Origin of the sequence: Microbulbifer sp. Q7 (assembly GCF_001639145.1) — a bacterium.
In the GTDB taxonomy this organism is placed as follows: Bacteria; Pseudomonadota; Gammaproteobacteria; order Pseudomonadales; family Cellvibrionaceae; genus Microbulbifer.
The window spans coordinates 175,515-233,185 of the sequence record NZ_LROY01000001.1 but is presented as its reverse complement, the minus strand read 5'-3'; the positions used below and the strand labels follow the sequence as shown (position 1 = coordinate 233,185).

The 57,671-nt window shown below is 59.8% G+C and carries 43 protein-coding genes (2 of these 43 cut by a window edge); 28 read left to right on the top strand and 15 right to left on the bottom strand.

Annotated elements, in window-relative coordinates:
• The 6 genes from AU182_RS16360 to AU182_RS16150 all read left to right on the top strand — a co-directional run.
• Window positions 1-275, top strand: the 3' portion of a protein-coding gene (locus AU182_RS16360; RefSeq protein WP_153039074.1) for a hypothetical protein. 58 nt of this gene lie to the left of the window's left edge; only the last 275 of its 333 coding nucleotides appear in the window; its start codon lies off the left edge, out of view; its stop codon occupies window positions 273-275.
• A 161-nt stretch (window positions 276-436) separates the two neighbouring features.
• The gene (locus AU182_RS00850; protein ID WP_066961884.1) at window positions 437-712 is read left to right on the top strand and encodes an Ada metal-binding domain-containing protein; all 276 of its coding nucleotides are present in this window, start codon (window positions 437-439) and stop codon (window positions 710-712) included.
• Window positions 713-1,355: 643 nt separating this feature from the next.
• Window positions 1,356-1,778: a GNAT family N-acetyltransferase gene (locus AU182_RS00845; protein WP_066959452.1), complete on the top strand. Its 423-nt coding sequence runs from the start codon at window positions 1,356-1,358 to the stop codon at window positions 1,776-1,778.
• Between the two features lie 56 nt (window positions 1,779-1,834).
• Entirely contained in the window at window positions 1,835-2,215 is a 381-nt protein-coding gene (locus AU182_RS00840) for a VOC family protein (protein ID WP_066959448.1), read from the top strand.
• A 48-nt stretch (window positions 2,216-2,263) separates the two neighbouring features.
• On the top strand, window positions 2,264-2,455 hold the full coding sequence (locus AU182_RS00835) for a DUF3185 family protein (RefSeq protein WP_066959445.1): 192 nt from the start codon (window positions 2,264-2,266) through the stop codon (window positions 2,453-2,455).
• Between the two features lie 140 nt (window positions 2,456-2,595).
• Complete coding sequence (locus tag AU182_RS16150) at window positions 2,596-2,769, top strand: PLDc N-terminal domain-containing protein (protein WP_082859121.1); 174 nt, start codon at window positions 2,596-2,598, stop codon at window positions 2,767-2,769.
• Between the two features lie 77 nt (window positions 2,770-2,846).
• Here AU182_RS16150 and AU182_RS00830 read toward each other — a convergent pair whose 3' ends face one another.
• The 8 genes from AU182_RS00830 to gshB form a co-directional block, all read right to left on the bottom strand.
• Window positions 2,847-4,100, bottom strand: a complete 1,254-nt coding sequence (locus tag AU182_RS00830) for a heme biosynthesis HemY N-terminal domain-containing protein (protein WP_066959443.1) — start codon at window positions 4,098-4,100, stop codon at window positions 2,847-2,849.
• Window positions 4,097-5,635 (bottom strand): uroporphyrinogen-III C-methyltransferase, encoded by a 1,539-nt coding sequence (locus tag AU182_RS00825; RefSeq protein WP_066959441.1) that lies wholly within the window; start codon window positions 5,633-5,635, stop codon window positions 4,097-4,099. The genes AU182_RS00830 and AU182_RS00825 overlap by 4 nt, the downstream gene beginning before the upstream one ends.
• Before the next feature lie 211 nt (window positions 5,636-5,846).
• Entirely contained in the window at window positions 5,847-6,656 is an 810-nt protein-coding gene (locus AU182_RS00820) for a uroporphyrinogen-III synthase (RefSeq protein ID WP_066959439.1), read from the bottom strand.
• Window positions 6,657-6,683: 27 nt separating this feature from the next.
• Complete coding sequence (gene hemC, locus AU182_RS00815) at window positions 6,684-7,634, bottom strand: hydroxymethylbilane synthase (RefSeq protein ID WP_066959437.1); 951 nt, start codon at window positions 7,632-7,634, stop codon at window positions 6,684-6,686.
• 63 nt (window positions 7,635-7,697) lie between these two features.
• Window positions 7,698-8,126, bottom strand: a complete 429-nt coding sequence (gene ruvX, locus AU182_RS00810; protein WP_066959435.1) for a Holliday junction resolvase RuvX — start codon at window positions 8,124-8,126, stop codon at window positions 7,698-7,700.
• 9 nt (window positions 8,127-8,135) lie between these two features.
• Complete coding sequence (locus AU182_RS00805) at window positions 8,136-8,720, bottom strand: YqgE/AlgH family protein (protein ID WP_066959433.1); 585 nt, start codon at window positions 8,718-8,720, stop codon at window positions 8,136-8,138.
• An 86-nt stretch (window positions 8,721-8,806) separates the two neighbouring features.
• The gene (locus AU182_RS00800; RefSeq protein ID WP_082859120.1) at window positions 8,807-9,760 is read right to left on the bottom strand and encodes an energy transducer TonB; all 954 of its coding nucleotides are present in this window, start codon (window positions 9,758-9,760) and stop codon (window positions 8,807-8,809) included.
• A 106-nt stretch (window positions 9,761-9,866) separates the two neighbouring features.
• Complete coding sequence (gshB, locus tag AU182_RS00795) at window positions 9,867-10,823, bottom strand: glutathione synthase (RefSeq protein WP_066961878.1); 957 nt, start codon at window positions 10,821-10,823, stop codon at window positions 9,867-9,869.
• Between the two features lie 381 nt (window positions 10,824-11,204).
• On the opposite strand from gshB, the gene pilG reads away from it, so the two are divergent.
• The 6 genes from pilG (at window position 11,205) to AU182_RS00765 (ending at window position 22,291) form a co-directional block, all read left to right on the top strand.
• Complete coding sequence (gene pilG, locus AU182_RS00790) at window positions 11,205-11,600, top strand: twitching motility response regulator PilG (protein ID WP_010132439.1); 396 nt, start codon at window positions 11,205-11,207, stop codon at window positions 11,598-11,600.
• A gap of 235 nt (window positions 11,601-11,835) precedes the next feature.
• Window positions 11,836-12,198: a twitching motility response regulator PilH gene (gene pilH, locus AU182_RS00785; RefSeq protein ID WP_066959431.1), complete on the top strand. Its 363-nt coding sequence runs from the start codon at window positions 11,836-11,838 to the stop codon at window positions 12,196-12,198.
• A gap of 18 nt (window positions 12,199-12,216) precedes the next feature.
• Window positions 12,217-12,759: a chemotaxis protein CheW gene (locus tag AU182_RS00780; protein ID WP_066959429.1), complete on the top strand. Its 543-nt coding sequence runs from the start codon at window positions 12,217-12,219 to the stop codon at window positions 12,757-12,759.
• Between the two features lie 268 nt (window positions 12,760-13,027).
• On the top strand, window positions 13,028-15,205 hold the full coding sequence (locus AU182_RS00775; protein WP_066959427.1) for a methyl-accepting chemotaxis protein: 2,178 nt from the start codon (window positions 13,028-13,030) through the stop codon (window positions 15,203-15,205).
• A 134-nt stretch (window positions 15,206-15,339) separates the two neighbouring features.
• Complete coding sequence (locus tag AU182_RS00770; RefSeq protein WP_066961875.1) at window positions 15,340-21,735, top strand: Hpt domain-containing protein; 6,396 nt, start codon at window positions 15,340-15,342, stop codon at window positions 21,733-21,735.
• 64 nt (window positions 21,736-21,799) lie between these two features.
• Window positions 21,800-22,291, top strand: a complete 492-nt coding sequence (locus AU182_RS00765; RefSeq protein ID WP_066959425.1) for a chemotaxis protein CheW — start codon at window positions 21,800-21,802, stop codon at window positions 22,289-22,291.
• 129 nt (window positions 22,292-22,420) lie between these two features.
• Here the strand turns inward: AU182_RS00765 and AU182_RS00760 are convergent, their stop codons facing one another.
• Window positions 22,421-25,102 carry a penicillin-binding protein 1A gene (locus AU182_RS00760; RefSeq protein WP_066959423.1) on the bottom strand — a complete coding sequence of 894 codons (2,682 nt, stop codon included), beginning with the start codon at window positions 25,100-25,102 and terminating at the stop codon, window positions 22,421-22,423.
• Between the two features lie 418 nt (window positions 25,103-25,520).
• Between AU182_RS00760 and AU182_RS00755 the strand changes: the two genes are divergently transcribed.
• The 11 genes from AU182_RS00755 (at window position 25,521) to AU182_RS00705 (ending at window position 41,892) form a co-directional block, all read left to right on the top strand.
• Window positions 25,521-26,597 (top strand): pilus assembly protein PilM, encoded by a 1,077-nt coding sequence (locus AU182_RS00755; RefSeq protein WP_066959421.1) that lies wholly within the window; start codon window positions 25,521-25,523, stop codon window positions 26,595-26,597.
• A 3-nt stretch (window positions 26,598-26,600) separates the two neighbouring features.
• A complete protein-coding gene (locus tag AU182_RS00750) occupies window positions 26,601-27,191 on the top strand; it encodes a PilN domain-containing protein (protein WP_066959419.1) in 591 nt (196 codons plus the stop codon).
• Window positions 27,192-27,193: 2 nt separating this feature from the next.
• Window positions 27,194-27,814, top strand: coding sequence for a type 4a pilus biogenesis protein PilO (locus tag AU182_RS00745; RefSeq protein ID WP_066959418.1), 621 nt, complete (start codon window positions 27,194-27,196; stop codon window positions 27,812-27,814).
• Window positions 27,811-28,338, top strand: a complete 528-nt coding sequence (locus tag AU182_RS00740; RefSeq protein WP_066959415.1) for a pilus assembly protein PilP — start codon at window positions 27,811-27,813, stop codon at window positions 28,336-28,338. The genes AU182_RS00745 and AU182_RS00740 overlap by 4 nt, the downstream gene beginning before the upstream one ends.
• Window positions 28,339-28,340: 2 nt before the next feature.
• Window positions 28,341-30,560 (top strand): type IV pilus secretin PilQ, encoded by a 2,220-nt coding sequence (gene pilQ, locus AU182_RS00735; RefSeq protein WP_082859119.1) that lies wholly within the window; start codon window positions 28,341-28,343, stop codon window positions 30,558-30,560.
• Window positions 30,560-31,081: a shikimate kinase gene (locus AU182_RS00730; RefSeq protein ID WP_207000073.1), complete on the top strand. Its 522-nt coding sequence runs from the start codon at window positions 30,560-30,562 to the stop codon at window positions 31,079-31,081. Before pilQ ends, AU182_RS00730 begins: the two co-directional genes overlap by 1 nt.
• 140 nt (window positions 31,082-31,221) lie before the next feature.
• Window positions 31,222-32,307 carry a 3-dehydroquinate synthase gene (gene aroB / locus AU182_RS00725; protein ID WP_066959411.1) on the top strand — a complete coding sequence of 362 codons (1,086 nt, stop codon included), beginning with the start codon at window positions 31,222-31,224 and terminating at the stop codon, window positions 32,305-32,307.
• 411 nt (window positions 32,308-32,718) lie between these two features.
• Window positions 32,719-37,170 carry a glutamate synthase large subunit gene (gene gltB / locus AU182_RS00720; RefSeq protein WP_066959409.1) on the top strand — a complete coding sequence of 1,484 codons (4,452 nt, stop codon included), beginning with the start codon at window positions 32,719-32,721 and terminating at the stop codon, window positions 37,168-37,170.
• Window positions 37,171-37,185: 15 nt separating this feature from the next.
• Window positions 37,186-38,604 carry an FAD-dependent oxidoreductase gene (locus tag AU182_RS00715; protein ID WP_066959407.1) on the top strand — a complete coding sequence of 473 codons (1,419 nt, stop codon included), beginning with the start codon at window positions 37,186-37,188 and terminating at the stop codon, window positions 38,602-38,604.
• A gap of 538 nt (window positions 38,605-39,142) precedes the next feature.
• Window positions 39,143-40,222, top strand: a complete 1,080-nt coding sequence (gene hemE / locus AU182_RS00710; RefSeq protein WP_066959405.1) for a uroporphyrinogen decarboxylase — start codon at window positions 39,143-39,145, stop codon at window positions 40,220-40,222.
• Between the two features lie 290 nt (window positions 40,223-40,512).
• Window positions 40,513-41,892, top strand: a complete 1,380-nt coding sequence (locus AU182_RS00705) for an HD-GYP domain-containing protein (protein ID WP_066959403.1) — start codon at window positions 40,513-40,515, stop codon at window positions 41,890-41,892.
• 169 nt (window positions 41,893-42,061) lie between these two features.
• Here the strand turns inward: AU182_RS00705 and asd are convergent, their stop codons facing one another.
• The 3 genes from asd to rsgA all read right to left on the bottom strand — a co-directional run bounded on the left by asd (window position 42,062) and on the right by rsgA (window position 44,989).
• Window positions 42,062-42,913 carry an archaetidylserine decarboxylase gene (asd, locus tag AU182_RS00700; RefSeq protein WP_066959402.1) on the bottom strand — a complete coding sequence of 284 codons (852 nt, stop codon included), beginning with the start codon at window positions 42,911-42,913 and terminating at the stop codon, window positions 42,062-42,064.
• A 195-nt stretch (window positions 42,914-43,108) separates the two neighbouring features.
• The gene (locus tag AU182_RS00695; RefSeq protein WP_066959400.1) at window positions 43,109-43,915 is read right to left on the bottom strand and encodes a sulfurtransferase; all 807 of its coding nucleotides are present in this window, start codon (window positions 43,913-43,915) and stop codon (window positions 43,109-43,111) included.
• Between the two features lie 42 nt (window positions 43,916-43,957).
• Window positions 43,958-44,989 carry a small ribosomal subunit biogenesis GTPase RsgA gene (gene rsgA / locus AU182_RS00690; protein WP_066959398.1) on the bottom strand — a complete coding sequence of 344 codons (1,032 nt, stop codon included), beginning with the start codon at window positions 44,987-44,989 and terminating at the stop codon, window positions 43,958-43,960.
• A gap of 123 nt (window positions 44,990-45,112) precedes the next feature.
• Here rsgA and orn point away from each other — a divergent pair, with 123 nt between their 5' ends.
• On the top strand, window positions 45,113-45,655 hold the full coding sequence (orn, locus tag AU182_RS00685) for an oligoribonuclease (protein ID WP_227718069.1): 543 nt from the start codon (window positions 45,113-45,115) through the stop codon (window positions 45,653-45,655).
• Window positions 45,656-45,659: 4 nt separating this feature from the next.
• On the opposite strand, the gene AU182_RS00680 is transcribed toward orn, so the two are convergent.
• Window positions 45,660-46,901: an MFS transporter gene (locus tag AU182_RS00680; RefSeq protein WP_082859118.1), complete on the bottom strand. Its 1,242-nt coding sequence runs from the start codon at window positions 46,899-46,901 to the stop codon at window positions 45,660-45,662.
• A gap of 332 nt (window positions 46,902-47,233) precedes the next feature.
• Between AU182_RS00680 and AU182_RS00675 the strand changes: the two genes are divergently transcribed.
• The 3 genes from AU182_RS00675 (at window position 47,234) to AU182_RS00665 (ending at window position 52,466) form a co-directional block, all read left to right on the top strand.
• Window positions 47,234-48,088 (top strand): carbon-nitrogen hydrolase family protein, encoded by an 855-nt coding sequence (locus AU182_RS00675; protein WP_066959394.1) that lies wholly within the window; start codon window positions 47,234-47,236, stop codon window positions 48,086-48,088.
• A gap of 179 nt (window positions 48,089-48,267) precedes the next feature.
• The gene (locus AU182_RS00670; RefSeq protein WP_066959392.1) at window positions 48,268-50,715 is read left to right on the top strand and encodes a TonB-dependent receptor; all 2,448 of its coding nucleotides are present in this window, start codon (window positions 48,268-48,270) and stop codon (window positions 50,713-50,715) included.
• A gap of 113 nt (window positions 50,716-50,828) precedes the next feature.
• Window positions 50,829-52,466, top strand: coding sequence for a sulfotransferase (locus AU182_RS00665; protein ID WP_066959390.1), 1,638 nt, complete (start codon window positions 50,829-50,831; stop codon window positions 52,464-52,466).
• 53 nt (window positions 52,467-52,519) lie between these two features.
• Here the strand turns inward: AU182_RS00665 and AU182_RS00660 are convergent, their stop codons facing one another.
• Together AU182_RS00660 and AU182_RS00655 are read right to left on the bottom strand one after the other, a co-directional pair.
• A complete protein-coding gene (locus AU182_RS00660; protein WP_066959388.1) occupies window positions 52,520-55,285 on the bottom strand; it encodes a M1 family metallopeptidase in 2,766 nt (921 codons plus the stop codon).
• 143 nt (window positions 55,286-55,428) lie between these two features.
• Window positions 55,429-56,988 carry an alpha/beta fold hydrolase gene (locus AU182_RS00655; protein ID WP_066959386.1) on the bottom strand — a complete coding sequence of 520 codons (1,560 nt, stop codon included), beginning with the start codon at window positions 56,986-56,988 and terminating at the stop codon, window positions 55,429-55,431.
• A gap of 353 nt (window positions 56,989-57,341) precedes the next feature.
• Between AU182_RS00655 and AU182_RS00650 the strand changes: the two genes are divergently transcribed.
• Window positions 57,342-57,671, top strand: the start of a protein-coding gene (locus AU182_RS00650; RefSeq protein ID WP_227718068.1) for a hypothetical protein. It continues 1,263 nt past the right edge of the window; only the first 330 of its 1,593 coding nucleotides appear in the window; its start codon is at window positions 57,342-57,344; its stop codon lies beyond the right edge, outside the window.

The following is a 57,671-nucleotide window of genomic DNA, read 5'->3' as shown; positions in this document are numbered from 1 at the left end:
ACTCAGTTTCGAATAAGCCGAAGAAAAAGATTTGGTATCAGGTATTTGGTCTGCTCGCACTTGTGACTTTCTCTGGTGTCCTTATACCTTCAATTAATGGAGAGCAGATTCGTCCTGAATCAGCTATATCGACACCATTTTGGATTGGTGTATTCTTTGCCGCACTATGGCGCTACAGAGAAAAAAGTGGAATGCTAGGTTTTTTTCTTGGTGTCCTAGCAGGAATTCTTGCTCTAACCGCTACCGTATTCTTTGCCGGCTTTCTTCATAGGTAAGTCAATTAACAAAGTCGAGCCGTTTGTCCGGGCCTTCGGCACTACGCGGGACGCCCAACGCTATGCACACTTTTGTGCTGGTCGCTACGCTCCCAGTTTCGCACAAAATGTGCATAGCATTGGTCGCCTCTGCTGCGGGCGTTATGGATCAAGGAAAAAGCATGAAGCTGTATAAGCTATTGAATTCTGATGGCGAAATATATGAAAGTACTGAAAAAGGCCAGCTAGGCGGAAATTCTCGAGAAAAAATATACGGTACGCTTAATTGTACGGCTGCCAACAATGCGCTTGGTAATAATATTTATGAAAAGCACAGAGTTTTCTTTGCTAGCGAATCTGTCGCAATTGCAGCCGGGTATCGACCCTGCGGCCGTTGTCTGAAGTCTGAGTACAAAAAATGGAAGGATAGCCAGGAGCATCCTGAGCCCTTGGCGTAAGTGGTGGGCAAAATTCATTACAAGCAGCGGCAAGGCGACAGCCGACGCTACGCACCTTTTGTGTTACTCGCTGGCGCTCAAACATTAACACAAAATGCGCTCCGCGCCGGCTGCGCCTGCGCTGGGCGTAAGGTAGGACCTGAGAATGAAGATATTTATAGTAATTTTCGCAGCGCTCGTAACTGCATGTGGCGGCATGACATTCAATACAAACTTTGGTCCATATGCAAAAAATAGGGTGAAAACTTTGGCTGTAGAGGAGTATTCACCCACCGAAATTTCTAAGTATGATGCGGTTACATTGGGTTTTGTTGAGGCATCATATTGCCAGGAGCGTATAGATCAACCAAAGCCGAGCAAACGTGCTTTGGTAAACGATCTAAAAGTAAGGGCGCACAGTTTAGGGGGTAACGGCGTCGTAGTTGAGGCGTGTGGCAAAGCTGTTGCGGGAATGTGCAATCAGTATATGGAGTGCAGGGGTGTTGCATACTCCGTGCCTCAGCGACAGAGTGGGCCATAATAATATGCTGCAAAGCGACGGCTTACTTTGTCACTTAATTGCGCAGTCGTTTCGCTCCCATTTTCGCGCAATCGTACATCCAAAGTAAGCCGCCCCTGAGTGCCGTTTTACGAAATCGGAACTATGAAAGTTAATTTGCTAGAGTCAGATGAAGAATTGAACGAGGTTTGCGCGGTTCTTTTGCAGCTGAGACCGCAGTACGATCTGGATAGCCTTAAGGTGCAAGTCAAGTTGCAGCGCGAGGCTGGCTATAGACTTGCGTATGTTATATCGGGCGAGAACATTTTGTGCGTAGCGGGTTTTGTGATCGGCCAGAAATTGGCCTGGGGCAAGCATATCTATATCGATGATCTCGTAGCAGATGAACGTCACAGGTCATCCGGGGCGGGCGCGCTGCTGGTTGATTGGATAAAACAGTACGCGAAAGAAATTGGTTGCAGCCAAGTGCATCTAGACTCTGGGGTCCAAAGATTCCAGGCGCATCGCTTTTACTTGAGGGAAAAATTCAATATTGAAAGCCATCATTTTTCAATAACAGGACTCTAGGGCGTCTAATCTGTTCCAGGTTGATGGCTTGGTTCATGCATTTTCAGGATAGTTTTATGGATTTGAATCAGGTAACACTTCCGGTAGTTGATATGCAGGCGGCAACGGAATTCTATCGCAAAATGGGATTCCTGCAGATTGTTGATACCGATCATTACGCCCGATTTGAGTGCCCGGATGGAAATGCAACATTCTCTCTTAGCCTTTCAGGGTCAGGATTTTCTAATGGGAGCATTATTTACTTCGAGCACGAAGATCTTGATGCATTGGTAAAAGAGCTTGAATCTAAAGGGGTCAAGTTCGACGAACCACCCAGTGATAGAAGGTACCTTTGGCGGGAAGCTGTATTGCACGATCCATCCGGGAACAAAATTAAATTATACTGGGCGGGCAAAAATCGATTGAACCCACCATGGCGCGTTGAGCTTGGCGCATAGCCCAGGCTATTGTGCGGCTGCCATGCAGCGAAGAAGCAGGATTAACAGATGAATAAGAAAATTGTTGGTATCGTTCTGATCGTTATTGGGGTGGCTTTGGGGCTCTGGGGTTATGACGTCTATGATTCGGCAAGCTCGCAGGTAGTGCGTGCGTTTAGTGGCGATACACCCATTGAAGCATGGGTAGGCATGGTCGGCGGCGCGATCTGTCTGCTGGTGGGGATTTTGAAACTTAAGTAATTGGCGCGCCTTGTTCCAAGGCAAATGCCGCGCCCATTTTCTGAATAGGACGCGGTGTTTTCTGTAGCAATAAGGTAATTAGCGCTCAGCCCGTTCTATACTCTCAGCTCCCGATTGTGGGCATACAAGAGGAGAGTGTTATGGAAGGTGTACTGGGCTTACTGGTTCTGATTGCAGATATCTATGCCATCATCAAGATCTTGCAAAGTTCCGCAAGTGGCCTGAAGAAACTGGTGTGGGTACTGGTTGTGCTGCTGTTCCCGGTCATTGGCTTTATTGCCTGGTTCTTCTTCGGTCCGGGGGGGCGCGGTTAAGGAAGCCCGGCGTGTTGCGATGATTGGGGCCAATCGCATTCTTCGCCGGGACGAGGTGGTGTTGCTTGGCGGGTTACTCAGGACGCTTTGGTGCTGAGCATGCCCGTTTGCTGATCCGGCAGTGGAAGCTTTGGTAGGTCGGAAACGGCTAGCAGCAGGCCCTGCTCGTAGAGGCGCGCGGCCTGCTCCTTTTCGCCGAGGGCGAAGAGCAAGCGCGCCAGCTCCGCAGAGGTAACGGGATCGGCGCGCAGTAGCAGGCTCTTCTCGAAATATTGCCGCGCCTTGCCCCAGATTTCATTGCGCAGACACAGTCGGCCCAGACAGGTCAGCAGGTCGGCGTTGTCGCCGTACTCCTTTTGCCAACCATCGGCGACCGAGAGTTGCTGGTTCGCGTCTGCCCCGGTCAGGTGACCGTACAGGCGCACGGTGTCTCCCCGCCATTCCCGGTTCAGAATCCAGCGCAGTTGTTTTTCGGCCTCCACATCGTCCCCCACCTTGTGCAGGGTTTCTCCGTAAAGGTTGCGCAGCTCGATGTTGCGCTGCCAGCGGCCATTAAGGCTCTGCCATACGCCCTTGAGTTTCTCGCGATCTTTACGATTGGCCGCTTCGCGCAGCAGGTTCTGGTACACCTCGAGCTCTAATTGCTGAAGCTGGGATTCCGGCATGGTGCCGTGTTTTTCCAGTCGCGGCAGCAGTTCGCGGAGGCCGTGCCATTCACCGATGTGGTAGTAAGCCTGACGCAGTAGCTGCAGCAGGGCCGGGTGGTTGGGCTCTTCGTGCATGGCCCGCTGCAGGCTGGCGATGCACTGCTCGTAGTGTTTGTCGAGCAGCTGCATGCGGGCCTGGCTGATGGCTACGGCCAGTTGGGTATCGTCGCCGGTGGCTTCGGCCTTGGCCAGCAGCTCGTTGGCTTCGTCCCGGTAACCGAGCTCAAAAGCGCTGCGCGCGGCGGCCAGATAGTTGATGATGGGGGCATCCGAGCGCGCGGCACTTTTTAGCAGCAGGCGGCGGGCGCGCGCCCAGTTGCCTTCCATATACTCGACAAGCCCATTGGTCAGCCGGCGGCGTGCCATGCGGCTGCGCCCAAAGCGGATGCGGCTGACACTGCCTTCAATGGCGCGGGCGAGACTGCGCAGTAGCCAGATGGCGAGAAACAGGGCGAGCATGCCCAGAGCCAGGCCGCCAATCGCCACCCACAGGTTCATTTCAATCCGTTTGCCGGCGTCGCCGCCCACCGTGAGTAACAGGTAACCCGGGTAGGAACGCATGGCTTCTGCGAGCAGGGCGCCACCCAGAAGCAGCACCAGGGTAAAGAACAGGAAGCGTTTCACTGGGAGTCGCCTCCGTTGTTGCCGTCGTCCGCTTGGCCGGATGAAACCTTGTGCATGCGCTCGATGTAATTGCGTAACGCGCTTTGCGAGGCGCTGAGGTTGGGTAGCTCGGTTTTAATTTTTTCTGCACTCAGCTCTTGCAGCTCTCGCAGAATCACTTCCCGTTGCGGATTTTCCACGCCGTAGTCGAGCAAAAGCTGTCGCGCGTGGCTGAGCGAATCTTTGTAAACGGTGTCGTCTGCGCGCAGCACGGCGAGTTCCGCCTGCTCCATATTCAGCCGCAGACTCTGGCGGAAGCGGGTTTCACTCTGCGGGGAGAGCAGAACCGGGTCTACTTCACCGTCGCGAATTCGTACCGAGCCCTTGAGAAAGTTAACGAAGTTATCCCAGCTGGAGCGAAAATGCTCTTCCCCCACACCGGTGTTGTCGGCTTGCGCTTGGGCCGCTGCCGCATCCCGTTTGGCGAGGTCGAACTGGGGCTGGATGTTGAGTTTCACCATCTGTTCTTCCAGCGCACGCAGGCGCAGGTAGAGGCCTTCGCGGTCTACGTTTTCCACCAGCTTGAGCGCGGTGATGTCGCGGGCCAGTTGCTGGCGTACGCCGTAAAGGTCCGGCAGGTCGACCTGGCGGATAATGGTGTCGACTTCTTTCAGCAGGCCCAGCGCGGCGCGGCTGTCCTGTTCGAGCATCAGACGCTGGTTGGCGAGGCGCAGCAGGTAGTCCGCTTCGGCGAGCTTCCAGTCCTCGCGGCTGGCGTTACCGAGCTGGCTGAGACGGGCGCCCTGCGCGGTGACATTGCGCTGGAGCCCAGCCAGTTGCTGCTGTAGCTGCTGGATGGTCTGGCTCTGCTGCGATAGTTGCTGATTCTGTTGGGACAACTGCTGGCGCAGTTCACCGATCAGTTGTGCGCTGTGGTCCTGCGGCGGGACCGGTGACGTGCTGGACGGCGGTGTCAGTGGCGCTTCGCCCGGTTGCAGCATGGGCTGCTCCGGCACCGGCGCTTGCGCGGCACTCTGTGTGTTCCCTGTATCGGTGCGGGCGGTACCCGTGTCCGGCAGAGATTCGCGCGCGCTGGACGTGTCCGTGCTGCTTTCCAGGTTGGAGGAGGTGTTCTGAGCGGCGTCCTGTGTCGTTGTGGATCGCGTTGCCTGGGCTGCATTGCCCGCGCTCGTGGAGAAGTGTTTGCCGACCACCGGCAGCGTTTGCAGATGCTGCCCCACTTGCTCCCGTAAGCCGGGCACCAGGTACCAAGCGGCCACGGCGATGGCGATCAGAACCAGTAGCAACAGCCAGAACCAGCCCCAGCCGCGCTTCTTTTTGCTGGGGCGAGGTGACTTTTTGGCGGAACCGGAAGCGGGCTTGCCCCCGGGCTTGCTACCACTTTTGCCGCCAGTTCCGGCGGCTTTGGCAAAATTGCTCTGGGGTTCGGCTTTGCGGGTCACCACCGGTACGTCTTTGGCCGTACCTTTGTCGCTGGCCTTTTTGTCGCCACTGTTGTCCGGAGTGGTGGGCGGCGGGGCTTTTTTATCGCTCATGGACTCGCTTGCTCAGAATGGATGCCGGGGTGCCCGTGGCACCTGCGTCTTTGGCGGCTGCAGAACCGGTTCTGCAGTACGCGATGCGGTGACACCGGTTGATACGCAAGGATCACCACAGAAATTTTGTCGCCAAATTATAGCGACTGATGCGGTTCTTTATACGGACTCTGGCGCGGAAATGAAATTTTTTACCGACTCTGGCGTGTAATCAGGAATTGCCGGCGGCCACAGCCTCTTTCAGTGCTGCCAGCATGGCGTCATCGCCGGCATTGGCGGCGGCGCAGGCGCGGGTAAAGCCGAGTGCGCTTGCCTGTTGTGCAACGCGCGCGCTCGGGCAGACCAGTAGTGCCTGGCGCAGGTCGGTGCGTGCGGTGGCGTCGATGACCCGGTGCAGGTTTTCCAGGGTTTCGCCGCTGTGCACGGTTATGGCATCTGGCAACGCGCGGTAGGCGCGCATTTCTTCGGTGGCGCTGGCCGGCAGGGTACGCCGGTACAGCTCGCAGTAATCCAGTCGTGCACCGCGCTTTTCCAGCGTGCTGCCGATGAGGGGGCGACCGCCCTGCCCGCGAAAAATGATGACCCGCTGGCCCTGCAGCTGTTGCAGCTGGGGTAGTGCGAGCAGGGCTTCCGAATCCATGGTGCTCGCCAGCCCACTTTCGGTATTGCCGGTTTCCGGGTTGGCTCCGCGCGTGCGAATGGCGCGCGCGGTGGCGGCGCCAATGGCGTAATAGCGCGGCCCGATGGGCAGTTGCGGCCAGTAGTTGTCGAGCCAGTCGAAGGCGTGTTGCACGGCATTCTGGGACACGAAAATCGCATGTTCGAACTGGTCGAAATCCAGAATCAGGCTTTTAATCCGCTGGGCGTCAGCGCCCTGTTCGATCGGCGCGATTTCCAGCAGGGGGATGCAGTCGGTCAGCGCCCCCTCGGACTGCAGTCGGTCCCGCCAGCCCCCTGTTTGGTGGGCGGGGCGGGTGATCAGTATGCGTTTGCCGGCGAGTGCGGAATGGGCGCTGGGCATGGGGTATGTGGTTTGATCCGGCTCGGTTCAGGGTTGAATCGCGGCGAGGATTTTGTCGGCGCCGGCGTCCAGCAGCTGCTCGGCGAGACGGATGCCGAGGGCTTCGGCGTCCGCGGTGCTGCCGCGCACTTCATCGCTGAGCATGGTGGCGCCGTCGGGGCTGCCAACAAGACCGCGCACATGCAGGGTGCTGTGATCGCTGCTGTCGAAAATGGCGTAGCAGCCGATGGGTACCTGGCAGCTGCCGTTGAGGCGGCGCACCATGGCGCGCTCGGCGGTCAGGTGGTGGCTGGTGTCTGCATGGTGCAGTGGCGCCAGTAGTGCTTCCAGTGCCGGGTCGCGGCGGGACTCGATGCCCACGGCACCCTGGCCGCCGGCGGGCAGCAGTACTTCGGGCTCGATAAAGGCAGCGATGCGCTCGCGCATTTCCAGGCGCAGCAGGCCGGCGGCGGCCAGGATAATGGCGTCGTAGTCGCCGGCATCGAGCTTGGCGAGGCGGGTGTTGACATTGCCGCGAAGGAATTTCACTTCCAGATCCGGGCGCAGTGCCAGTACCTGACACTGGCGGCGCAGGCTGGAGGTGCCGACCACGGCACCTTTGGGCAGTGCTTCGAGAGCCGCGTAGTGATTGCTCACAAAGGCGTCGCGCGGGTCCTCGCGCTCGCAGATCACGGGCAAATGCAGCCCCTCCGGGAATTCCATCGGTACGTCTTTCATGGAGTGCACGGCGATATCGGCACGGCCCTCCAGCATGGCTTTCTCCAGCTCTTTCACGAACAGGCCTTTGCCGCCCACCTTGCTCAGGGGGATGTCCAGCAGCTGGTCGCCACGACTGGTCAGCGGCAACAGTTCCACGGTCAGGTCCGGGTGGTGCAGCTCCAGCTGTTGCTTGACGTAATTCGCCTGCCACAGGGCAAGGGCGCTTTCACGGGTGGCAATGCGGATGGTGGTGATGGCGGAAGATGGGGAGTCGGACATGCGCGGCAATCAGGTCGGTTGGAAATGAGCGCGCAAGTCTAACAGTTTGATGGCGTGAATGGACTAGCCGGCACCCTGCTGGCGCAGCCAGTCCTCGAGAAAAATCCGCGCGGCGATGGAGTCTATCGGCTGGTTGGCAAAGTTGCCGCGATGGCCGCGCTCGCGGGCTTCGTCTTTGGCGGCACGGGTGCTGAGGCGCTCATCGGCGTACTCCACCGGCAGGCCCAGGCGGCCGTGCAGGCGCTGGCCGAATTTGCGGGCGCGGGCGCCGAATTCGCTTTCTGTGCCGTCCATGTTGAGTGGCAGGCCCACCAGCAGTACCTGCGGTTGCCACTCTTTGACAATGCGCTGCACCTGATCCCAGTTGGGCTTGCCGTCTTTGGCCGGCAGCGGGTCCAGTTCGCGGGCACTGCCGGTCAGGCTCTGGCCGTAGGCGAGGCCGATGGAGCGGGTGCCAAAGTCGAAGGCCAGGGCGGTGCGCGGTTTATTCATGCTCACTCCTTATGCGTGGCCGGACTGGCTGCCCATACCGGAAAGATCGATGCCATGGCGGGCGGCGGCAGTCTGCCAGCGCTTGTCCCAGGGGGTGGCAAAGAGGATTTCCGGCTCCGCGGGCAGGGTCAGCCAGGCGTTCTCGGCAATTTCCTGTTCCAGCTGGCCCGGTCCCCACCCGGCGTAGCCGAGGGCCAGCAGCACGTCGTCGGGGCCGCGGCCACAGGCGAGAGACTCGATGATGTCCTTGGATGCGGTGAGGCTGATGTCATCGGAGACGTCGGCGGTGGACGCGAACTGCATGCCGCGACCGTGCAGCACGAACCCCTGCTCTTGAGCCACCGGACCGCCGATCAGCACCGGCTCATCACTGCGCAGGCTGGTGTCGTCCAGCGACAACTGCGCAAATACTTCTTTCCAGGTCACCTTGCTCGGCTCATTGATAACGATGCCCATGGTGCCTTCCGGGCCGTGCTCGCAGACAAAGGTCACCGCCTGGTGAAAGCGCGGATCCTGCATGCCGGGCATGGCGATCAGGAACTGGCCGCGCAGGCTGCTGTGGGTAAGGTCGCTGTCGATACTGGATGGCTGCATGGGGCGCTTTCGTTTAACAGGGCTGTGGGGTTCCCGCGCGGCTGCGTGGAAGCGTTAAGTTTAGCGTTTTTGACGCGGCTGCGCGGTCAGCCGCGGCTGGGTGACTTTCCGGCAGCGGTAGAGAAGCCGGTCATTTCGAACCGCCAGGTGCGGATGATTTCGAGCCGGTCGGCCTGCTGGCGGATTTCCGGGGGGAAGGGCGCAAAGGGTGCCGCCAGGCGCACGATCTGCTGGGCGGCATCGTCGAGAATGCGCTCGCCGGAGGATTCCAGGATCACCACATCTTCCACCGCTCCGGTGGGCAGCAGGCGCACCATCATGCGCAGGTCGCCGGTAATCTGGCGGGCCAGCGCTTCCTCGGGGAAGTTGTCGTTGCCGATGGCCTCCACTTTCTGCCGCCAATCGTGCAGGTAGGCCGCATCCGAGGCAGCTTTTGTGGCTACAGAGGTCAGGCGGCGCACCCGCGGACGTTGCGCAATGGTCTGGCGGATCTTGTCCAGGCGCGCTTGCAGGCTGGCGATTTCCGGATTGGTGGGCGGCAGGTCTGAGGGCGCGTCGCCCCGTTTTTCTTCCGAACGCTTGTCTTCAGCGGGCAATTCCGGGGCCCGCTGGGGGCTGTCGCCGATGGTGGTGATCAGTTGCCGCAACTGGTCGGCCGGGCGTGCTGCCTGTTGCTGCGGAAGTGGGCTGACCTGGCGAATGCTGGTGTCGGCCATTTCTGCGCGCCGGTCGGTGGAGAGCTCGCGCGGGGTTTCCGCGGTACCACTGGCCTGCTGGTTGTGCTGGGCCAGGTAATCGGCATCTTCCGGGGCGTCCAGTGACCGGTGTTGGGCCAGGGTGACTTCCAGGGTGGGCGGGGTCTCTCTGGCTTCGGGGGCGGTAAACGCGACGCCGAAAATCAGCAGGGCGTGCAGGGCGCAGGCCAGAAACAGCGCAAAGGTAAAGCGGTCGCCCTGGCTCGCAGGCGCGGTGGCCGCCGGGCGCGGGTGTTGGGCCGGTCTGGTGGCCTCTGCTTGGGGTTGGCTGGCTGCTGCGGTCATTGTGGTTATTGCTTTACTTCTTGCCGTTACTTCTGCCGTGAAACCGCCGGTGCCGCCAGCCGCGGATCAGTCCGCGTGCATCGGGCTCCGGCAGGAGTCGGACAGTTTACCCTTTTTGCGCCAGCCGGTCTGTGATCGCGCGCATCAATAACCCACCGATGTCGGTGCCGAACGCGGTGTCAATTTCGCGCACGCAGGTGGGGCTGGTGACGTTGACCTCGGTCAGGTAATCACCGATCACGTCCAGGCCAACAAACAGCAAGCCTTTTTCCTTGAGGGTGGGGCCGACCTGCCGAGCTATCCACAGGTCCCGCTCAGACAGCGGGCGCGCCTCGCCGCGTCCGCCAGCGGCGAGATTGCCGCGGGTTTCCCCGGCCTCGGGGATACGCGCGAGGCAATAGGGCACCGGTTCGCCATCCACCATCAGGATGCGCTTGTCGCCGTCCTTGATTTCCGGGAGGTAGCGCTGGCCCATGATCTGGCGCTGACCATTGTCGGTAAGGGTCTCCAGAATGGCCCCCATGTTGGCCCCGTCGGGTTTGACGTGGAAGATGCCAGTGCCGCCCATGCCGTCGAGGGGTTTGAAAATGACGTCCTTGTGGTGCCCGTGGAAGGCGCGCAGCTGGGCCATATCGCGGCTGACGATCAGTGGTGGGCAGCAGTCGGCGAAATGGGTGGCGAAAATCTTTTCGTTGCAGTCGCGCAGGGACTGGGGCTTGTTGGCCACCAGCGTGCCGGCGCGCTCGGCGGCCTCCAGTATGTAAGTGGAGTAGACGTATTCGTTGTCGAACGGCGGGTCCACGCGCATCAAGAGGACATCCAGCTCACCCAGGTGCATGGGCTTGCGCTCGCCAAGGGAGAACCAGTTGTCCGGATCCTCAAACACTTCCAGGTGCGAGCCATTGCCCATGGGGGTACTGCCGTCGAGGTACAGGTCCGACTGCAGGAAATAGCGCAATTCAAAGCCGGCACGCTGTGCGGCGAGCAGTAGCGCCAGGGTGGTGTCTTTCTTGTAGTTGATGTTGGCGATGGGGTCCATGACCACGCCGAGCGTGTGGCTCATACCGGTATCCATTGTAGTGAAAGTGGGGCAGGGTGGCGGCTGGTCCGGGGCGTGCAATCAGTGCCCGGGGTGCGACCTTTCAGCCCGGCTAAGGTAAGAGTAGCCGGCGCCTTGTGCAAGCCGGCATGTCGGGCGCAGTGTGCGCCAGAAGTGCGGCCTTGCTCACAATTTGATCATCCCTCGGTTGCCGGTTCGGCCGTCGCTAGATTCACTCTGGTATCTGTGATACAAGTTTGCCCCTGATCTGCGTCTGCTGGCCGCGCGTCAACAGTTTGCGACGATCGGACCCCGTAATGAGGTTGCACATAAGGGCGCCGCCGCGGTTACACAACAATATCCAACGGCGCTCGAAAATAAGTAAAGGGGATTTGGGAACACACTATGGAGCTCAACTGGGAAAGTCTCACCGTGATGGTGATTGACGACAGTAAAACCATTCGTCGCACCGCGGAAACGCTGCTGCAGAAAGCGGGTTGTGCGGTTGTTACCGCCACCGATGGCTTCGACGCACTGGCGAAAATTGCTGACTCGCGTCCGGATATCATTTTTGTCGACATCATGATGCCGCGTCTCGACGGCTATCAGACCTGTGCATTGATCAAGAACAACAGCGAGTTCCGCAGTACGCCGGTGGTCATGTTGTCCAGTAAAGATGGCCTGTTCGACAAGGCCAAGGGCCGCGTTGTGGGCTGTGACCAGTATCTCACCAAGCCATTCAGCAAAAGTGAGCTATTGGGTGCGATTTCTGCCCACGCCAAGCCGCATCACGCCGCTTGAGGTGGGGTTCTCGCTGAAAGCGTGAAACCTTTGGCAAAAATCGCGTAGACTTGGGCGTCTTGCATGGCGCCCTCTCGGTCTGCCTTCGTGGTAATGCCGGGGTGCGCAATAGTCAGCAAATTTAATAACAAAGCGTTTGGCCGCACGCGCTGATGTGCAATGCGGTCGCTAGCAACAACAATTCGCCTGGCGGGGATCCGATGCCAGCGCGGAAACACTATCTCGGGGGAGAAAGATGGCCAGAGTGCTTATCGTCGATGATTCGCCAACCGAAACTCACAAACTGACCACCATTCTGGAAAAGAATGGCCATGCCGTATTGACCGCCACCAATGGTGAAAACGGCGTTGATGTGGCGCGCGAAGAGCGTCCCGATGTGATCCTGATGGATATCGTCATGCCGGGCCTGAATGGCTTCCAGGCTACCCGCCAGCTGAGCAAGAATGACCAGACCAGTGGTATTCCGGTAGTGATTGTGACCACCAAGGATCAGGATACCGACCGCGTCTGGGGCATGCGCCAGGGTGCGCGCGCTTACCTGACCAAGCCGGTTGATGAAGGCAAACTGCTGGTTACCATTGAGGAGGTGTTGGCCTGAGGCCGACGTTGAGTCCTCGTGCATTCATCTCTAACCCCTTATCTCGCGCTGGTTGATATCGCCAATCGCGCAAAGGCGCAGGCGCAGGGGCTGCCTGCCCGTCAGGAGGTCAAGCCTTACTGGACGGGCATCGGTTTTTCCCTGCTCGGGCACCGCTTCGTCGCCGCCATGGAGGATGTGGTGGAACTGTTGGAAGTTCCGCAATACACCTTCATACCGGGGGTTCAGCCCTGGGTGCGCGGTGTGGCCAATGTGCGCGGCCGACTGTTGCCGCTGTTCGATATGGCCGTTTTCTTTGGCGGCCACCTGAGCAGCCCTCGCCAGCGCCGTCGCGTGCTGGTGTTGGAGCGGGATAAGGTCTACGCCGGCTTGATCGTCGACGAGCTGCACGGGATGCAGCACTTGGCGCTCGAATACGGAAAGATGCCGCCGTCCGATCTGACCGAGCCGTTTGCGCCCATGGTCAGCGGTCAGTTCCAGTTGCAGCAGGGTCGCTGGCTGGTTTTTGATCTGCAGGCGCTATTAAGTGACTTTCAATTTGCAGATGCCGCGGCTCATTGAGTCGCGGCTTTCTGCTTTCTGGTGTCCGTTGAATCGGGCACGCCACTGCAAATATGGAGTGGCAACTGAGGTGGAGCGCCGTCTGTGCGTTAAACCCTTTGCAACAGCGGTTTTCCGCCGCTGAAGCAAATCGCAACCGGCATTGCCCGGTTGCACAGGGGGTGCCCGCGTTTGTCGGGTAGCAAGAGATGTGAAGCCACGGGGCTTCAAACTAGTGGTAATAACAAGAATTGGCCTGAGGCACACACAGGTCCGCCAGGAGTAAATTATGAAAACAGGCTCCCAGAGTTCATTTTCCGCGTTGCGCAGTAACCCTGCCGCGCTGTTTATGGGTTTACTGGTACTCGCCACACTGGCGGGGCTGATCGTCAGCATCTATTTGGTGCAGAGCCACGCTGACCGGGACCAGGAATACCTTGAAGACGTGGCCGAGTTACGCGCCCTTTCTTATCAGCTGGTGTCCTACGCACCAGCGGCGACCGCCGGTGACGAGCAGGCATTTGCCGACCTTGAAAACACCGTCAACCAGATGGCGGCGACCTGGAGCACACTGCAGGGCATGGAACCGGGCAGCCGCCGCGCGCTGGAAGAGGAGCTGGCCAATTACGGCCAGGTGTGGCGTCAGCTGCGCGAGCAGGCGGACACCATTATCGGTAACAAGGACTCGATCATCTTCCTGAACGATGTGGCCAGTACCCTGAACGACTCCCTTCCGGAGCTGCAGGCAGAGCACAACAACATCGTGGAAATTCTGCTGGCCAACAACGCGCCGGCCAACCAGGTTGAGCAGGCCCAGTTGCAGGTATGGCGCGCCGAGCGTATCGGGCGAAACATCGATAAGATGCTGCAGGGTGGTGACGACGCGGAGTCCGCGGCGGACCAGTTCAATACCGATGCCAGCCTGTTCGGTAAAGTGGTTGAGGGCATGAAAGGCGGTGACGTGGTGATGGGTATCTCCCGCGTGACCGATACCGAGGCCCGCGAGTCGCTGGAAGAGATTACCGAGCTGTTCGAGTTCGTGAGCTCCTCCGTACGTGAGATCTTCGAAGCCACTCCGGCCCTGTTTGCCACGCGTCAGGCCGCCGACGGTATTGCCACCTCCTCCCCGCTGCTGCTGGAAGCGCTGTCTACCCTGAATGACCGCATCGTGAGCCTCTCCAGTGAGCGCCAGCCGAACAACCAGACCATCGCCATCATCGCCGGTGTGTTCGTACTGTTGATCTTCGGCATGATGGTTACCGCGTTCTCCGGTACCCGTCGAACCCTGAAGGAAGAGACCGAAACCAACGAGCGTAACCAGCAGGCGATTATGCAGCTGCTGGACGAGCTGGCGGACCTCGCCGATGGTGACTTGACCACCTCGGCAACGGTAACCGAGGCCTTTACCGGTGCGATTGCCGACTCTATCAACTACACCATCGACCAGCTGCGTGTACTGGTATCCCGAATCAACGGCGCTGCACAGGAAGTATCCTCCCTGTCTCAGGAAACCCAGCAGACCGCCCTGCACCTGGCCGAGGCCTCTGAGCACCAGGCCCAGGAAATTGCCGGGGCTTCCGCGGCCGTAAACGAAATGGCCGTGACCATTGACCAGGTATCTGCCAACGCCGCCGAATCTGCCCAGGTAGCAGAACGCTCGGTACAGATCGCAAGTAACGGTGCCAAGGTGGTACAGAACACCATTAAGGGCATGGACACGATCCGCGAGCAGATTCAGGACACTTCCAAGCGAATCAAGCGACTGGGTGAATCTTCCCAGGAGATTGGTGACATCGTTAGCCTGATTAACGACATTGCCGACCAGACCAACATTCTGGCATTGAACGCGGCGATCCAGGCCTCTATGGCCGGTGACGCCGGTCGAGGCTTCGCGGTGGTTGCGGACGAGGTTCAGCGCCTCGCAGAACGTTCCGCGGCAGCAACCAAGCAGATTGAAGGCCTGGTAAAAGCGATTCAGTCGGACACCAACGAAGCGGTTGTTTCGATGGAATCCACCACCACCGAGGTGGTGCGCGGTGCCCGCCTGGCCCAGGACGCGGGTGTTGCCCTGGAGGAGATCGAAACGGTATCCACCAACCTCGCATCCTTGATCCAGAACATCTCCAACGCGGCACGCCAGCAGGCCTCGTCCGCGGGTCACATCTCCAACACGATGAACGTGATTCAGGAAATTACCTCGCAGACCTCTGCCGGTACCCAGGCGACGGCACAGTCCATTGGTAACCTTGCACAGACCGCCTCCGCACTGCGCGATTCCGTTGCCGGCTTCAAACTGCCCAGCAATGACGATGTGGATGGCGAGAGCGATCTGTACGATGGCGATCTGGCCGAGCTTTCCGAAGAGTTCCCGATGCTGGAAGACGATACCGCTGACGGCGTTGCCGCCGAGCAAGACGGCCTCGCAGCGCTCTCCGAACGCGAGCGCGACGAGCGGGCCATGGCCTGATCCGCACCTACTGATAACGACAACAAAGCGGACACCGCTGGGGCTCGCGGCCCCGCGGTGTAAAGCAGCAGATGGGTGGCGTCGCGGTTGAACGCCGCCTGTCAGCGAGCAACCTGAATTACCGAGGACTTGGCGTGAGTCGCGACAATCCCAATTTTGTAGCCCTGGATTGGCTGATAGGCGAAATCAACGAGACGCTGGCCCAGGCGCGCCAGCACCTGGAAACCTTTGCCTCGGATTCCTCCGCCGCGGAGTCGGCTGGTGACTCTTCCAGCCTGCTGAAAAACTGTCTTGAACTGATTCACCAGGTACACGGCAGCCTGCACATGGCAGAGCTGACCGGTGCCGCCATGCTGGCCGAAGAAATGGAGCAGCTGGTGCAGGCGCTGGCCAGCGGCGAGGTGGAGAACAGCGATGAGACGCGCGAGTTCCTCATGCGCGCGCTGCTGGAACTGCCGCTGTATCTGGAAAAAATTGCCTTCCAACGCCGTGATAACCCGGTACTGTTGCTACCCCTCCTGAACGATCTTCGTGCGGTCCGTCGTGAGCGCCTGATTACCGAGGGCGCACTGTTCGCGCCGGACCTCAGCGCACTGGAGCACGCCTCTGGCAAGCGTCAGCCCCTGCTTTCCAACAACGACAAGTTGCAGGAGCTGGTGGTCAAGCTGCGCAAGATGTACCACGTTGCCGCCGCTTCCCTGATCCGCGATGTAAACAGCGGCGAAAGCCTGGCCTACCTGAACAAGGTCAGCGAGAAAATGTCGCTGCTCTACAGCGGCAGCCAGCGTCAGCATCTGTGGGACGTATTGCAGGGCCTGCTCGAAGGTATCGCCGATCACCGCGTCAACGTATTGCCCGCACTGCGCCAGCTGCTGCGCCGCATCGATGTGGAATTCCGCCTGTTGCAAGGCCAGGGCGCACGCGTGCTCGACCTGCGCCCGGATCACGACCTTATCCGCAACCTGCTGTTTTACGTTTACCTGTGTGGTCCGAACGGGCCGCGCAGCCAGGCCCTGTACCAGAAATATGCCCTCGATCGGGCCGTTCCCGGCACCCCGCGCCCGGATACCGAAGACGCTCTGGCCATGGGGCCGGAGGCCATGGGTACCGCCGTCACCGCGCTGCGCGAAGAGCTGGCGGGTGTACGTGAGGCACTGGACCCCAGTATTACCAACGGCGAGCGCCCGCCACTGGCCGACACCGCTGTGGTCGCCAAGCGTATCGCCGACACCCTCGGTGTGCTGGGTCTGGAAAACCAGCGCATCCGTGCACGCAGCATTTACGAATACCTGCGTGACGCATCCCGCAGCCAGGCCCCCGACGATCTGCTGATGCAGGCTGCCTCCGAGCTGGTGCAGCTGGACTCCGGACTGGCGGCTGCCGCCGAACGCGACAAGCACATTGACAGTGAATCACCGTTGATGGGCGAAGCTACCGGGCAGGTGCTGCGGGAAGCGCGCATTGGCCTGGAAACCGTCAAGGAGGCGGTGGTCGAATACATCGCCAGCCATTGGGATGCCGGACATCTCGCCCAAGTGCCGAAGCGCCTGCAGGAAGTCTGCGGCGGGCTCGACATGGTGGGTTACCAGCGCGCCGCGGAGATTGTTGGTGCGTGTAAAAGTTATATCTCGGAGCGTCTGATCAATGCCGGCGATCAGCCGGACTGGAAGTTGCTGGACACCCTCGCCGATGCGGTGACCAGCGTCGAGTATTACCTGGAGCGCCGTGCCGACGGCATCGAAGATGCCGATATGCTACTGGCGCTGGCGGAAGACAGCGTAGCCACCCTGGGCTATGCGGTGTCCGACAGCGAAGGTGCCGCGATTGAAGAGGCACCGCAGCCATTTGCCGAAGCGCCCGTCGAGCCGCAGGCACCGGCTGCCGACGAAGCCGATGAGCAAGCTGCCCTCGACAGTTTCGAATTCAGCCTGGATCTGGATGAGGTCGATGCACCGGCGCAGAGCGAAGCTGTGACTCCGGAGGCCCCGGTCAGCGAGGATCCGCTGGCCAGCCTGTCCGAATCCCTGATGGGCAGCGACGCGCAGGACAACGCAACGGCAGCGGCGGACGACGCGCCGTCGCTGCTCGAAGAGAGCTGGTTCGCGAGTGACAATGACGCGGCGGAGTCCACCGAACCGGATCATGCCGTGGCAAGTGCCGCTGAGCCCGCACCGGTGCTGGAAGAGGACGACGATACCAGCATCATTGACGATGAAATCGTCGAGATTTTCCTGGAAGAAGCGGGCGAAGTGCTGGAGACCATCGGCGAATACTTCCCGCAGTGGGCGGCAAACTTTGATAACCAGGATGCGCTGGTGGAATTCCGGCGCGGCTTCCACACCCTGAAAGGCTCCGGCCGCATGGTGGAAGCGCTGGAAGTGGGTGAGCTCGCCTGGGCCGTGGAGAATATGCTGAACCGGGTGATCGACGAGACCGTCAAACCCGGTCGCGGCCACGTACTTCTGATCGAGCAGGTGGTGGCCAAGCTGCCATCCATGGTGGACGGCTTCCGCACCCGCACCGGGGACCCGGATCCCGCGCGCACGGCACAGCTTGAAGGCTGGGCCAAGCAGCTCTCCCGCGGCGAAGTGCCGGAAGAATTACTGGCATCCGCCAGCGCCGATGCGCCGGCACAGAGTGCGCCCGTCGAGCCCCAGTTCGAGGACACCAGCGAAGCGGACGACAACGCCCAGCTGTGGGAAATCTTTGCCCAGGAGGCGGAGACTCATCTCGCCACGGTGACGGACTTCCTCAACGAAATGGAACGCGCCGCGCCGCTATACGGCATTCCCTCCGATCCGCTGCACCGGGCCCTGCATACCCTGAAAGGTTCCGCGCACATGGCGGAAGTCACCCAGGTCGCCGAGTTGATGGCGCCGCTGGAGCGCTTCGCCAAGGAGCTGCGCACCTATCAGGTGGCTATCGACAGCGACATTTTCGAACTGATCAGCGATGCACGCCGCTATGTGCAGGCGGTGATTAACCAGATCTATAACGCCGAGCCGCTGCATGTTGAGCGCAGCGAGCAGTTCCTGGCCCGTGTCGCCGAGTTGCAGGAGCGTGCCGTAGGTCACCTGATCCGCGAGCGCGAAGCCAACGAGCCAAAAGCAGTCGACCCACAGTTGCTGGCGGTCATCATGGCCGACGGCATGAAGGTGCTGCTGGACGCGGACGAAATGCTCAATCAGTGGCGCGCACACCCGGGCGACAAGTCGATCCTGCTGCCGGTCGCCGAGGAGCTGGATACCCTGCAACAGGCTGCCGGCCAGGCGCAGCTGCCCACCTTGCAGGAACTGGCGCAGCTGTTGCTGGCGGTCTACCGCCAGGTGATCGACGGTCACCTGGAGGAGGAGCCGGCACTGTGGGCTGCCCTGGAACAGGGACACAACGAATTGCTGGACCTGGTGGACGCGGTCGCCGCTTCCACCGACCTGCCGCCGGTGAGCGAGGCGGTGGGTGAAGCGCTGCGCTACCTGGCGCAGGGCGACGACGGTGCCGATGAAGAAGACATCGACCTGTCCGAATACGGCATCGACAGCAGCGATTACAGTTTTGTCGAAGATTTGTCGGTGGCTGAACCCGCAGCGACAGACAGCGCAGCATCCACGGTAGAAAGTGAAGACGACGCTCACAGCTTCAGTTTTGACGACCTGGTGCTGGCGGAAACGGCCGCTGCGGATGATGTGGAGGATGCGCCGAGCATCACCCTGACTGAAGCGGAAAACGCTGAGCCCGAGCTCACGGTCGAGTGGCTGGAGTCCGAGCTGTCTGGCGAAGACATCGCCGCAGAAACCCCTGCGGACGAGGTGAGCCTCGAGCCGGCGGCCGACGTCGAGTCGATCGTTGAGGCCGATGCGGATGACCTCGCCGATACCCGCTGGCTGGATGACGCGGTCGCCCAGGTGGACCACGTCGAGACGGTGGACCCTGTGGAGATGGCCGAGCCGGTCGTTGTCTCTCCTGAGCCCGAACCCGAACTTGCGGCAGCCGCCTCTGCCGGCGATATCACCGACGCACAGCGCGCGCTGCTGAGCGATATTGACCCGGATGTGGTCGAGGTGTTCCTCGAGGAAGCCGGCGATCTGGTGGATGAGCTGGAAGAGCTGATCCAGAACTGGGAGCAGTCGCCGGACGATCGGGAAGCGCCCGAGGCTCTCAAGCGGGTACTGCACACCTTCAAGGGCGGTGCGCGGATGGCGGCCCTGATGGGCCTTGGCGAAGTCGCGCACCGGTTTGAGACCGTCATTGAGAATATGCAGAGCGGCAGTTCGCCGTCGCCGGAATTTTTCGCCGATGCCCACGGTATCTACGACCGTCTGGCCGCTGGTGTTGAAACTACTCGTGCCTGGTTGAGTGGCGAAGAGCTCGGCCCCTTCTGTGCGCTGCTGGAAACCCGCTGGGCAGACGAGCAGGTGGCCGAAGATGCGAGCCCGGTGGATTACGGGATGGAGTCCGGCGAGGAATTGCCGTCTGCTGCCCATTCCCCGAGCGAGTCCGGGAGCGAGTCCGGGAGCGAAGAGCCCGCCGCCGAACCGGCCGTGCCGACCACCGAGACCGAGGTTGCCGGAAAAGCCCTGGCGGTACAGCCGCAGGCGCCGGCCGCCGCCAGTAATGTGCTGCCGTTTATTCGCAAGTCCACCAATGTGGGCGATCGAGAAGGCGGGCAGCCCCGCAACCAGCCTCAGGAAATGGTCCGGGTTGCCTCGGAGTTGCTCGAAGAACTGGTCAACCTCGCCGGTGAGACGTCCATCTCCCGTGGTCGTCTTGAAGAGCAGGTGGGTGAGTTTGGCCTGGCACTGGACGAGATGGACTCGACCCTGTCGCGCTTGAACGAGCAGCTGCGACGTCTGGATAAAGAGACCGAAGCCCAAATCCTGTTCCGTCAGGAGCAGCTGGCGGAACAGGATGGCGATTTCGACCCGCTGGAAATGGACCGTTACTCGTCCATCCAGCAGCTGTCGCGCTCGCTGCTCGAGTCCACCTCGGACTTGCTGGAATTGAAGCAGACCCTGGGCCACAAGGCGCGGGATACCGAGACGCTGTTGCTGCAGCAGTCGCGAGTCAATACCGAGCTGCAGGAAGGCCTGATGCGCAGCCGCATGGTGCCGTTCTCCCGCCTGGTGCCGCGCCTGCGCCGTATCGTGCGTCAGGTGAGTGCAGAGCTCGGCAAGCAGGTGGATCTGGTGTTCTCCAACGTCGAGGGTGAACTCGACCGCTCCATGCTGGAGCGTATGGTGGCGCCGCTTGAGCACATGCTGCGCAACGCGGTGGACCACGGTATCGAGTCACCGGAAAAACGCCGCGAGGCCGGCAAGGCCGAGCGCGGGCGTATTTCTGTGGCGCTGGCCCGCGAGGGCAGTGAGGTGGTACTCACCATCAGTGACGATGGTGCGGGTATTAACCTGATGCGGGTGCGCGAGAAAGCCATCGAGAGCGGCCTGATGCGTCCGGACGCCGAGCTGTCCAACAACGAAATCATGCAGTTTATTCTGCAGGCAGGCTTCAGTACGGCCGACAAGGTGACCCAGATTTCCGGGCGCGGCGTCGGCATGGATGTGGTGTCTGCCGAGATCAAGCAGATCGGTGGCAGTGTCGTCATCGGTTCGCAGATCGGCAAGGGTACGGAATTCGTGGTGCGCCTGCCGTTTACCGTGTCGGTGAACCGCGCCCTGATGGTACGTGTGGGTGACGACCTGTTTGCCCTGCCGCTGAACACCATCGAAGGTATCGTGCGCCTCAGCCCGTTCGAGCTTGAGCACTACTACCGCACGCCAGAAGCCCGCTTCGAGTATGCCGGCGAGCCCTATCAGGTGAACTACTTCGGCAGCCTGCTGCAATCCAGTGCGCAGCCGCGCCTGGCGGTGGAAGATATGCAGATGCCGGTATTGCTGGTGCGCTCGGAGAACACCGCCATGGCCCTGCAGGTGGATGCCATCATGGGCAGCCGGGAAATTGTGGTGAAGAGTCTCGGGCCCCAGTTTGCCAGTGTGCAGGGTGTGTCCGGTGCTACCGTGACCGGTGATGGTACCGTGGTGGTGATTCTCGATGCCCATGCGCTGCTGCGGAAGCATTCGGCCCTGCTGGCGCGCCCCGAGGCCCCGCTGTTGCAAGACAAGCTGCCTGCGGTGAGTGGCCGCGAGGAGCCGGTCACCCAGAAGCTGGTTATGGTGGTGGATGACTCGGTAACCGTGCGCAAGGTAACCACGCGCTTCCTGGAGCGGGAAGGCTTCCGGGTCATCACCGCAAAGGATGGTCAGGATGCGATTATCCAGCTGCAGGATGTGATTCCGGATGTGATGCTGCTGGATATCGAGATGCCGCGTATGGACGGCTTTGAGGTGGCACGAAATATCCGTTCCAGTAGCCGCCTGCGGGATATCCCGATCATCATGATCACCTCCCGTACCGGTAAAAAACACCGTGACCACGCGCTGTCGCTGGGTGTAAACCACTACCTGGGTAAGCCCTATCAGGAAGAGGTTCTGCTCAGTGCCATCCACGACTTTACCGAAGCGGAGGTGGATGCGTGACGGTCCGGACCTGTGTGAGTAACGAATGTATTGAAGCCCCGGTGGGCAGTGGAGAGGTCAGAGCATGAGTGGAACAGGCGTTGGTACCATGGCCACCACCGAAGTGCCTCAGGAGGTCAGCAGCCTGTTACTGCCTCTGGCAGATGGCCAGCTGCTGGTACCTGTGGAGACCCTGTCTGAAATCATTGCCCTGCAGAGCCCGGTGTCCGCGTTTGATGCGCCGGACTGGTATATGGGGGAGCTGCACTGGCGGGAACAGCGCTTGCCGCTGATCTCCTTTGAGGTGATGCGGGGCAGCCCGATGCCGGTCCTGCGCAGTAATTGCCGTATCGCGGTGCTGAGCAGCGGTAACAGTGAGGGCGACCTGCCATTTTTCGCGGTGGTGCTGCAGGGCACACCCAGGCTGGTGCGGGTCACACCCGAGGAACTGGCGGGCCGCGAAGGCGAGTGTGCCATGGGTGAACTGATGCACGTGGCGCTGTCCGGCGAAGAAGCGGTGATACCGAATCTGGCAGAGCTAGAGGAAGCCTGTCTCGCTTACCGCAGTCGCCGCTGATTTCACGTGATGGATGGGAGCAAGGGTTTTTAACCCCGCGTTCCAGTCGCAAGATTACAGACACAAAAAAGCCGCTCAGTGAGCGGCTTTTTTGTGTCTGTCTGTCCCGTCCTGTAATAGGGGGCGGGGTTAGAAAAGCTCCTCCGGCAGTGACTCCTGGGCCTGCTCATTGTCCCGGCTCGGGGTGCCGCGGCCGTCATCGGAATAAATCGACGGATAGTTGCCGTAGGTTTCCCGCCCGGGCACCCGGTCCGCTCGGAAGATTTCAAAGATACCGCCGCGGGACGTGCGCAGGCCGGTGCGCGGGTTGATGCGCATGGTGACAATATCGTCGGGCTGGGCCAGGTGCCGCTCGGGCAGGCCGTCCAGCGCGGCCGACATAAAGTCGATCCAGATTGGCAGCGCGGCGGAACCACCGTACTCATTGCGACCGATGGGGGTGTTGTCATCGAAGCCCACCCAGGTGCTGGTGGCCAGATGCGGACTGTAGCCGGAGAACCAGGCGTCGCGCGGGCCGTTGGTGGTACCGGTCTTGCCGGCGATATCGCCGCGCTTCATGGCCAGCGCCTTGCGCCCGGTGCCGCGCTTGATCACGTCTTTCAGCATGGAATCCATGATGTAGGCGGTCTCCGGTGACATGGCACGCGGTGCCCGCGGGCGCGCCTGCTCGTCCGTATCCAGTGGTGCTACCGGCAGCGTGCGCAGTTCCAGCGGCTCATCAGCGCCTTCCTCCTGTTGTACCGCCAGCAGGTCGATCGGTTCTGCCTCGGGGATGCGTTCCTCGCCGGCCGCCGGACACTCGTGGCACACAGTGAGCGGTAATGCCTGGTACACGGTGTCGCCATGCACATCCAGCACCTGGTCGAGCAGGTAGGGTTCTACACGATAGCCACCGTTGGCGAATGCGGCATAGCCGCGCACCATTTCCAGCGGTGTGAGTGCCGAGCTGCCCAGGGCGATGGAGAGGTTGCGCGCGAGCTTGCTGCGCTCGAAGCCGAAGCCCTCGGCAAAGGTGAGCGCGCGGTCAATGCCCAGCGCCTGTAACAGACGGATGGAGACCATGTTGCGCGACAGGTACAGCGCTTTGCGCAGGCGGGTTGGGCCGAGGAAGGTGCCGCCATCGTTTTCAGGGCGCCAGACGTCTTCCAGGTTGGTCTGCTCGAAGATGATCGGGGCGTCGTTGATAATACTGGCGGCAGTGTAGCCTTTCTCCAGCGCCGCCGAGTAAATGAACGGCTTGAAGCTGGACCCCGGCTGGCGTGCTGCCTGGGTCACCCGGTTGAAGTGACTCTGGCGGAAATCGTAACCGCCCACCAGGGCGCGGATGGCGCCGTCTTCCGGCTCCAGGGAAACCAGGGCGCCCTGCGCGGCGGGAACCTGGGTCAGGTGCCACTCTTCACGGGGCTGCGGAAGCTCTTCTTCGCGCGCTTGCTCGAGTCCTTCGGGGGTGGCGAAGGGATCGTCGGTGAGCGCAGTCTCCTCCAGGGTTTCCGCCACGGACTCCTGCGCCTGCGCCTGTGCCTCCCGCTGTTCGCGGGCGACCTCTTCCGCCGAGATCACCACGCGACGCAGACGCACCACGTCACCGGGGGCGAACAGCTCGTCTGCGGATTGCAGTCGCGGGCCGCGGGCATTTTCGGAGATGTAGGGGCGGATGTCGCCAAGGCCGTGCTCCCAGGGGATCTCTACCACGCGGCGGTCGCGCAGCTGCACGCTGAGGCTCTGGGGTGCGACCGCGGTCACCACCGCCGGCTCCAGGCCGCCGAGGATGGGGATTTCCTTGAGTAGGTCGACCAGCTGGTCGTTATCTGCCAGCAGCTCCGCATCGAGGCGCTGCTCGGGGCCGCGGTAGCCGTGGCGGCCGTCATAGGTTTCGAGACCGTGCTGCAGCGCCTTGCGGGCGGCGTCCTGCAGCTTGCTGTCGACGGTGGTAATCACCTGGTAGCCATCGGTATAGGCGGCATCACCAAACAGGTCCACGGCCTCCTTGCGGGCCATTTCAGCCACATAAGGGGCGCTCAGGTCCAGGTCGCGGCCGTGATAGCGGGCGGTGACCGGGGCGGTAATCGAGTTTTTATACTGATTCTGGTCGATATACCCCAGGTCCAGCATCCGCTTGAGGATCCAGTTGCGGCGCTGCAGGGCGCGGGAGGGGTTGGCGATGGGGTTGTAGGTGGACGGCGCTTTGGGAAGCCCCGCCATCATGGCCCACTGGGCCAGGTTCAGGTCGTTGATGTCCTGGCCGTAATACACGTGGGCAGCGGCCTGGAAGCCGTAAGCCCGATTGCCGAGAAAGATCTTGTTGATGTAAAGGGCGAGGATTTCGTCCTTACTGAGTTCCTGCTCGATTTGCAGGGACAGCAGGATTTCGTTGAATTTGCGGATGAAGCGCTGCTCCCGGCTGAGGAAGAAGTTACGCGCCACCTGCATGGTCACGGTACTGCCGCCGGACTGGATGGAGCCGCTCGCCACCAGCTGGCGCGCCGCGCGCATCAGGCCCTTGATGGATACCCCGTTGTGGGAGTAGAAGCCGTCATCTTCCGCCGCAAGGATGGCCTTGATGAACATGTCGGGGGTCTGCTCGATGGTAATCGGGCTGCGGCGCTTTTCACCGAACTCACCGATCAGCTTCATGTCCCGGGAGTAGATGCGCAGGGGGGTCTGCAGGCGAATGTCGCGCAAGGTCTCCACCGAGGGCAGCCCTGGCTTCAGGTAGATATAAATGCTGGAAAATGCCATGGCGCCAGCGGCGGCCCCGGCCAGAATCAGCCACAGCAGGGATATCAGGCGGTTGCGGGCTTTCTCGGTCATGAAAATGCTTCTGTGTACGTCTTGATCAATTATGGAACCGCTGAATAAGCCCGCAATGTCTCAGCGTGACCTAAAGGTAGCAGCTGTTAGGCGCGGCTCGCAGTGAATGGCGAGCCCTTTGCAAGAGCTGCAACGCAGCAGATGCTGCCTTCAGGTCGCGCCCGGAGGGGCTTGCAGAGCGATTCACACTCTGCGTTGTGACTTCTTGAAAGGTCTAGACCTTCCTGCGAAGCCACGCCTTGATTGTGAACCGCTCTGTAAGCCTGAGGCATCGCGGGCGTGTTCAGCGGTTCCATTTCGGCACTGTTCGACAATTATACGAAGAATGTGCGCTGTTACCTATGCAAAAGGCGGTTGCGGCGGTAATTTAAAGTGCTATACCATCAAACCTCCATAACCCACGGAAAAGATAAGAAAAATGGGGATGCTCCCTTTTCTCAACAAGGGTCCGAAGGCAATGCTCGGGCTCGATATTAGCTCCACCTCGGTAAAGTTGCTCGAACTGAGTCGCAGTGGCGACAAATACCGCGTGGAAAGCTATGCAACCGAGCCTCTACCCCCGAATGCGGTAGTGGATAAAAATATCAATGATGTGGGGGCCATCGCGGAGGCGATCCGCAAGGTGGTGCGGCGCTCCAAGACCCGCCTGCGCCAGGCGGCCGTGGCTGTGTCCGGTTCTGCGGTCATCACCAAGACCCTGGATATGCCCGCCGACCTTTCCGACGACGCGCTGGAAGCCCAGATTGCGCTGGAAGCAGACCAGTACATTCCCTACCCCCTCGACGAGGTGAACCTGGACTTTGAAGTGCAGGGGCCATCGGAGAAGGGTGAAGGGCAGGTCGAGGTGCTACTGGCGGCCTGCCGCAGCGAGAACGTCGAGCAGCGCGTTTCAGCGCTGGGCGAGGCGGACCTGCAGCCGGGTGTGGTGGATGTGGAGGCCTACGCCATCGAACGCGCCTACACCCTGATGGACAATCAGTTCCCCGCCCAGGAGCAGCTGGTGGTTGCGGTGATCGATATCGGCGCCACCATGAGCGCCCTGTCCGTCATGGTCGACGGCCGCACGGTCTATACCCGCGAGCAGCTGTTCGGCGGTCGTCAGTTGACCGACGAAATCCAGCGCCGCTACGGATTGTCCTCGGAAGAGGCCACGCTGGCCAAGCGCCAGGGTGGCAGCGGTCTGCCGGATGACTACTACCCGGAAGTGCTGGAGCCGTTCCGCGATGCCGTGGTGCAGCAGGTGACCCGTTCACTGCAGTTCTTCTATTCCTCTACCTCCTACAGCGACGTGGACTACATCCTCCTCGGTGGCGGCGTTGCCGCAATGGATGGTCTTGCGGAGCTGGTCGGTCAGAAACTGAATAAGCCCACCATGGTGGCCAATCCTTTCCGGGATATGAGTGTTGCATCCCGCGTCAATCGCCAGGCGCTCGCCAGCGAGGCTCCCTCGCTGATGATTGCCGCCGGCCTCGCGATGCGCGAGCGGGAGTTCTGAGTCATGGCAAAGATTAACTTATTACCCTGGCGCCAGGAGTACCGGGCGCAGAAGCAGAAAGAGTTTCAGCAGGTTGCGGTGCTGGTGGTGATTGCCGCTGGCTTTTCCGTGTTCATGTGGATGAAGACCGTCGATTCGCAAATTGCGAACCAGAACGAGCGCAACCAGCTGCTGAATACCGAGATTACCGCGCTCAATAAGCAGGTGCGTGAGATCAAGGATCTCAAGAAGCGGCGTCAGGAACTGATTGACCGCATGCGCGTCATTCAGGAATTGCAAGGTAACCGCCCACTGGCGGTGCGCTATTTCGACGATATGGTGCGCGCAGCGCCCGAAGGGCTGTGGCTGACGAACCTCAAGCGCTCCGGCAGAACGGTAACGATCTCCGGGGTGGCTGAATCCAATAATCGAGTGTCTTCGTTTATGCGCAGCCTGGACCAGTCCGAATGGTACGAGTCCCCGAACCTGACCGGCGTAACCGCCAAGCCAGAGTTTGGTGAGCAAGCGAGTGCCTTTGAAATGACGGTCAGTGTCAGTGGTCGCAAAAAAGAAGAAGATGATCAGAGCGCTGACGGCGCCAACAGTGGAGCGTAACCGTGGCGCTTGAAGATACTCTCAAACAGCTCCAAGAGCTGGATATCAATGACATCGACTTTTCCCGTGTCGGTGTGTGGCCCCTGGCGGGTCGCATCGCACTGCTGGTAGTGATCGCTGCCGTGCTGGTTGGCGGTGGTTACTTCTTCATGATCAAGGATCGCTACAGTCAGCTGGAGTTTGCGGCCAACAAAGAGCGCGAGCTGTTTACCCAGTTTGAGCGCAAGTCCTTTGAGGCTGCCAACCTGGACGCGTACCGCGAGCAGTTGGCAGAGATGGAGCAGACCTTTGGTGCGCTGCTGAAGCAGCTGCCGAAAGACACCGAGGTCCCCGGCCTGCTGGAAGATATCGACGAATTCGGCCGCGGCAGCGGTCTCACCATTCAAAAGGTGGCGCTGGAAGGCGAGCAGGTGGGTGAGTTCTACGTCGAACTGCCGATCCGCATTGAAGTCCAGGGTGGTTACCACGAGTTTGGTGCGTTTATTAGCGGCATCGCGGGTATGCCGCGTATTGTCACCTTGCACGATTTTACGATCGAGACCAGCAAGGATGGCTCCCACCTACTGAATATGGTGGTGAACGCCAAGACCTATCGCTATAAGGATCAGGGAGAAGAAGGATGAAAAAATACTTCGCTCTGAGTGTTGCACTGCTGGCGCTAGGAGGCTGTAGCCTGGATGGTAGCCACGGCGACCTGCGCCAGAAAATGGCCGCGGTAAAGCACAAGCCCAAGGGCCAGATTGACCCGATCCCCACCTTTACGCCCTACAGCCCTTACGTGTACAGCGCGGCGGCCTTGCGCAGCCCGTTTGTGCGCCCCGTACTGGAGGCTGATCAGCGCCTGGTGGGACGCAAGCTGGATGTGGCCCCGGACCAGGATCGCCAGAAAGAGCTGCTTGAACGGTATCCGTTCGATGCGCTGTCCATGGTCGGTACCTTGTCCCGTGGCGGACAGCTTTGGGCGCTGGTGAATGACGGTGATGGGGGGATTCATCGCATCACCATCGGCAATTACATGGGTAAAAACCACGGGCGTGTGGTCAACGCCTCGCCGGCACAACTCGATGTACTGGAAATTGTGCCGGATGGCACCGGCGGCTGGATTGAACGGCCGCGGGCTCTGACTTTGGAAGATAAGGACAACTAAAAATGATCACCAAGCAACTCGCCAAAGTACTGGCGCGGGCCGCCAGCGCACTGTCGCGTGCAAAAGCACCGCTGCTGGGCCTGCTGTTACTGCCGTTGGCGACGCCGTCCCTGGCCAGCCAGCTGAACGATATTCAGTTCTCCGAACTGCCCGGCAGTCGCTTGCAGCTGCGTCTGACCTTCAGTGATGTGCCCCCGGAGCCCACTGGTTATACCATCGAGCAGCCAGCCCGCATTGTCATGGACTTTGCCGGCGTAGAGAGTGTGCTGCCGGAGAAGAAATACTCACTGGATATCGGTGCCGCGCGCAGTGCGGTGATTGTTTCCAGTAACGACCGCACCCGCCTGATCCTCAATCTGGACGAACTGCCGGTTTACACCAGTGAGCGCGTAGGCAACCAGGTGGTACTGGAAGTGGGCGCGAATGCTGCGGCCACCGCGGCTGTTGCCGCTGCACCGGTGACCACTACCAACATTGGTGGAAATTCCCAGTTCCGCGCAGCGGGCAATGTTGCGATCAACAACGTGGACTTCCGCCGCGGTGAGGGTGGTGAAGGCAAGGTGATCGTGAGCCTGACCGACCCCGCGGTGAACATCGATGTGGAGCGTACCCGCGGCAAAATCGTGCTGACCTTCCTTGGCGCCGAGCTGCCGTCTGAACTGCGTCAGCGCCTGGACGTTACCGACTTTGCCACCCCGGTGAGCAGCATCAGCGTGGACTACGACGGGCGCAACACGGTGATCTCCGTGGATCCCCACGATGGTGAATACGATTACTTGGCGTACCAGGCGGACACCGAATACGTGCTGAGCGTAAAGCCGTTGACGGTGGCGCAGGTGCGTGAAAAGCAGAAAGAATTCCAGTTCACCGGTGAAAAACTCTCCCTGAACTTCCAGGACATTGAAGTGCGCTCGGTACTGCAGTTGATTGCCGACTTCACCGACCTGAACCTGGTGGCCAGTGACACTGTGCAGGGTCGCATTACCCTGCGCCTCGACGGCGTGCCCTGGGATCAGGCACTGGAGCTGATTCTGAAGGCCAAGGGCCTGGATAAGCGTCAGGAAGGCAATGTCATCATGGTGGCGCCTGCGGCAGAGATTGCCGAGCGCGAGCGCCGTGAGCTCGAAACCCGCAAGCAGCTGGAAGAGCTGGCGCCACTGCGCACCGAGTACATCCAGATTCGCTACGCGGATGCCCGTGAGCTGTTCACCCTGTTCGCTGGCGAACAGGGAGGCCAGGGTGGTGGCTTCGGTCAGGGTAATTTTGCCGGTGGCCGTGAAGACCAGGATGGCCGCAGCATCCTGTCTGCCCGCGGCAGTGCCATTGTCGACGAGCGCACCAACACCATTATCCTCACGGACACCGAAGACAAGATCGCGCAGTTCCGCGACCTGATCAGTGCCATCGATATCCCCATCCGCCAGGTGATGATCGAAGCGCGTATCGTTACCGCCAACACCGGCTTCGAGAAGAACCTGGGTGTGCGCTGGAGCTATCTGGAAGACCACAACATCAGTGACGACTCGATCGGTATCGGATCTGGCTCACAGCTGCCGGGTATCGCCGATGGCGACGGCAATGGCCCGGACCTGTCGGCACCGGAGACCTTGCACGATCCCCTGCTGGTAGATCTGGGACTCGCCGAGAGCGCGGGTAGTGTGGCCTACGCCATCCTGAAGGAAGATTTCCTGCTGGGTCTCGAGCTGTCTGCGCTGGAAGATGTGGGCAAGGCGGAAATCGTTTCCCAGCCGAAAGTGGTAACCGGCGACAAGCAGGAAGCCAGCATTCGCTCCGGTGTGGAAATCCCGTACCTGGAAGCCACCTCCTCCGGTGCGGCATCGGTGACCTTTAAAGAGGCGGTTCTGTTGCTGAATGTGACTCCGCAGATCACTCCGGACGACAACATCATCATGAATCTGAACATCGACCAGAACAGTGTCGGTGAGTTGTTCACCAACGTGATTACCGGTGCCCAGATTCCTGCGATCAACGTCAACTCCTTGCAGACCAAGGTGCTGGTGGCCAATGGTGAAACCATCGTGCTGGGTGGCATCTTCGAGGCGCAAACCCTGGAAGGTGAGACCAAGGTGCCGTTCCTCGGGGATATTCCTTTCCTCGGCCATCTGTTCAAGCGCACCACCAGGCAGGATGACAAGCGCGAGCTGCTGATTTTCATCACGCCGCGCATCATGCAAGACGAGTTCATGTCGTTCAGCAAGTGATCACGCAGCCTATCTTTCTTGTCGGCCCTATGGGTGCCGGCAAGTCGACCATCGGCAAGCTGCTGGCAACCCAACTCGGGTTGCCTTTTGCCGATTCCGACAAAGTGCTTGAAGACCGTACTGGTGCCGATATCCCCTGGATTTTTGATGTTGAAGGGGAAGATGGGTTTCGCCGGCGGGAAAGTGAAGTGCTGAAAGATCTGTGCACCGGTGAGCCCCAGGTGATCGCCACGGGTGGTGGTATCGTCGTGCTGCCGGAAAACCGCGCGCTGCTCAAGGCGCACGGTTTTGTGGTGTACCTGCGCGCGAGCCTTGATCAGCTGGTGGAGCGCACCGCAAAAAACAATAATCGGCCCCTGCTTCAGGTGGCGGATCCAAAGGGCAAGTTGCGGGAGATTCTCCTGCAGCGTGAAGCTTTCTACAGTGAAGTAGCCGATCTTGTCTGCGATACGGACGACTGCACGCCCAAGCAGGCCGCTGCCCTGGTGTCGGACCGACTATTGGCCACCGTGAGTGGTTGATCGTTCCGCGCATCGGTAATCGTCACGCACGCTAACCCGCCCCATCATTCCCCCTCGGCCGTGGCGACAGCACTCTTGTGCTAAAGTGGCGGCCTTTCCGAGAGAGTTTCTGTTAAGTTCCTGTGTGGAAGGGAGTATCAATGCACAGTCTTCAAGTTGACCTGGGCGAACGCAGCTACCCGATCCTGATCGGTTCCGGGCTGATGGCTGACCCAGCCCATTTCCAACAATACATTCGCGGCAAGCAGGTACTGGTGGTCACCAACGAGACCATCGCCCCGCTGTACCTGGATACCTTGTGCGACGCGCTGCAGGGCTTCTCCAAAGTGGATGTGGTGCAGCTCCCCGATGGCGAAGCCTTCAAAACCCTGGATACGGTCAACCGTATCTTCGATACCCTGCTGGACAAGCGCCACGATCGCAGCACAACCATTGTCGCGCTTGGCGGTGGTGTGGTCGGCGATATGAGTGGCTTCGCCGCGGCCTGCTATCAACGGGGCGTGGATTTTGTACAGGTGCCCACGACCTTGCTGTCTCAGGTGGATTCCTCGGTCGGAGGCAAGACCGGAGTCAATCACCCGCTGGGCAAAAACATGATTGGTGCCTTTTATCAGCCGCAGCTGGTGCTGATCGACATCGATACCCTGAACACCTTGCCCGACCGCGAACTTTCTGCCGGCATCGCTGAAGTCATCAAGTATGGGATGATCTGCGATCCGGCATTTTTCCAGTGGCTGGAGCAGAACATGGACAAGCTGCTCGCGCGGGATCCCGAGGCCCTGGCCTACGCGGTCGAGCGCAGCTGTGCCGACAAGGCTGCGGTGGTGGCGGAGGATGAGCGGGAATCCGGGCGCCGTGCCATCCTGAATTTTGGTCACACCTTCGGACACGCGATCGAGGCGGTGCAGGGCTATGGCAACTGGCTGCATGGTGAGGCGGTCGCTACCGGTATGGTGATGGCGGCGGAGCTGTCGCGCCTGCGCGGCTGGATCAGTGAGCGCGACGTGGCGCGCTTGCGTGCGCTGCTACAGAAGGCGGCTCTCCCGCAACAATCCCCCGAGGACATGACTGTCGATGACTATCTGGCGGCGATGTCGGTGGATAAAAAAGTGAAGGATGGCAAATTGCGCCTGATCCTGCTGCGTGGGTTGGGCGATGCCCGGATAAGCGACGACACACCGAAAGACCAGCTGGTTGAGGTATTGCGTGCCTGCGGCGCCCGGTGATGTTTTTGTAGTTTTACTACGCAGGTGAGGATCCTTTAGCGATAAAGCCAGGCGAAAGAAGATAAGTCGGTTAAACGGCCTGTCGACAGCAAAAAAAACTGCCGAATCTTGCAATCACAGGGGGGTGCTAGTAAGATTGCGCGCCCCCTCGGTGAAAGCCGGGAAAATGAGCTAATAACAACAAACGCAGGCTCGTATACAGCGAGCAACCACAAGCCCCTCATGCGGGCTTTTTTTGTCACTGGGGTACACAAATTTCAGTGGTATCTGCGGCACTTTTGGCTCGAGACTAGATAAATATGCCCCCACGGGGCGCCTTCGACGAAAAGAGGGCGCTGGGCCCTGATGACCATTGCCGATGCAGTGGCCGGTCAGGTTCCATGGGGAAGCAATAACACTTTGAGGAATTCTATGGGTAGCGGTCTGTATCGATTGGATGAGTTCAAAGATAACTGTGGCTTTGGACTGATTGCCCACCTGAAGGGCCAAACCAGCCACAAGTTATTGCAGACGGCGATTGAGTCGCTGACCTGCATGACTCACCGCGGTGGTATTGCCGCCGATGGCAAAACCGGTGATGGCTGCGGCCTGCTGTTGCAAAAGCCGGATAGCTTCCTGCGTGCCGTGGCCAAAGAACAGCTGGGTGCGACACTGAGCGACCTGTATGCGGTCGGCTCCATTATGCTGCCACTGGATGAGGCTGAAGCTGCCAGTGCGCGAGCTATTCTCGAGCGCGCTATCGAAGATCAGGGCCTGAAAGTGGCCGGGTGGCGCGTGGTGCCCACCAACGAAGAATGCCTCGGCCCCATCGCCAAGGAATCACTGCCGCGCTTCGAGCACCTGCTGATCAACAACACCGATTCGGCACTGGAGCAGCAGCAGTTTAATGCGCGCCTGTTCGTCGCCCGTCGCAAGGCCGAGCAGCAGCTCACGGACGCCACCTATATTGGCAGTCTTTCCACCTCGGTCCTGTCCTACAAGGGCCTGATGATGCCCGCGGACCTGCCGGCCTTCTTCCCCGACCTGGCTGACCCGCGTCTGGAAACCGCCATCTGCGTGTTCCACCAGCGCTTCTCCACCAATACCATGCCGCGCTGGCCCCTTGCCCAGCCGTTCCGCATGCTGGCCCATAATGGTGAGATCAACACCATTACCGGCAACCGCAACTGGTCGGTGGCGCGTACCAATAAGTTCATTACCGAGCTGGTGCCGGAATTGTCCGAGCTTCAGCCGCTGGTCAACCGTGTGGGTTCCGACTCATCCAGCCTGGACAATATGCTGGAGCTGCTCACCGTGGGCGGCATCGATATGCATCGCGCCATCCGCATGCTGGTGCCACCGGCGTGGCAGAACGTCGACACCATGGACTCTGACCTGCGCGCCTTCTACGAATACAACTCCATGCACATGGAGCCCTGGGACGGCCCCGCCGGGCTGGTGCTGACCGATGGCCGCTACGCGGTGTGTACCCTGGATCGCAACGGTCTGCGCCCGTCGCGCTGGGTGATCACCAAGGACGACTTCATCACCGTTGCCTCGGAAGTGGGTACTTACCAGTACGACCCGGCGGATGTGGTTGCCAAGGGCCGCCTGGGCCCGGGCCAGATTCTGTCGGTGGATACCCTGAAGGGTGAGCTGCGCCACACCGGTGAGGTGGATGGCGAGCTGAAGAAGGCGCATCCCTATAAAAAATGGCTGAAGGAAAAGGCCCGCCGTATCCGCTCCACCCTGGTGACTGCACCGGTGGACAACAATTTCTCCATGGAGCAGTTCAAGGTTTACCAGAAACTGTTCAGCTCCTCGCTGGAGGAGCGCGACCAGGTGATCCGCCCGCTCGCCGAAGCCGGCCAGGAAGCGGTGGGCTCCATGGGCGACGATACGCCGATGGCGGTGTTGTCGGAGGGCAACCGCTGCCTGTATGACTATTTCCGCCAGCAGTTCGCGCAGGTCACCAACCCGCCGATCGATCCACTGCGGGAAACCATCGTCATGTCCCTGGAAACCTGCCTGGGCCGTGAAAAATCCGTATTCGAGGAAACCGTCGAGCACGCCGACCGGGTGATTTTGTCATCGCCGGTACTGTCGCACATGAAGTACACCGCGCTGCTGGATCTGGGGCGCGAAGAATTCACCGCGAAAGTGTTCGACCTGAATTACGATCCGGCGCAGCTGGACCTGAAAAGCGCGATCGAAAAACTGTGCAGCGACGTCGCCGAGTCCGTGCGTCAGGATGGCACGGTGATTGTGGTGTTGTCGGATCGCGATATCGATTCAGGCAAGCTGCCTATCGATGCGCTGATGGCCACCGGTGCGGTGCATCACCACCTGGTGCACGCGGGCCTGCGCTGCGATTCCAATATCGTGGTGGATACTGCCACCGCGCGGGATTCCCACCAGCTCGCCTGCCTGATCGGTGTGGGTGCGACCGCGGTGCACCCGTATTTCTCCTACAGCATCATCAATCACCTGATCGAAACCGGTGAGCTGTTGCTGGACGCGGCCACCGCTCAGAAAAACTACCGCAACGGCATCATCAAGGGATTGCTGAAAATCCTGTCGAAGATGGGTATTTCCACCATCGCCTCCTACCGCGGTGCGCTGCTGTACGAGCTGGTGGGCCTGTCCCAGGATGTGATTGACCTGTGTTTCCCGGAAGCCCCTGCGCGGGTGCTGGGTGCCGGTTTTGCCGAGCTGGAAGACGATATGCGCGCGCGCGCGCAGCTGGCGTGGAAGCCGCGCAAGCAGGTCTCTCCCGGGGGCCTGCACAAGTTTGTGTACGGCCAGGAATACCACGCCTTCAACCCGGATGTGGTCACGGCGTTGCAGCAGGCGGTGCGCACCGGTGATTACGGTGCCTGGCGGGATTACGCCACCCTGATTAACCAGCGTCCGGTTGCCACACTGCGCGACCTGCTGGGCCTGAAAAAAGATGTGCAGCCGATTGCGCTGGACGAAGTGGAGCCGGTGGAGAATATCCTGCGCCGTTTCGACTCCGCCGCCATGTCCCTTGGCGCACTTTCGCCGGAAGCGCACGAGGCGCTGGCCCAGGCCATGAACCGGCTGGGCGGCCGCTCCAACAGTGGTGAGGGCGGTGAGGACCCGGTGCGTTTCGGCACCGACAAGGTTTCCAAGATCAAGCAGATCGCCTCCGGCCGTTTCGGCGTGACCCCGCACTACCTGGTGAACGCCGAGGTGCTGCAGATCAAGGTTGCGCAGGGTGCCAAGCCCGGCGAGGGCGGCCAGCTGCCCGGTGGCAAGGTGAACGAACTGATCGCGCGTCTGCGTTATTCGGTTCCCGGCGTGACCCTGATTTCACCGCCGCCGCACCACGATATTTACTCCATTGAGGATCTGGCGCAGCTGATTTACGACCTCAAGCAGGTCAACCCGGATGCGCTGGTCTCCGTGAAACTGGTTTCTCGCCCCGGCGTCGGCACCATCGCCGCCGGTGTGGCCAAGGCCTATGCGGACCTGATCACCATCTCCGGCTACGACGGCGGTACCGCGGCGAGCCCGATCACCTCTATTCGTTACGCCGGCTCCCCGTGGGAGCTGGGCCTGGCGGAAACCCACCAGACCCTGCGGGCCAACGACCTGCGCGGCAATGTACGCGTGCAGACCGACGGCGGCCTGAAGAGCGGCCTGGATGTGGTCAAGGCGGCCATGCTGGGTGCGGAGAGTTTTGGCTTCGGCACGGCGCCCATGGTGGCGCTGGGCTGTAAATACCTGCGTATCTGCCACCTGAATAACTGCGCTACCGGTGTCGCCACCCAGAACAAGGACCTGCGCGACGACCACTACATTGGCACCGTGGAAATGGCGATGAACTTCTTCAAGTTCGTGGCCGAGGAAACCCGCGAATGGATGGCGAGCCTGGGCGTGCGCACCATGGACGAGCTGGTGGGTCGTGTGGATCTGCTGGAAACCCTCGAGGGCAAGACCAGCAAGCAGAAGACTCTGGATCTGTCGCCGCTGCTGCACACCGATGCACTGCTCGACAGCAAGCCACAGACCTGCCAGCTGGCCAAGAACGAGCCTTGGGACAAGGGCCTGCTGGCCGAGCGCATGGTGGAAGAAACCCTGCCCGCGATCGAGAACCTGGCCGGCGGCGAATACCGTTTCAAGCTGACCAACTGCGACCGCTCCATCGGTGCGCGCCTGTCCGGTGAGATTGCCAAGCGTCACGGCAACCAGGGGATGGTGGATGCACCGATCAAATTGCGCCTGACTGGTGTTGCCGGTCAGTCCTTTGGTGTGTGGAATGCCGGTGGTCTGGAAATGTATCTGGAAGGCGATGCCAATGACTATGTGGGTAAAGGCATGGCCGGCGGCAAGCTGGTGATCCGTCCGCCCGAGGGCAGCAGCTTCAAGTCGGAAGAAACCAGCATTGTTGGCAATACCTGCCTGTACGGCGCCACCGGTGGCAAGCTGTTCGCCTCCGGCTGTGCCGGCGAGCGCTTTGGCGTGCGCAACTCCGGTGCCTTTGCGGTAGTGGAAGGTGCCGGTGATCACTGTTGTGAATACATGACTGGCGGCATGGTGGCCGTACTGGGTAAAACCGGGGTCAACTTCGGCGCCGGCATGACCGGTGGCTTCGCCTACGTGCTGGACATGGACCGCGATTTCTTCGACAAGTGCAACCACGAGTTGATCGAGTTGCGCCGCATCAGCAGCGAGTCTCTGGAGGAATACCAGAGTCACCTGCGCGAAGTGATCGAAGAGTTTGTCGCGGAGACCGGCAGTGCCTGGGGTGAGGAGTTGCTGGATAACCTGGACGATTACCTCAACAAATTCTGGTTGGTGAAGCCAAAAGCTGCCAGCCTCGCCGGACTGCTGTCCGATGTACGCAAGCGCGGCGAATAAGGGGGAGATTTACTTATGTCACAGCGTCTCAACAACGATTTCCAGTTTGTCGACGTGGGCCGAGTGGACCCCGCCAAGAAAGACATCATTACGCGTACCAACCAGTTCGTGGAGATTTACCAGCCTTACTCCCAGCGGCAGGTCGCCAGCCAGGCACATCGCTGCCTGGATTGCGGTAACCCCTACTGTGAGTGGAAGTGCCCGGTGCACAACTACATCCCGAACTGGCTGCGCCTGATCAGCGAAGGCAACATCATGGAAGCGGCGGAGCTGAGTCATCAGACCAACTCCTTGCCGGAAGTGTGTGGCCGCGTGTGTCCACAGGATCGCCTGTGTGAAGGGGCCTGTACTCTGAACGATGGTTTTGGTGCGGTGACTATCGGCAACGCGGAAAAATACATCACCGATACCGCCTTCGCCTTGGGCTGGCGCCCGGATATGAGTGCAGTGAAGAAGACCGACAGGCGCGTTGCGGTAGTCGGTGCCGGCCCCGCGGGCTTGGCCTGTGCGGATGTGCTGGTGCGCAACGGCGTGCAGCCGGTCGTGTTCGACAAGTACCCGGAAATCGGCGGCCTGCTGACCTTTGGCATCCCCGAGTTCAAGCTGGAAAAGTCCGTGATGCAGCAGCGTCGCGCGATCTTTACCGAGATGGGGGTGGAATTTTGCCTGGAAACCGAGATCGGTAAGGACATCACCTTTGATCAGCTGATGGCCGATTACGATGCGGTGTTCCTGGCGATGGGTACCTACAATTACATGAAGGGCGGTTTCCCCGGTGAGGACCTGCCGGGCGTTTACGACGCACTGCCGTTCCTGGTTGCCAACGTGAACCGCAATCTGGGTTTCGAGAAGAGCCCGGAAGATTTCATTTCGGTGGAAGACAAGCGCGTTGTGGTTCTGGGTGGTGGTGACACCGCGATGGACTGTAACCGCACCTCCATTCGCCAAGGCGCCAAGCGCGTAACCTGTGCTTACCGCCGCGATGAGGAAAACATGCCCGGTTCCCGCCGCGAGGTGGCGAATGCGAAAGAAGAGGGCGTTCGCTTCCTGTTTAACCGTCAGCCGGTGGAAATTGTCGGCGACGGCAAAGTCGAAGGCGTGAAGGTGGTGACCACCAAGCTGGGCGAGGCCGACGAAAACGGCCGCCGCCGTCCGGAAGTGATTCCCGGTTCCGAGGAAATTATTCCGGCGGATATCGTGCTGGTCGCCTTCGGCTTCCGCCCGAGCCCCGCCGAGTGGTTTGGTGACCACAATATCGAGGTTGCCGATTGGGGTGGTGTTGTTGCGCCTGAGAAGCAGGAATACAAGTTCCAGACTTCCAACGAAAAAGTTTTTGCCGGTGGCGATATGGTGCGGGGCTCTGACCTCGTAGTTACTGCTATTTGGGAAGGGCGCCAGGCTGCTGAAGGTATTCTCGACTTCCTCGAGGTTTAGTTCTGGTTTTGTGGCCCCGATAGTTGGGTTCAGTGGCGGTGCTGCTACCGATACAGGTTTGCCAGACATGCCGTGAACCCATCCATGGGGGCTCTTCCGCGAGGTCCCTCTCGCGGACAAAGCGCAAGCTTTGGACGCCGGAGGCGCCCGCAGGGTGAGCGGAGCGAATCAACGTCTGGCAAACCTTTATCGGTATCAGCACCTTCGATTCTGGCTTCAGCGCTTAAACTGAGCCACGGACGGGTTCCTTCGTGATTTCAAATTGCACCTTAGTCCGATGCGAAGGCTTTGATGCCGGGTGCACCTTTGCGAAACCTTCACCGCCAGGGATGGCGGAGCAGAGCCCCCAGGGATGGGTTTACGGCGTGTTTCGCAAAGGTGCACCCGGTAGCAAAGCTGCCACTAGACCACCCGAATACGAACCACCAAACCCCGATACCCCCCCAATCACCCACATAAATCCCGAGTCACCCCAGTCTCTGTCCTAAACGAGACCTCGAGAGTACAATGGCCGCCCATTTACCCAGCCGTTGTAGTCATGTCTGATACCCAGTTCGCCCCCCTGCAAAACGACCGTTTCCTCCGCGCCCTGCTGCGCCAGCCCGTCGATCGTACCCCCATGTGGATGATGCGCCAGGCCGGCCGCTACCTGCCCGAGTACCGCGCTACCCGTGCCAAGGCCGGTACTTTTATGGACCTGTGCCGCAACACCGAACTGGCCTGTGAAGTGACCCTGCAGCCGCTGGAGCGTTATCCGCTGGATGCCGCCATCTTGTTTTCTGACATCCTCACCATCCCCGACGCCATGGGACTCGGGCTGTATTTTGAGGAAGGTGAAGGCCCCAAATTCAAAAAGCCCGTGCGCACCAGCGCCGATATCGCCGCCCTCGAAGTGGTGAATACCGCCAAGGATCTCAGCTATGTCACCGATGCCGTCACCACCATTCGTCGCGAACTGAATGGTCGCGTACCGCTGATCGGCTTCTCCGGCAGTCCCTGGACCCTCGCCACCTACATGATCGAAGGCGGCTCCAGCCGGGATTTCGCCCGCGCCAAGGAAATGCTCTACAACCGCCCGCAGGATATGCACCAGCTATTGACCGTGCTGGCGGACTCCGTCATCGACTACCTGAATGCACAGATCCGTGCCGGTGCGCAGGCCGTGCAGATTTTTGATACCTGGGGCGGTGCGCTGAGTCACGCCGCCTACAAAGAGTTCTCTCTGGGTTACATGGCCCGTATCGTGCAGGGACTGATTAAAGAGCACGACGGCCGCAAGGTGCCGGTCATCCTGTTTACCAAGGGTGGTGGGCAGTGGCTGGAAGCCATGGCGGATACCGGCGCGACTGCGCTGGGCCTGGATTGGACCACCGATATCGCCCAGGCGCGCGCGCGTGTCGGCGACCGGGTGACATTGCAGGGCAATATGGATCCGTCGATCCTGCTGGCGAGCCCTGAGCGTATTCGCGAGGAAGTGGCAGCAATCCTGGCTGGGTTCGGCCACGGAACCGGGCATATCTTCAACCTGGGCCACGGGGTGACACCGAAGGTCGATCCGGCCCATGCCGGGGCCATGTTCGACGCGGTTGTTGAGCTGTCGCCTCAGTACCACAAGTAAAGGCCGATCGCTTGGGTGCGCCGCAAACCCTGCGGCGCACGCGCGAATCCGGGGTTGGTGGAATTAGGCGCCTATATTGCGCCGAATTTGCCCAAAAGTTCCCTTTGTACTGGCGCAGAAGCCAGGAATCGTGATATTTATCACACTTGCGCTGTCTGCTAACAAGTCGACTTGTGCGACAATTCGCCCCCTTCTGCATTTGACAGGATGGGGTATTTTTCTGCTCCGGCCACGCCATGATGCGGCGGGTGGGGCAGGACCCATAACAAAAATTACGCGGCAACCATTAAGTGGCAATCCAACAGGCGAAAGTATTCGTTGAAGACCTGCAGCGGGGCATGTTTGTGTCTCGCCTGGACCGCCCATGGACGCGTACGCCCTTCGCCCTGCAGGGCTTCTATATCCGCGACCTCGACGAAATCCGTCAGCTGCAGAAATATTGCCGCTACGTCTATGTCGATGTGGTAAAGACGGTCGGCGATGTCGGCGTCAAGCTGCGCAAGATTACCCGTGCTGCCGCCGAAGCATCCGCTGCCGATGCGTCCCCCGCCAGGGGCACGCCGCGCCGTATTCCTGTCGCCATCAACTGCAAGCCGGTGCAAGTCAAGCACGACAGCTACGCGCCTCCCGAACCTGCTCGCAAAGAAGCTGCCAAAGCACGCCAGTTGCACGACCGCATCGTGCAGGGCATGCACGAGGTCATGGTCCAGCTAAAGTCGGACCGGCCGCTACCCACCGCCCAGGTTAATCAGACCGTCACACTGATGGTGGACAGCGTGCTGCGCAGTCCGGATGCCTTCTCGTGGCTGGCGCGGGTACGCGAGCGGGATGAGCACACCTACAGCCACTCGGTACGCGCCAGTGTCTGGGCGGTGGTGTTTGGGCGTCATATCGGCCTGCGCCGTCAGGAGCTGGTGCAGCTGGGGATCGCTACCCTGCTGAAGGATGTCGGCAAACTGTATATTGCGGAAGCAGTGTTGAAGGCGGAGAAGCGCGACCCTCGCGCGGAGCTGGAATATCGCAAGTTCGTGGATTACAGCGTGAAGCTGTTGTCGGCGGACGCGAACATTGATCCTCAGGTTCTCAACATCGTGCAGTGCCACAAAGAGCAGTACGATGGCAGCGGTTATCCGCGCGGCTTGCGCGGTGGCCAGATCCCGGTGTTGGCGCGCATGTGCGGTATTGTGACCTTCTATGACGAGGCCACCAATCCGCGCGGCGCCGAATTTCCACTGCCCCCGTCCAAGGCGGTGGGCCAGCTGTATGAATTGCGCAACTGCGCGTTTCAGGAGCAGTTGGTGGTGGAGTTTATCCAGTCCATCGGTCTTTACCCCACCGGTACCCAGGTGGAGCTGTCCACCGGCGAAATTGCGGTGGTGGTGGAGCAGAGCCATCAGCGCCGCCTGAAGCCGAAGGTGATGCTGGTGACGGACCGCAACAAGCAGCTTTTGGAAAAACCGAAGCTGTTTGATATGGCGGCTGACGATGATCGCAAGCGGGCAATCGTGGACAAGGGCAAGAAGACCCTGGCTGAAGTGGGCCTGATTACGATTACCCAGGATCTGGATCCCAGCCGTTATCCGCACATCAATGTGGGCCGGGTGCGCGATCAGTATCTCTTCGAGCAGCGACTGCCTGCGTTTATTGCCCGCTTGCTGCCGGCCCGTTAATTAGTACTCCCTTCCTATCTTTTTCTGCTTCAGGCAGTGCAGGTGGCTCGAGCCAGCTGCCTGCCGATGCGCCCGGCATTGGCCAGTCGCAGGTATCAGCGTATTCGCGCCCCAATCCCCAAAAAGTCCAGAACCGGGGCGCGACCGTCACTGCGAGTGGCCGTTGGTTTTAAACCAGATCGCCGAAGTGCTCGCCCATTTTCACCGGTGTTTCTGCGGCGAGCGATTCGAGCCAATTGACTTTGTCGGCGCCGAATAACAGCACGACGGTGGAGCCAAGTTTGAAGCGTCCCATTTCCTCGCCTTTTTTCAGGGCAATGGGTTTTTGCTCGTCGTAGCGGGTGGTGCGAATCTGGCGTTTGATCGGTGCGACCTGTCCGGCCCACACGGTTTCGATGGCGGCAACGATCATGGCGCCGACGAGGATCATGGCCATGGGGCCGGCGGCAGTATCGAAGATGCACACGAGGCGTTCATTGCGCGCAAACAGGCGCGGGACGTTTTCGGAGGTGGTGGTGTTGACCGAGAAGAGTTCGCCGGGCACGTAGACCATGCGCTGCAGGACACCGTCGAGCGGCATATGGACGCGGTGGTAGTCTTTGGGTGAGAGGTAGATGGTTGCGAACTTGCCGCCGGTAAACTGCGCGGCCACTTCGGGGTCGCCGCCGACCAGTTCGAGCAAGCTGTAGTCCTGGCCTTTGGCCTGGAAAATTCGGCCGTTGTGAATTTCACCCAGCTGGCTGATGGCGCCATCGGCACAGCCGGCGATGGTGTGTTCGCCTTCGACGATGGGGCGGGCACCGTCTTTAAGTGCACGGGTGAAGAAGTCGTTGAAGCAGGTGTAGGCGGTGTAGTCCTCTTCCTGTGCCTCGCTCATGTCGACTTTGTATTTCTCCACAAACCATTTGGTAAATGGATTTTTGATGCCGCCGATGCGGGTCTCGGCGAGCCAGCCCGCGGCTCTGGAGAGCAGGTGTTGCGGGGTGATGTATTGCAGAAAGATAAACAGTTTCGGGTGCATTTAAGTACTGTGGTCCCGTCGTTTGGATTTTTGTGGTGGTCAGATGCTGGTTGCGGGTTTTCAGGACCGCTGTGAACCCATCCCTGGGCGCTGCGGCGCAAACTTCCTGTTTGCGACGCTCCTGAAAACCCGCAACCAGCATCCGACCTTCGCATCTAAGGATTTCACTTCGTCAGAGAAAGTGAAAATCCTGAATCAGTTTTCAATCGGGGTATCGGGCAGATTTCCCCATTCACTCCATGACCCCGGATAAGCCACGATGGGCAGCCCCAGGGATTTCCCCACCAGCCAGGTAAACGCCGAGCGATGGTGGCTCTGGCAGTGGGTGGCAATGTCTTTTTCACCATTGATGCCAAGCGCTGCGAGAAACGCTTTTGCATCACTGCGAATACGCAAGTCCCGCTGTGGATCCATCAACTGTGTCCACTCGCAGTTAATCGCGCCCGGTATATGTCCACCGCGCATGGCGACGATGCGTTCGCCGGTGTATTCCGCCGGGGAGCGCGCATCCCAGATTTGCAGGTCGTTCTGTGCCAAACGCTGCTGAATGTGTTCCGCGTCGATCATCGGTGCGTGGTCGGCGATCTGGATATTGATATCGCTGGGGGTGACGGTGACGTCTTCGGTGGAGAGCGGCAGGCCGGCATTTTTCCAGGCAACCATGCCGCCGTTCAGGTAGCTGTATTTCTGGTGACCGATGACTTCCAGGGTCCATAACAGGCGCCCGGCCCAGCCGCCGCCTTCGTCGTCGCAGGCGACGATGTGGGTGTCGGGGGTGAGGCCAATGGCGCGCATGACCTCGGTCAGGCGTTCAACCGAGGGCAGTTTGCCCGGTGCTGGCGGTGTGCCGGCCATCAGGGCCTGAAAGGGCAGGCCGAGGGCGCCAGGGATATGCCCGGCGAGGTAGTTTTGCGGGCTGCTGAGGTCCACTACACGAATTTCTTCGTGTTCGAGCAGTGCGGCCAGTTGCTCTGGCTCGAGGATCAGGGGTACATCGCTCACGGTTGGTTCCTTCTGGGTCCTTTTGTGGTCGGCCGTGCGGGCTCAGTCGCTTTCCAGGCTGTTGCGCAGGTGCAGGAAGCTTTCCATGCGCCGCTGACTGATGTCGCCACGCGCCTGCGCTTCGAGAATGGCGCAGCCGGGCTCGCCCTGGTGCCGGCAGTCGCGGAAGCGGCAGTGGCCGATAAACGGGCGGAATTCGACATAGCCGTCGAGCAGTTCCTGTTCGCTCATGTGCCAGATGCCGAACTCGCGGATACCGGGGGAGTCTATCAGATCACCGCCGCTGGGCAGATGAAACAGTTCCGCGGCGGTGGTGGTGTGGGTGCCTTTGCCGGTGGCTTCTGACAGTGCCCCGGTGCGGGCGTCGGCGCTGGGCAGCAGGCCGTTGATGAGTGAGGACTTGCCTACGCCGGACTGGCCCACAAACACGCTGGTACCCTGGGCGAGGGTTTCCAGCAGCCCATCGAGGCCTTCGCCGGTTTTGGTGGATAACTTGAGTACGGGGTAGCCCAGTGCCGGGTAGGGGCCCAGCAGTGCGTCGAGGTGCGCTCGATTGCTGTCGTCGATCAGGTCGATCTTGTTCAGCAACAGGAGTGGCTGAATGCCGGTGGCCTCGGCGGCTACCAGATAGCGGTCGATGGCGTTGGCAAAGGGTTCCGGGTAGGGCGCGATGACGATGAGGATGCGGTCGATATTGGCGGCGACGGTTTTCATGTCGCCATAGCGATCCGGCCGTTGCAGTTCGGAGTGGCGCGGCAGGCGCGCGCCGACCACGCCCAGGCCGCCGGTGGACTCGCCCACCGCGGGCCGCCAGGCCACCTTGTCGCCGGTGACCAGGGTGTCGATATTGGCGCGAATATGGCAGCGTTGTCGCAATGTGCTGTCGGCAGCGCTCTCCACCAGCACCTGGCTGCCGTAATTGGCGATCACCATGCCGGTCTGCTCCGGCCCCAGATCGCCCTCTTCGGCGGCCTGCTCGATGTTATCTTCCCGTTTGCGCGCGCGAGCTTCCCGCTCCTGCTGGATTTTGGTGATGCGCCATTGCTGGCGGCGGTTGAGTTTGCGTTTGCTCATGGGCGCTCGGTATGTGGAAAGCGCCGGATTATAACTTGCATCGATGGGTGGTTGCGGTAACTTCCCCGCTATCCTCACGTTTATGGCATTTCGCCGCCGACAGCAGCAGTTAAGGAGACTATTGTGGATCAGAATAATCTGATCTGGATCGATCTGGAAATGACTGGCCTCGATCCCGAGAAGGAGCGCATCATCGAAATTGCCACGGTGGTGACGGATTCCCGCCTGAACGTGCTCGCCGAGGGGCCGGTGATGGCGATTCACCAGAGCGATGCCCTGCTGGATGCCATGGACGACTGGAACACCGAGCAGCACGGTGGCTCCGGCCTGGTCAAGCGGGTGAGGGAGTCACCGATCAGTGAACACGCGGCCGAGCGAGAGACCATTGAGTTTCTGCAGCATTGGGTGCCTGAGGGGGCATCGCCCATGTGCGGGAATTCCATTGGCCAGGATCGTCGCTTCCTGGTGAAGTATATGCCGCTACTGGAGCAGTACTTCCACTACCGCAATCTCGATGTGAGCTCGGTGAAAGAGCTGGCGCGGCGCTGGCGCCCGGATGTGCTTGATGGGGTCAAGAAAACCTCCTCGCATCTCGCGTTGGACGATATCCACGACTCCATCAATGAGCTCAAGCACTACCGGGAACACTTTTTCCGCATGAGTTGAGTGGTTACCGATCTAGTCTGGCCGCCGCAGGAACTGCGGCCAGGCATACCACCAGTACCAGGGTGGCCAGGATGATCAGCTGTGTATAACTGCCGCCCCCGGTAATGAAGTACCCCGCCACCAGCGGTCCGCAGGCCAGCCCGAGCTTGGAAGCAAACCCGCCAAATGCGCCCATCTGTCCGGCACTGTCAAAGCGTGATGCCATGGTCAGGAAGTAGGGCACGCAGAAGGCCCAGGTCATGCCTGTCACGATGTTGGCGAGGATGAACACCGGGCGAATATCGCTGAAGATAAACAGTAGCAAGCCTGCGAGGGTCACCAGCAGGGCGATCGCCAGCGGCTTGGCGAGCGGCAGCTTCTGCCCGGTGATCGCCGCCAAGGCGGCACCGGAGATGGCGATCAGGTTGGCCCAGAACAGGGTCTGGCTGATAAACCCGAGGGGCAGGTCAAACGATCTTCCCAGGTCAAAGATGAACGCGAACAGCGCCATATTGGCAAACTGAAAGCAGAACAGCGCCAGCAGTGTGATTGCGATGGGGAGAATGGGCAGCGGTTCGCGCTTGCTGACTGCCTCATCGGCGCCGGCTGCAGCGGGTTTTGGCAGCGGATAATCCGCGATAAATGGCAGCATCAGCAGCGTGATCACACTGAAGGTAATCAGCGCATAGAAGGGCACATAGGTGCCGTGCTCGAGCACCAGTGCAGGCAGGAACCCCATGCCGATCGCACCGCCGGTGTACTGCACCAGCAGTACCATGCTGTAACTGCGCCCCGCAATACCACTGCGGGCAATCACCGCAAAGCCCAGCCCTACCAGGGTACCGCCGAGGATTCCGTGTACCAGTCGCAGCGGGATCAGCAGGTCCAGATTGGCCAGCTGAATGGTCAGCACATCCATGCCAATCGAGCAGCACAAAAGAATCACCGCAGCGCGTTTCCAGCGGGGAATATGCCGGATCAGCCAGGAGACCGTAAACGCGCCGATCACCGCGCCGATAGTGTTCGCGAAGGTGATCTGTCCCGCCTGCTCGGCACTCAGCCCGGCGCCGGCCATCAGTGCATCGACGATGACCGGGAAGATATTCACATAATAAAGCCCCGCGGAAGACAAAAAGGCGAGAAAGATGCTCGCCAGCCAGCCATTGCTGACCAGTAGCCCGCCAGGCACGGCGCCAGTGGGGGTGTCATTTCCGGAGTATCCGGAATCAGGCGCCTCGGTGGCAGCGGACTGGGCAGGGTTTTGCATGGATACTCCGGTCAATCGTTATCGTTTTAATTCGGGCCGATCGCGGTCTCGATACCCTCGCGGTCGGAGTCTGTTCCGGACAAACGCTAACCTATTACAGCCCACGCCATAGTGCCAGATTGGCACTGCCGTTGGATCCAATGGCAGCCACAAGGCGCAAAACACCCATTGGACTCATGCCTCCCCCCCAACTGGCCCTATAGCCCCTTTTCGGGTTTGGGCCAGTATTGATCCAGCGCGGCACTACCCGCCCTTTTATCACCACAGTATCACCACAGTATTGCCACAGCGCCGCATACAAAACCAATAATCCAGAACCAGGAACCGGTGTGATGAGTAGCAACCGCAGGTCTTTCGGAATAGCCGCACTGCAACTAAAGCTCGACGAGACAGACAACCTGGAGTTGCTGTTGCAGAAAATCCAGCGCACCAAGCTGCGCTACCCCTGGGTCAAGATGATCGTATTGAGTGAGCTCGCTTTGCGCGGTGTTGGCGCCCAGCACGCACGGGAGCTCCCTTCTGCAGAGGAAGAAGCGTTTTGTCGCACCGCACGTGAGCTGGGTATCTGGCTGGTACCCGGTTCCATGTATGAAAAGTGTGGCAGTGCCGTATTCAACACCACGCCGGTAATCAATCCCGCCGGCGAAGTCATCGCGCGCTACCGCAAGCTCTTCCCCTTCCTGCCCTATGAAAAAGGCGTGACCGCTGGCGACCAGTTTGTCGTGTTTGATGTGCCGGAAGTAGGTCGCTTTGCAGTCTCCATCTGTTACGACATGTGGTTCCCGGAGACCACCCGAGCCATGGCGTGGCTGGGTGCCGAAGTCATTATCCACCCGACCAAGACCGATACCATCGACCGATTGGATGAACTTTCCATCGTGCGGGCCAGCGCCTCCATGAACCAGTGCTACGTGGTCGATGTGAATGCTGCCGGCCAGCAGGGCGTGGGGCGTTCCATTATCGTCGGCCCGGAAGGTGAGACCATTCACGAAGCCAGTGTCGAGGAAGAGATTATCGCCTTTGAAATCGATGTGGAGCGGGTCGCTCGGGTGCGCACACGCGGGATGAAAGGCCTGGGGCAGACATTGAAGAGCTTCCGGGATAGCCGGGTGCGGTACCCCCAGTATGAACCGGGTGCCGTTTCACCCGCGCTGGAAGCGCTCGGCGAGCTGAAAGTGCCGGAGTGACTGCAGCCAGAAAAAATTCATTTTCACAGGATGGATGACAACTGGACCAGTCGATATAGACTAACTGGCACTAGGTTGAGGCCAGGTTCCAGTTATAAAAACTAGACACAACAACAGCCGGCGCAGTTTGGCCAGCAGAGAAACTCCATAAAAGAGATCCAAACCTAGCAGAGGGCACCATGAAACAACCAATCAAGCAGGGGTTCACCAAGTCCACACTGGCCACCGCGGTCGCGGCGATTTCCGCGGGAACACTGGCTTCCATACCGCAGATAGCGCTGGCACAGTCCACCGATGCCATCGAGGAAGTGATTGTTACCGCAACGCGCCGGGCGCAGAGCGTTCAGGATATTCCCTACAATATTTCGGCAGTGTCCGGCGACGAGCTTGAGGCTGGTCAAATTACCGATGCTGCAGAAATGATGCGTAGTGTCCCCGGGTTGACCGTGGTTGATCGAGGTTATCGGAATTCCGGCACCGTAAACGGTGTCATAATCCGCGGTATGAACGTTGATAGCGGTGCGAATGGCGACGTGCCACTTTCTGCGGTGCCGACGGTGGCGACTTATATAGATGATACCCCGCTGTACGGTAACTTCATCCTGAAAGACATCGAGCGTGTTGAAGTGCTGCGTGGCCCGCAGGGCACGCTGTACGGGTCAGGCTCTCTGGCGGGCACCGTTCGCTACATCATGAATAAGCCCTCGATGGAAGATTTTGAGGCAAAGGTTGGAAGTAGCGTCAGCCAGACCGAAGGATCCGATGGGAATAATTTTAGTGCTGATGCACTGGTTAACATCCCGCTTGGCGAAAAGGCTGCATTTCGGGCCTCTGTGGGTATGATCGATAACGACGGTATTGTTGACTACACCAATGTGTACGTGCTCGATGCGCAGGGCGCCCCCGTGGCCGAGGGTGGTGACATTGCCAATGGTGGTCCGGTATTCCGCAGCGTGAAAGATGCCGACACTGTAGATATTACTTATGCGCGTGCTTCTTTGTTGATCGAGCCAACGGATCAGCTCAGTGTGCAGCTTTCTCATCAGATGCAAAGCGATGAAATTGGTGGGCGTCGACAGGTAACCCGGGGTGCGAACTGGGTTAGCGGTGAAGAAGCCTTTTACGATGACTATGAAAATGGCGCAGTGACCCTGGAGCCTTCCGAACGCGATGTCTCCTTGACGGCACTAGAGGTGTCACTGGACATGGGTTTTGCAACCTTTACTTCCAGTACTTCCAGTTATTCGCACGATGGCATCGCCATCAGTGATAACTCGGGCTTCTATGCTCAGAACGACTGGTTCGCAGCTTACTATGGCGGCTCACCGAGACCGCTGGCGAAAGCTGAGCGTTTTTACGATGACAGTGCCTTGGTGCAGGAATTCCGCCTGGTATCCAACGGTGATCAGTTTGTTGACTGGGTTGCGGGCTTCTACTACATGGATCAGGAGAGCAATGCTGGCCAGAATAGTTATATGCCGGGCTGGGCAGCTTGGGCAGCCGAGGCCCCATCCGGCTGGGGCGTTGCTGACAGTGTGGCCGGGGATTTTGCTTTCTACGGCGCCAATGTACAGGATCAGGATTTCTACTTCCGACGCAATCAGAGCTTTACCGACGCGGCGATCTTTGGTGAAACCACCTTCAACTTTTCTGATACTTTCCGCATGACCTTGGGCTTGCGTCATTTCGATAACGAGTTGACCAATGACAGTGTGCTGCAATTGCCTATCTGGCCAGAGCCGGAAGAAGATACCCGCGCAAGTTTTACCACCAAGGAAAATGACACCCTGCTGAAAGCCAATGTGTCATGGGACATGAGTGCGAACACCATGCTGTACGCAACGATCTCTGAAGGATATCGCCGTGGTGGTGCCAACGCGGTACCGCTGACCGGTGGTTTTGCGGAGAGCCCGGACTACCTGCAGTACGGTTCTGACCAGGTAATGAACTACGAACTGGGCGTGAAAGGTGCAACCGATACACTGCGCTATACAGTATCACTGTTCCGCATGGACTGGAGTGATCCGCAGCTCAATACCGCTACTACGAATTGGGGTTTCTTTGCTGCAGTAAATGGTGATGAGGCCAGAACCCAGGGCCTGGAAGTTGAACTGCAGGGTGACCTTACTGAAAGTATTGGCTACAACCTGGGTTACGCGTACGTGGATGCGGAACTGACCGCGGACTTCTACAAGCCCTTCGGCAACTTCGCGGGCAGTGGTGTCACCGGAGAGTTCATTGTCGCCGAGGCCGGTGAGCAATTGCCGGGAACCGCCGAGCATACCCTGTCGCTTTCCATGGACCACACCACAGAGATCGGCACCTACACCCTGATAAGCCGATTGAATGGTTACTATCAATCAGAGACTTCTAATTCCGTAGGAACGGACAAAACTTCCGCTGAGTTTGATGCCTTCCAGCTGTGGAACCTGAGCAGCACCCTAGTGGCCGAGTCCTGGGATCTCACTCTGTATGCGAAAAACCTATTCAATGAAGATGGTGTGACCGGTGCCCTGACCGAAGCGCATATGGGCACCGACCCGGCAGAAAACTTCTTCGGTAACTCCTCCAAGGACTACATCAGCCTGCCGCGCACCTTGGGTGTTTCCGGACGTTACCACTTCTAAGGGTTCATTGTTGCTTCATCAAGTGACATTCAGCCGGCCTTAGGGCCGGCTTTTTTATTGCCCGGATATCGGTAAACTGGGGGCTCAATTTTTCCGTTATGACGTCAGCGATTATGCAGCCACAGATTGAACTCAGCTCTGCGCCAGGCAGCGAAGCAAAACGAGCCTATACCGAGGCCCGTGCACTATTTCGCGGCGGTAATCTGTCTGCGGCACAGGACGTTGCCAAGACGGTCATTGAATCTTCCCCTGGGTTCGTCAGTGGACGGCGTCTGTATGCGGATATCCTGATCGGGTGCGGTGAGTTTTCTGCAGCCAGAGACCAGCTGCAAGAGGCGCTGGGTTTATTTCCAGAAGATGTCGAGCGGCGTCGTCCGATACAGCTGCATCTGGCGACTGCATTTGTGCGTGAGGGCGATTTGGCAGGCGCACTGCGTGTACTCCAGTCTCCTGACCTCGCTCTCACAGAACAGCAGGATTTGGCCTTGCTATCCCAATTGGGGTATTTGCTAACCTTGTGTGAATCCCACGGGAAAGCGCTGCAGGCCTTTGAAGCGGTCCTGTACAAACGTCCGGATGACCCCCTGATGTTATTCAATTGCGCGGCGGCAAATCGCGCGATGGGACGGCTTGGGCGCGCCGAAGAGTTGTATGACCGTGTGCTCGCGCTGAATCCGGATGACTGGGAGGCCTACAAGAATCGCTCAGACCTGCGCAAGCAGACTCCCAGCTACAATCATGTGCGAAACCTGCAGCAGCAACTGGCACGAGCGAATCTTCCTGAGGTTGCGAAGGTACAACTGTATTTTGCGCTGGCGAAAGAATATGAGGACCTCGCGGAGTATTCTGCGAGTTTCGATGCGCTACAGCGTGGGTGCGGCGCGCGCAGGTCTGGCATTGATTATGACCTGGGTCGCGATCTCTCGGTGATGGAGGACATTGCGGCTGCGTTTGATGGGAATTTTTTGGATCAACCATCGGTTCCTGCATCACTGGGACGTGAAATAATTTTCATCCTCGGTATGCCGCGCACCGGCTCCACGCTTCTGGATCGCGTGCTGTGTGCGTCTGGCGATGTAGTCTCCGCGGGTGAGCCGGACACCTTTGCCCGTATGCTGCTGCGTGAGGCGCGCAGGACCAATGGGGGCCGTGCTGGGCAGAATCCCATTCTCGATGCAGGTGGAGATCTGGATATTGCCGAGGTTGGTTCTGCCTATGTGCGGCAGTTGCAAGAACGCGCACAATTGGCTGGCAGCCACCGCATTATCGACAAGAACCCGATGAATTTTCTCTACCTCGGCTGGATTGCCCGCGCGCTACCCGGGGCGAAAATTATTCATCTGTGCAGGAACCCGCTGGATACCTGCTTTGCCATCTATAAATCCCTGTTTAAAAGTGCTTATCCATTCTCCTATGATCAGGCGGAGATGGCTGAATATTACTGTGGCTACCGGGAGCTCATGCATCACTGGAAAACTATATTTCCTGGGCGTGTGATTGATGTGCACTATGAGAGGCTGGTCGCGGATCTGGCGGGCGAGGGGAAGAATCTGTATCGGGCCTGTAACCTTGCCTGGAGTGATCGGATTCTTGAATCCTACTATCGGGACCGCGCAGGAACGGCGACAGCCAGTGCTGCCCAGGTTCGGCAGCCGGTCTATCAGACCTCTGTCAACAAGTGGCGTCACTTTGGCAAAGATCTGATGCCGATGCAGGAGATTCTGCAGCGAAAAGGTATCGAATTCGATTAGCGAGTAAATAAAAATGGCAGCCCAGGCTGCCATTTTTATTTCAGTAGGGCTGACTATTTCAGGCTCTTCACCAACGCCTGCCCCTGCTCCCTCAGCGCCATACACAAGTTAATCCCTTCCTCCGTCTGCGCCAGTGCCCGCTGGTAGCCGGGTACCAGATTCTGCTGCTGGGCAAACAGTGCCTGTACCTGCTGTAACGACTGCTGGTCGCAGAATTTTGCCGCAAAGCGCGGGGTGTTGCGGCGCCACTGTTCCGGGATTTTGGCGACGACGGCGGCGAAGTTGTTCTGCAGCCATTCCCAATTGCGTGCCTGCAGGTCCGGTTCGGCGAGGGTGTTCTGGATCAGGCCGAAGGCCTCCCGCGCGCCCATGTCGTCACTTAGCGCGAGGCTGTGGACGGTGCCTAGTTGTGAAGGATCGGTGACGCGGCCGATGGCGTTGGCACTGGCGTTATCGAACAGCGGGTCGTCCAGTTCACTGCGGACCTTGATCAGGTGATCGAGGAAACCCTTGCCGGAATCCTGCACGGCGACGGTAAGCGCACTTTCGTACAGGTCGGAATCCAGCGCCTTGGGATCTCGCTCTACGCCAAATCCGGTAAATGCCTCGGCCTGTTGCTGCAGCTGTTTGCGGGTTTGCGGATCCTTGCCTTCCAGGGCGAGGAAGCCGAGCAGGCGGCTGCGCAGCAGTTTGCTTTCGGAGTCGCGTTTGTCCGCCAGCGCCTGCACTTTTTTGCCGTACAGTCTCTTGAGCAGCGCCTGCCAGTGTTCCGCGTGTGCGCTATCCACATAGTGGTCGGCGTACTTGGCGAGATAGCCCAGCGGCGCTTCCACCACCTGGCGCTTGTCCGAGGCCGCCGAGAGGCGCACCACGTCCAGCAGTGTTGCCGGTTTCAGGGCGCCGGCTTCGAACGCGGCAAAGGCACTGTCGATCACCGACAGTCGCTCAGTGGGCTGCAGGCTGTCGAATTCCTCCAGCAGTGCCTGCCAATAGGGTTCCTCCAGGTTAAACCGGTAATAGCCGCTGCCGTTGGCGTTGGGCATGACCCATTTGGGGCAGGTGCCACCGGCAAGTTTCACGGTCTGTTGTGATGCACTCAGAAATTCGCACTGCGCTTTACCGGCACTGCCGCGCATGCAGAACGGGATGCTCCACTGCTGGCCGGCATCGGAGATCGGGGAGCCCAGCGGCTTGTAGCGCTGTTGTTGAACGCGTACCTCGGCATCACCGTCGGTGCTGCAATTCACGCTCACCGACAGCAGCGGTACGCCCTTCTGTTCCACGAAGGTGCGGAAGGTCTCGGTCAATTGCGGGCTGCCGGTTTCATCGCCAATGACCTTATAAAAGTCCGGTGAGTCGGCGACGCCATCGGCAAACTGCTCCACATAGCGGCCGAGGGCGGGGCGAAAGGTGTCCGCGCCAAAGTACGCATCCACCATATGAATCACACCCAGGCTTTTGGCATAGGTAATCGCATCGTAGGCATTGCGGATGTTGTTGTTGTCGGTGATCGGTTCACGAATGGCGCGGGTGCTGGCGAGGGAGTCCAGTTTCATGGCGCTGATAGCACGCACCGCGGCGTTCAGGTCGTGGCCACCGTCGGGTTCCATGATGGTCAGTGCCAGCGGGGTACCCCAGGTGGCAAAGCCTTCCTTCAGCCACAGGTCGTCCCACCAGGGCGGGGTAACCAGGTTGCCGAACCACATATGGGCGATCTCGTGGGCGTGCACGCCCAGCAGGGCGAGGCGCAGGCCGGGCGCGGGCTCGTCGCCTTCCACCAGAATCCGCTGCTCGCGGTAGGTGATGGCGGCGGAGAGTTCGGTGGCACCACTGGGCCACTGGGGGGCGGCGATGATGTCCAGCTTGCGGAAGGGATAGGGGCGCTGCAGCTGTTCCTCGAAGATGCGCAGCATCTCCGGGGTTTTATCCAGTACGTATTTCATATCCTTGCCGCGGCCCTTGCGGGCGAAACCGCGCAGGGGCAGCGGCTCCTTGCGGTACTGGTTGGCGGGGATGGCCGGGCGTTCGACCACGTCGAATGGCCCCACGGCGAGGGACAGCAGGTAGGTGGGCATGGGCCGGGTCTGCGCGAAGCGCACCGTTTCCATGCCGTTGCCGGCGTCGCTGCGCTCGGTTTCCGGCCCGTTGCTGATGGCCTGGTAGCCTTCGGGAATGGTGAGGCTGATGTCGTAGGTTGCCTTCAGGCCGGGCTCGTCGAAGCCGGGCAGAAAGCGGCGCGCCTGGATGGATTCGGATTTGGCCAGTGCGTAGGCCTCGCCCTGCTCTTCGACCTTAAACAGGCCGGCGAGGTTTTTGTCGAAGGGCGCGCGGTACTGGATGCGCAGGGTGATGGTCCCCGCGGGAACCTGTTCGTCGAAGTCGATGCGCACCACGCCGCTATCGAGCACCTGGCGGTACTGCGCCGGCACGACCTTGTCATTTTGTGTGGGGACGATGGCTTTGATCTCGGTGACGTCGATGTTGTTGCCGTGCATCCACAGGTGGTCGGTGGCGGTGTCGATCGCGATGTCGATCTCCACCTGGCCGTGGAAGCTGTCTTCACGGGGGTCGAGGGTGAGGTCCAGGCGGTAGGCGGCGGGGCGCACGCCGTCGGGAAGCTTGCCGGCGGGTGCCTGTTGCTCGGCACCTGGCCCGGAATCTTGTGCGGCGGCGTCCGCGCTGGCCGTTTGTGCGTTGCTGGCCGCCTGTGCTGCGGGCTTGTCAACGGCGGTTTTGGCGCTGGTGTCTTGGTTATCGCTTCCGCAGGCGCTGAGCAGTATCAGACCGGCAAGCAGGGCTGGCAGGGTAAGAATTCGCATGATAAGTCTTTGTTGAAGGATTTTTGGTTCGTGGTTTTTCCCCATTGTAGCGGGTTGGGTGGGGTGGTTTGCAGTGGTAGCGGGTGGGTGGCGCCTGATGCCAGTCTGATGAAGCGCTGTGCATCAGGCGTGTGTGCGGTGAATTACAAATGCGGGATCGTCAGCACCGATTGCCGGCTGCTGCGGTAGGGCACCTCGATTTCATAATGGGTATCCTGCGGCTTCTGGTAGAGCGCGCCCTGGGTATCGATCGCGAGGGTCACCACATGCCCGGGTGGTACGTCGTAGGAGGTGGTGAACAGGTCCAGTGAGATCTTCTGCGCCTGGCCCACCTGCAGGTTGCGCAGGGTGATGGGGGCGTGGGTAATCAGGCGGCCCCAGCCGAGCGGGTCGGTGTCGTAGAGGTGTACCTGCAGCTGGACCTCCGGCTTGCTGGGTTTTATCCACATCTCCAGCGACGGGGTGCCGCGGATCCTGAAGGTGCTCCAGTGCATGGGCGAGTTGTACTCGATGGCGTAGTAGCCGTTGATGCCGGTCATGTTGGTGAATACGGGAATGCCGAAGCCTTCCAGTGCGTCGGAGATCACCGGTATTCCGGTGCCGGCCTTGGTATCGGCGCCACCGTGAAAGTCGTTGTTCCAGCCCCAGCCACTGTAGGGGCTGGTTTTCATACTCGCGTTATTGAAGTACGAGAGTCTGGGGTGAAGATAGTAGCGCTGGGCTTTCTGGGTCACCGGGAAGTCATCGAACTGTTCCAGGCGGTTGCTGATGCGCACGGTCATATCCACTTTCGGCTCGCTGTCGATACCGTTGGCCTCGCCTTTCAGGTAGCGGTCAAACCAGCGGAAGGTGGTGGCCCAGATATGCCCGTCGTTGCCCCCCAGGGTTTCGGTCACCGCGTGGGTGCCGGGGTTCAACAGCAGCTTCTTGGGGCCGTCCAGCAGGCTGTAGAGCTGGGTCATGCTGTTGGGCTTGAACAGGTAGTCGGCGAAGTTGTTGGACATCAACACGGCGGTGCCGTTGCGGTTCAGCTCCGCGACGTAGGCAAGGGCGGAGCGTGGGGCGGCGAAGTCTGCAACCGCCTGAATATTCTGCGCGGTGCGCAGGTTGTGCCAGATGGTGTCCACCTCGGGTTCCAGGTTGAACGCGGTGCTGGTGAGGATCGTGCCCCACACCAGGTTGACCGTGTCGTTGGGGTAGAGCCCTTCGATCACATCGGACCAGCCAGACAGGGCGGCGACCGCATCTACGCGCGGATCGCGGGCGGCGGTGACGAGGGAGATGCCTGCACCGTAGGAAATACCCGCCATGGCCAGCTTGCCCACCGGGTAGTGGGCCTCCAGCCAGTCGATCAGTACGCCGGCATCGGCGATGGAGTTGTCACCGGCCACGTCCACGAGGCCGCCGGAGGTGCCGAAGCCCCGGGTGGAATAACTCATCACCAGATAGCCGTCTTCCGCGAGTGCCGCCGCCTGCAGCAGATACTGGTTTTTGTCGAGGATCCAGCTGTTGGTGAACAGGACCGTGGGATAGCCCCGGCTGGGTGGTGGCGTTTCCGGCACAAACAGGTTGGCGTCGATCTCGGTGCCATCAAAGCTGGTGATGTCGAGGTCGGCAATAAAGGTGGGGTCCGCGCGGGTGACGGGTGTAAACAGGGAGCACAGGGCGGCCGCCAGCAGTGCCGGCAGGGCGAGTGTCTTCATGATGTTTTCTCTCTTTATTATGTTTTTTACGGCTGCATCGCACCGGCCGACGCCTGGGGCTGGCCGGCCCCTCCGAGTCTAGGAAACTTGCCGTTGCAGGGGGCTACTGCGATTTAATGACTGTGAATTGGTTATCGGTCAGTGGCGTGCAGGTTTACGCAGAACCTTGTAGTCATTTTATGACTGTGTGTGACCGTCCGGTCTGTGACCGCTATATGCCCAGGGTGAATTACAGGTTCCCGTTTAAGATTGTTCTTTTTTTGAACAGTAAAAACCTGTATTGTGGCTTTTCGCGCAACGGTGATCAAAAAGTGATCGGTTGCAAGTTTGGCGAAAAACCGGGTGATCAGAATATGTTTTCACGAATACTCTCGTACTTGGTTGTTTTTTCCGGTGCATGGCTGTTTACCAGCGATGTTATGGCGGACAACCTCGCGCAAGACACTTGGTACGAAATTGACAGCGCTAACTTTCACATCGTCACTAACGGTGAACCCAACTCTGTGCGCCGTCTGGCGGAGGATCTGGAGCGTTACCGTGCGGTCGCTCTGAGCCTGCTGGGCGCGAAAGACGACGGCGCCAAGCTGACGATCTACGCTGCCGCCGACCGCGAAAGCTATGCCGGCCTGGTGGGTGAGGATCTGTCCGAGCTGACCAACGGCCTGTTCGATACTACCGCCGAG

Excerpts from the sequence above, each read along its gene's own strand:
- AU182_RS00850 (WP_066961884.1), top strand. The coding sequence starts at position 437 with ATGAAGCTGTATAAGCTATTGAATTCTGATGGCGAAATATATGAAAGT.
- AU182_RS00845 (WP_066959452.1), top strand. The coding sequence starts at position 1,356 with ATGAAAGTTAATTTGCTAGAGTCAGATGAAGAATTGAACGAGGTTTGC.
- AU182_RS00840 (WP_066959448.1), top strand. The coding sequence starts at position 1,835 with ATGGATTTGAATCAGGTAACACTTCCGGTAGTTGATATGCAGGCGGCA.
- AU182_RS00835 (WP_066959445.1), top strand. The coding sequence starts at position 2,264 with ATGAATAAGAAAATTGTTGGTATCGTTCTGATCGTTATTGGGGTGGCT.
- AU182_RS16150 (WP_082859121.1), top strand. The coding sequence starts at position 2,596 with ATGGAAGGTGTACTGGGCTTACTGGTTCTGATTGCAGATATCTATGCC.
- AU182_RS00825 (WP_066959441.1), bottom strand. The coding sequence starts at position 5,635 with ATGAGCGATAAAAAAGCCCCGCCGCCCACCACTCCGGACAACAGTGGC.
- AU182_RS00820 (WP_066959439.1), bottom strand. The coding sequence starts at position 6,656 with ATGCCCAGCGCCCATTCCGCACTCGCCGGCAAACGCATACTGATCACC.
- hemC (WP_066959437.1), bottom strand. The coding sequence starts at position 7,634 with ATGTCCGACTCCCCATCTTCCGCCATCACCACCATCCGCATTGCCACC.
- ruvX (WP_066959435.1), bottom strand. The coding sequence starts at position 8,126 with ATGAATAAACCGCGCACCGCCCTGGCCTTCGACTTTGGCACCCGCTCC.
- AU182_RS00805 (WP_066959433.1), bottom strand. The coding sequence starts at position 8,720 with ATGCAGCCATCCAGTATCGACAGCGACCTTACCCACAGCAGCCTGCGC.
- AU182_RS00800 (WP_082859120.1), bottom strand. The coding sequence starts at position 9,760 with ATGACCGCAGCAGCCAGCCAACCCCAAGCAGAGGCCACCAGACCGGCC.
- gshB (WP_066961878.1), bottom strand. The coding sequence starts at position 10,823 with ATGAGCCACACGCTCGGCGTGGTCATGGACCCCATCGCCAACATCAAC.
- pilG (WP_010132439.1), top strand. The coding sequence starts at position 11,205 with ATGGAGCTCAACTGGGAAAGTCTCACCGTGATGGTGATTGACGACAGT.
- pilH (WP_066959431.1), top strand. The coding sequence starts at position 11,836 with ATGGCCAGAGTGCTTATCGTCGATGATTCGCCAACCGAAACTCACAAA.
- AU182_RS00775 (WP_066959427.1), top strand. The coding sequence starts at position 13,028 with ATGAAAACAGGCTCCCAGAGTTCATTTTCCGCGTTGCGCAGTAACCCT.
- AU182_RS00765 (WP_066959425.1), top strand. The coding sequence starts at position 21,800 with ATGAGTGGAACAGGCGTTGGTACCATGGCCACCACCGAAGTGCCTCAG.
- AU182_RS00760 (WP_066959423.1), bottom strand. The coding sequence starts at position 25,102 with ATGACCGAGAAAGCCCGCAACCGCCTGATATCCCTGCTGTGGCTGATT.
- AU182_RS00755 (WP_066959421.1), top strand. The coding sequence starts at position 25,521 with ATGGGGATGCTCCCTTTTCTCAACAAGGGTCCGAAGGCAATGCTCGGG.
- AU182_RS00750 (WP_066959419.1), top strand. The coding sequence starts at position 26,601 with ATGGCAAAGATTAACTTATTACCCTGGCGCCAGGAGTACCGGGCGCAG.
- AU182_RS00740 (WP_066959415.1), top strand. The coding sequence starts at position 27,811 with ATGAAAAAATACTTCGCTCTGAGTGTTGCACTGCTGGCGCTAGGAGGC.
- pilQ (WP_082859119.1), top strand. The coding sequence starts at position 28,341 with ATGATCACCAAGCAACTCGCCAAAGTACTGGCGCGGGCCGCCAGCGCA.
- aroB (WP_066959411.1), top strand. The coding sequence starts at position 31,222 with ATGCACAGTCTTCAAGTTGACCTGGGCGAACGCAGCTACCCGATCCTG.
- gltB (WP_066959409.1), top strand. The coding sequence starts at position 32,719 with ATGGGTAGCGGTCTGTATCGATTGGATGAGTTCAAAGATAACTGTGGC.
- AU182_RS00715 (WP_066959407.1), top strand. The coding sequence starts at position 37,186 with ATGTCACAGCGTCTCAACAACGATTTCCAGTTTGTCGACGTGGGCCGA.
- hemE (WP_066959405.1), top strand. The coding sequence starts at position 39,143 with ATGTCTGATACCCAGTTCGCCCCCCTGCAAAACGACCGTTTCCTCCGC.
- asd (WP_066959402.1), bottom strand. The coding sequence starts at position 42,913 with ATGCACCCGAAACTGTTTATCTTTCTGCAATACATCACCCCGCAACAC.
- rsgA (WP_066959398.1), bottom strand. The coding sequence starts at position 44,989 with ATGAGCAAACGCAAACTCAACCGCCGCCAGCAATGGCGCATCACCAAA.
- AU182_RS00680 (WP_082859118.1), bottom strand. The coding sequence starts at position 46,901 with ATGCAAAACCCTGCCCAGTCCGCTGCCACCGAGGCGCCTGATTCCGGA.
- AU182_RS00675 (WP_066959394.1), top strand. The coding sequence starts at position 47,234 with ATGAGTAGCAACCGCAGGTCTTTCGGAATAGCCGCACTGCAACTAAAG.
- AU182_RS00670 (WP_066959392.1), top strand. The coding sequence starts at position 48,268 with ATGAAACAACCAATCAAGCAGGGGTTCACCAAGTCCACACTGGCCACC.
- AU182_RS00665 (WP_066959390.1), top strand. The coding sequence starts at position 50,829 with ATGCAGCCACAGATTGAACTCAGCTCTGCGCCAGGCAGCGAAGCAAAA.
- AU182_RS00660 (WP_066959388.1), bottom strand. The coding sequence starts at position 55,285 with ATGCGAATTCTTACCCTGCCAGCCCTGCTTGCCGGTCTGATACTGCTC.
- AU182_RS00655 (WP_066959386.1), bottom strand. The coding sequence starts at position 56,988 with ATGAAGACACTCGCCCTGCCGGCACTGCTGGCGGCCGCCCTGTGCTCC.